Source organism: Rhizobium sp. WYCCWR 11152, from assembly GCF_013087615.1.
GTDB lineage: Bacteria > Pseudomonadota > Alphaproteobacteria > Rhizobiales > Rhizobiaceae > Rhizobium > Rhizobium indicum.
The window spans coordinates 55296-112966 of sequence record NZ_JABFCP010000020.1; the positions used below are offsets into that span (position 1 = coordinate 55296).

The 57671-nt window shown below is 61.1% G+C and carries 47 protein-coding genes, 1 pseudogene and 1 riboswitch (2 of these 49 cut by a window edge); of the genes and pseudogenes, 16 read left to right on the forward strand and 32 right to left on the reverse strand.

Annotated elements, in window-relative coordinates; genetic code table 11:
- The 6 genes from G9X67_RS27755 to hemA all read right to left on the reverse strand — a co-directional run.
- Positions 1 to 1177, reverse strand: partial view of a glycoside hydrolase family 127 protein gene (locus tag G9X67_RS27755; protein WP_171600157.1) — the 5' portion only. 746 nt of this gene lie to the left of the window's left edge; 1177 of the gene's 1923 nt are visible here — the first part of the coding sequence; it begins with the start codon at positions 1175 to 1177; its stop codon lies beyond the left edge, outside the window.
- Between the two features lie 19 nt (positions 1178 to 1196).
- Entirely contained in the window at positions 1197 to 2060 is an 864-nt protein-coding gene (locus G9X67_RS27760) for a carbohydrate ABC transporter permease (protein ID WP_072640387.1), read from the reverse strand.
- Positions 2057 to 2974 (reverse strand): sugar ABC transporter permease, encoded by a 918-nt coding sequence (locus G9X67_RS27765; RefSeq protein ID WP_129421912.1) that lies wholly within the window; start codon positions 2972 to 2974, stop codon positions 2057 to 2059. The genes G9X67_RS27760 and G9X67_RS27765 overlap by 4 nt, the downstream gene beginning before the upstream one ends.
- Positions 2975 to 3048: 74 nt before the next feature.
- The gene (locus tag G9X67_RS27770) at positions 3049 to 4287 is read right to left on the reverse strand and encodes a sugar ABC transporter substrate-binding protein (protein WP_138331731.1); all 1239 of its coding nucleotides are present in this window, start codon (positions 4285 to 4287) and stop codon (positions 3049 to 3051) included.
- A gap of 54 nt (positions 4288 to 4341) precedes the next feature.
- Entirely contained in the window at positions 4342 to 5319 is a 978-nt protein-coding gene (locus G9X67_RS27775; protein WP_138332022.1) for a LacI family DNA-binding transcriptional regulator, read from the reverse strand.
- A 360-nt stretch (positions 5320 to 5679) separates the two neighbouring features.
- A complete protein-coding gene (gene hemA, locus G9X67_RS27780; protein ID WP_138331732.1) occupies positions 5680 to 6894 on the reverse strand; it encodes a 5-aminolevulinate synthase in 1215 nt (404 codons plus the stop codon).
- Between the two features lie 325 nt (positions 6895 to 7219).
- Here hemA and G9X67_RS27785 point away from each other — a divergent pair, with 325 nt between their 5' ends.
- The 3 genes from G9X67_RS27785 (at position 7220) to G9X67_RS27795 (ending at position 16063) form a co-directional block, all read left to right on the forward strand.
- Complete coding sequence (locus G9X67_RS27785; RefSeq protein ID WP_012759223.1) at positions 7220 to 7477, forward strand: YMGG-like glycine zipper-containing protein; 258 nt, start codon at positions 7220 to 7222, stop codon at positions 7475 to 7477.
- Between the two features lie 167 nt (positions 7478 to 7644).
- On the forward strand, positions 7645 to 9573 hold the full coding sequence (locus G9X67_RS27790) for an autotransporter assembly complex family protein (protein ID WP_171600158.1): 1929 nt from the start codon (positions 7645 to 7647) through the stop codon (positions 9571 to 9573).
- Between the two features lie 67 nt (positions 9574 to 9640).
- On the forward strand, positions 9641 to 16063 hold the full coding sequence (locus G9X67_RS27795; RefSeq protein WP_138331733.1) for a translocation/assembly module TamB domain-containing protein: 6423 nt from the start codon (positions 9641 to 9643) through the stop codon (positions 16061 to 16063).
- A 60-nt stretch (positions 16064 to 16123) separates the two neighbouring features.
- Here the strand turns inward: G9X67_RS27795 and G9X67_RS27800 are convergent, their stop codons facing one another.
- Positions 16124 to 16561, reverse strand: coding sequence for an Lrp/AsnC family transcriptional regulator (locus G9X67_RS27800; protein ID WP_011653765.1), 438 nt, complete (start codon positions 16559 to 16561; stop codon positions 16124 to 16126).
- A 123-nt stretch (positions 16562 to 16684) separates the two neighbouring features.
- Between G9X67_RS27800 and rocF the strand changes: the two genes are divergently transcribed.
- The 4 genes from rocF (at position 16685) to G9X67_RS27820 (ending at position 21757) form a co-directional block, all read left to right on the forward strand.
- The gene (gene rocF, locus G9X67_RS27805; protein ID WP_138331734.1) at positions 16685 to 17620 is read left to right on the forward strand and encodes an arginase; all 936 of its coding nucleotides are present in this window, start codon (positions 16685 to 16687) and stop codon (positions 17618 to 17620) included.
- Positions 17621 to 17695: 75 nt separating this feature from the next.
- Positions 17696 to 18895, forward strand: a complete 1200-nt coding sequence (rocD, locus tag G9X67_RS27810) for an ornithine--oxo-acid transaminase (RefSeq protein ID WP_138331735.1) — start codon at positions 17696 to 17698, stop codon at positions 18893 to 18895.
- Positions 18896 to 19228: 333 nt separating this feature from the next.
- On the forward strand, positions 19229 to 19705 hold the full coding sequence (locus G9X67_RS27815; protein ID WP_003543427.1) for a chemotaxis protein CheW: 477 nt from the start codon (positions 19229 to 19231) through the stop codon (positions 19703 to 19705).
- A gap of 291 nt (positions 19706 to 19996) precedes the next feature.
- A complete protein-coding gene (locus G9X67_RS27820; protein ID WP_138331736.1) occupies positions 19997 to 21757 on the forward strand; it encodes a PAS domain-containing methyl-accepting chemotaxis protein in 1761 nt (586 codons plus the stop codon).
- Between the two features lie 91 nt (positions 21758 to 21848).
- Here G9X67_RS27820 and G9X67_RS27825 read toward each other — a convergent pair whose 3' ends face one another.
- The 10 genes from G9X67_RS27825 to soxR all read right to left on the reverse strand — a co-directional run bounded on the left by G9X67_RS27825 (position 21849) and on the right by soxR (position 32733).
- The gene (locus G9X67_RS27825) at positions 21849 to 23507 is read right to left on the reverse strand and encodes an OFA family MFS transporter (protein WP_171600159.1); all 1659 of its coding nucleotides are present in this window, start codon (positions 23505 to 23507) and stop codon (positions 21849 to 21851) included.
- A gap of 158 nt (positions 23508 to 23665) precedes the next feature.
- Positions 23666 to 23902 carry a formate dehydrogenase subunit delta gene (locus G9X67_RS27830; RefSeq protein ID WP_138331738.1) on the reverse strand — a complete coding sequence of 79 codons (237 nt, stop codon included), beginning with the start codon at positions 23900 to 23902 and terminating at the stop codon, positions 23666 to 23668.
- Entirely contained in the window at positions 23892 to 24716 is an 825-nt protein-coding gene (gene fdhD / locus G9X67_RS27835) for a formate dehydrogenase accessory sulfurtransferase FdhD (protein WP_138331739.1), read from the reverse strand. The genes G9X67_RS27830 and fdhD overlap by 11 nt, the downstream gene beginning before the upstream one ends.
- Positions 24717 to 24753: 37 nt before the next feature.
- The gene (fdhF, locus tag G9X67_RS27840; protein ID WP_138331740.1) at positions 24754 to 27633 is read right to left on the reverse strand and encodes a formate dehydrogenase subunit alpha; all 2880 of its coding nucleotides are present in this window, start codon (positions 27631 to 27633) and stop codon (positions 24754 to 24756) included.
- 57 nt (positions 27634 to 27690) lie between these two features.
- Positions 27691 to 29247, reverse strand: a complete 1557-nt coding sequence (locus tag G9X67_RS27845) for an NADH-quinone oxidoreductase subunit NuoF (RefSeq protein WP_138331741.1) — start codon at positions 29245 to 29247, stop codon at positions 27691 to 27693.
- A complete protein-coding gene (locus tag G9X67_RS27850; RefSeq protein WP_138389524.1) occupies positions 29244 to 29723 on the reverse strand; it encodes a formate dehydrogenase subunit gamma in 480 nt (159 codons plus the stop codon). Before G9X67_RS27850 ends, G9X67_RS27845 begins: the two co-directional genes overlap by 4 nt.
- A gap of 135 nt (positions 29724 to 29858) precedes the next feature.
- Positions 29859 to 30752 carry a LysR family transcriptional regulator gene (locus G9X67_RS27855; RefSeq protein WP_003543441.1) on the reverse strand — a complete coding sequence of 298 codons (894 nt, stop codon included), beginning with the start codon at positions 30750 to 30752 and terminating at the stop codon, positions 29859 to 29861.
- A gap of 184 nt (positions 30753 to 30936) precedes the next feature.
- Complete coding sequence (locus tag G9X67_RS27860) at positions 30937 to 31284, reverse strand: metalloregulator ArsR/SmtB family transcription factor (protein ID WP_138331743.1); 348 nt, start codon at positions 31282 to 31284, stop codon at positions 30937 to 30939.
- 102 nt (positions 31285 to 31386) lie between these two features.
- Positions 31387 to 32157 carry an SDR family oxidoreductase gene (locus tag G9X67_RS27865; RefSeq protein ID WP_138332024.1) on the reverse strand — a complete coding sequence of 257 codons (771 nt, stop codon included), beginning with the start codon at positions 32155 to 32157 and terminating at the stop codon, positions 31387 to 31389.
- Positions 32158 to 32268: 111 nt separating this feature from the next.
- Positions 32269 to 32733 (reverse strand): redox-sensitive transcriptional activator SoxR, encoded by a 465-nt coding sequence (gene soxR, locus G9X67_RS27870; protein ID WP_017962353.1) that lies wholly within the window; start codon positions 32731 to 32733, stop codon positions 32269 to 32271.
- A 109-nt stretch (positions 32734 to 32842) separates the two neighbouring features.
- Between soxR and G9X67_RS35450 the strand changes: the two are divergent.
- The 7 genes and pseudogenes from G9X67_RS35450 to G9X67_RS27900 form a co-directional block, all read left to right on the forward strand.
- A pseudogene (locus G9X67_RS35450) lies at positions 32843 to 32932 on the forward strand (FMN reductase); the annotation flags it as partial.
- Between the two features lie 244 nt (positions 32933 to 33176).
- Positions 33177 to 33290: riboswitch (TPP riboswitch) on the forward strand.
- Positions 33281 to 33913 carry a YkoF family thiamine/hydroxymethylpyrimidine-binding protein gene (locus tag G9X67_RS27875; protein WP_171600160.1) on the forward strand — a complete coding sequence of 211 codons (633 nt, stop codon included), beginning with the start codon at positions 33281 to 33283 and terminating at the stop codon, positions 33911 to 33913. Its footprint overlaps the riboswitch before it by 10 nt.
- A 90-nt stretch (positions 33914 to 34003) precedes the next feature.
- Positions 34004 to 34810 (forward strand): ABC transporter permease, encoded by an 807-nt coding sequence (locus tag G9X67_RS27880; protein WP_138331745.1) that lies wholly within the window; start codon positions 34004 to 34006, stop codon positions 34808 to 34810.
- The gene (locus G9X67_RS27885; protein WP_138331746.1) at positions 34807 to 35619 is read left to right on the forward strand and encodes an ABC transporter ATP-binding protein; all 813 of its coding nucleotides are present in this window, start codon (positions 34807 to 34809) and stop codon (positions 35617 to 35619) included. Before G9X67_RS27880 ends, G9X67_RS27885 begins: the two co-directional genes overlap by 4 nt.
- A 68-nt stretch (positions 35620 to 35687) precedes the next feature.
- A complete protein-coding gene (locus G9X67_RS27890) occupies positions 35688 to 36698 on the forward strand; it encodes an ABC transporter substrate-binding protein (protein ID WP_138331747.1) in 1011 nt (336 codons plus the stop codon).
- 182 nt (positions 36699 to 36880) lie between these two features.
- Complete coding sequence (locus tag G9X67_RS27895; protein WP_138331748.1) at positions 36881 to 38101, forward strand: acyltransferase; 1221 nt, start codon at positions 36881 to 36883, stop codon at positions 38099 to 38101.
- A gap of 167 nt (positions 38102 to 38268) precedes the next feature.
- The gene (locus G9X67_RS27900; RefSeq protein WP_138331749.1) at positions 38269 to 39006 is read left to right on the forward strand and encodes a sugar transferase; all 738 of its coding nucleotides are present in this window, start codon (positions 38269 to 38271) and stop codon (positions 39004 to 39006) included.
- A gap of 211 nt (positions 39007 to 39217) precedes the next feature.
- Here the strand turns inward: G9X67_RS27900 and G9X67_RS27905 are convergent, their stop codons facing one another.
- The 13 genes from G9X67_RS27905 to G9X67_RS27965 form a co-directional block, all read right to left on the reverse strand.
- Complete coding sequence (locus G9X67_RS27905; RefSeq protein ID WP_012759246.1) at positions 39218 to 39625, reverse strand: F0F1 ATP synthase subunit epsilon; 408 nt, start codon at positions 39623 to 39625, stop codon at positions 39218 to 39220.
- Positions 39625 to 39864 carry a hypothetical protein gene (locus G9X67_RS27910; RefSeq protein ID WP_003543462.1) on the reverse strand — a complete coding sequence of 80 codons (240 nt, stop codon included), beginning with the start codon at positions 39862 to 39864 and terminating at the stop codon, positions 39625 to 39627. Before G9X67_RS27910 ends, G9X67_RS27905 begins: the two co-directional genes overlap by 1 nt.
- Positions 39864 to 41300, reverse strand: a complete 1437-nt coding sequence (gene atpD / locus G9X67_RS27915) for a F0F1 ATP synthase subunit beta (RefSeq protein ID WP_017995355.1) — start codon at positions 41298 to 41300, stop codon at positions 39864 to 39866. Before atpD ends, G9X67_RS27910 begins: the two co-directional genes overlap by 1 nt.
- A 23-nt stretch (positions 41301 to 41323) precedes the next feature.
- A complete protein-coding gene (locus G9X67_RS27920) occupies positions 41324 to 42208 on the reverse strand; it encodes a F0F1 ATP synthase subunit gamma (protein WP_025396266.1) in 885 nt (294 codons plus the stop codon).
- Positions 42209 to 42236: 28 nt separating this feature from the next.
- On the reverse strand, positions 42237 to 43766 hold the full coding sequence (gene atpA / locus G9X67_RS27925) for a F0F1 ATP synthase subunit alpha (RefSeq protein WP_012759250.1): 1530 nt from the start codon (positions 43764 to 43766) through the stop codon (positions 42237 to 42239).
- A complete protein-coding gene (locus G9X67_RS27930; RefSeq protein ID WP_012759251.1) occupies positions 43766 to 44332 on the reverse strand; it encodes a F0F1 ATP synthase subunit delta in 567 nt (188 codons plus the stop codon). The genes atpA and G9X67_RS27930 overlap by 1 nt, the downstream gene beginning before the upstream one ends.
- Positions 44333 to 44587: 255 nt before the next feature.
- Positions 44588 to 44977 (reverse strand): DUF4345 domain-containing protein, encoded by a 390-nt coding sequence (locus G9X67_RS27935; RefSeq protein ID WP_138389520.1) that lies wholly within the window; start codon positions 44975 to 44977, stop codon positions 44588 to 44590.
- An 80-nt stretch (positions 44978 to 45057) separates the two neighbouring features.
- A complete protein-coding gene (locus tag G9X67_RS27940; protein ID WP_003543473.1) occupies positions 45058 to 47274 on the reverse strand; it encodes a primosomal protein N' in 2217 nt (738 codons plus the stop codon).
- Between the two features lie 106 nt (positions 47275 to 47380).
- Positions 47381 to 48268 carry an ABC transporter ATP-binding protein gene (locus G9X67_RS27945; RefSeq protein WP_171600161.1) on the reverse strand — a complete coding sequence of 296 codons (888 nt, stop codon included), beginning with the start codon at positions 48266 to 48268 and terminating at the stop codon, positions 47381 to 47383.
- Positions 48265 to 49299 carry an ABC transporter ATP-binding protein gene (locus G9X67_RS27950; protein WP_138389517.1) on the reverse strand — a complete coding sequence of 345 codons (1035 nt, stop codon included), beginning with the start codon at positions 49297 to 49299 and terminating at the stop codon, positions 48265 to 48267. Before G9X67_RS27950 ends, G9X67_RS27945 begins: the two co-directional genes overlap by 4 nt.
- A 4-nt stretch (positions 49300 to 49303) precedes the next feature.
- Positions 49304 to 50161, reverse strand: a complete 858-nt coding sequence (locus G9X67_RS27955) for an ABC transporter permease (protein ID WP_138389581.1) — start codon at positions 50159 to 50161, stop codon at positions 49304 to 49306.
- 6 nt (positions 50162 to 50167) lie between these two features.
- Positions 50168 to 51172: an ABC transporter permease gene (locus G9X67_RS27960; protein ID WP_003543481.1), complete on the reverse strand. Its 1005-nt coding sequence runs from the start codon at positions 51170 to 51172 to the stop codon at positions 50168 to 50170.
- A 67-nt stretch (positions 51173 to 51239) separates the two neighbouring features.
- Positions 51240 to 53141, reverse strand: a complete 1902-nt coding sequence (locus G9X67_RS27965) for an ABC transporter substrate-binding protein (protein WP_171600162.1) — start codon at positions 53139 to 53141, stop codon at positions 51240 to 51242.
- Positions 53142 to 53491: 350 nt separating this feature from the next.
- Between G9X67_RS27965 and G9X67_RS27970 the strand changes: the two genes are divergently transcribed.
- Complete coding sequence (locus G9X67_RS27970) at positions 53492 to 55120, forward strand: beta-xylosidase (protein WP_171600163.1); 1629 nt, start codon at positions 53492 to 53494, stop codon at positions 55118 to 55120.
- 55 nt (positions 55121 to 55175) lie between these two features.
- Here the strand turns inward: G9X67_RS27970 and G9X67_RS27975 are convergent, their stop codons facing one another.
- Complete coding sequence (locus G9X67_RS27975; RefSeq protein WP_171600164.1) at positions 55176 to 55847, reverse strand: GntR family transcriptional regulator; 672 nt, start codon at positions 55845 to 55847, stop codon at positions 55176 to 55178.
- A 131-nt stretch (positions 55848 to 55978) separates the two neighbouring features.
- Entirely contained in the window at positions 55979 to 57004 is a 1026-nt protein-coding gene (locus G9X67_RS27980; RefSeq protein ID WP_171600165.1) for a Gfo/Idh/MocA family oxidoreductase, read from the reverse strand.
- Between the two features lie 240 nt (positions 57005 to 57244).
- Here G9X67_RS27980 and G9X67_RS27985 point away from each other — a divergent pair, with 240 nt between their 5' ends.
- Positions 57245 to 57671, forward strand: the 5' portion of a protein-coding gene (locus tag G9X67_RS27985; RefSeq protein ID WP_171600166.1) for an IlvD/Edd family dehydratase. The gene runs 1286 nt beyond the window's last position; the window shows 427 of its 1713 coding nt (coding positions 1-427); its start codon is at positions 57245 to 57247; the stop codon falls past the right edge of the window.

Here is a 57671-nt window from a genome sequence, read left to right on the forward strand (position 1 = left end):
GGTGCTTGCCGGCACTTTCGAGCGGATTGTCGTAGAAGAATGTCTTGCCGTCGGTCGAAAGCCCCGGCAGCGCGCCGTTGTAAAGCGCCTGCTCCATAATATCGGCATAGCGCCGATCCGGACCGCGGCCGAGCATGCGGCTTGCCCAGAACACCAAGCCGACCGAGGCGCAGGTCTCCGCATAGGCGGTATCGTTCGGCAGATCGAAGTAATCGGTGAAGCCTTCGTTTGAGGCCGCCGGCCCGATGCCGCCGGTGATGTACATCTGCTTGGTGGTCAGATCGTCCCAGAGCGTTTCCAGCGCTGCCGTCAGGCTATCGTCCTTGTATTCGGTGGCGATGTCGGCCATGCCCGAATAGAGGTACATGGCGCGCACCGCGTGGCCGACCACCTTCGTCTGCTCGCGCACCGGCTGGTGTGCCTGGCCATATTCATAGGTCTTCTGATGGAAGTCGGCAGCGCTCCGGCCGTCGCGAGCGGCCTCGGCCGTGAAGAAGTGCGGCTCGGTGCCGCGTTCGTCGATGAAGTATTTCGAAAGCTCGAGATATTTCGTCTCGCCGGTCACGCGGGCAAGCTTGACCAGCGCGAGCTCGACTTCCTCATGGCCGCAATAGCCTGATATCTGGCCTTCGCCATGGCCGAAAATCTTGATCATGTAATCGGCATAGCGGCACATGATGTCGAGCAGCTTGCGTTTGCCGGTCGCCTGATAATAGGCGACGGCGGCTTCCATAAGATGGCCGGCGCAATAGAGCTCATGATGGTCGCGCAGATTGGTCCAGCGGCGGTTCGGCTCGACGCGCTGGAACCAGGCGTTCAGATAGCCGTCTTCGTCCTGCAGCTTCTCATACATGTCGATGATCTCATCGGCGCGGGCCTCGAGCTTCGGGTTCGGCCGGCGATAGAGCGAATAGGCGATCGTTTCGATCGACTTGCCGAGGTCGGAATCCCAGAACATCTGCGTCGTCCCGCCCCATGGCTGAATGGGAATGACCACCCCGGGGCTCGGTTGGTTGACGTCGATCGCCTTCAGCATGCCGGCCTCGACGCAGCGGTCGAGCAGGATCTCGGCCGTGGAATTGCAGACGGCATCCTGCCATTTTCCCCAGAAGCCGCCGAGCTCCACATCGGGAACGGCGACGGGACGAAACTGGCGGTCATTGGTTGATTTGGTCATGGGCTCTACCTTCTTGGGATCATTTCACGGCGCCGGCCATCAGCCCGCGCATGTAGTAGCGTTGCAGGAGCAGGAAGACGATCAGGCAAGGGATCGTCATGACGACGACACCGGCCTGCACCGCTCCCCAGTTGATGGCGCCGAGCCGCCCGGCGCGAACCGCCGTCATCAGCACCGGCAGGGTGTATTTCTCGTTGCTGGAGAGCAGCACGAGGGCGGCCAGAAACTCGTTCCAGGCATTGAGGAAGGCAAAGATCGCCACCGTCGCCACACCGGGAAGCACCAGCGGCAGAAGAACCCGGACCAAGAGCCTGAGGTCGCGCGCGCCGTCGATGCGCGCGGCCTCTTCGATCTCCTTCGGCACGGCGTCGAAGGCGTTGCGCATCATGAACACCGAAAAGGGCAGTTGAAGCGTCACATAGACGAGCGTCAGCCCAAGCAGCGAATTGTTGAGGCCGAGCTTTGCCAGGATGATGAAGAGCGGCGTCAGGATCGATTGGAACGGGATCATCAGCGTCGCGATGATCAGCACGAAAAGCGCATTCTTCATCGGGAATCGGTACCGCGAGAAGCCGTAGCCGGCGAGCAGGCTGACGGCGACGGTGAGCACCACCGTGGCGACCGAAACGAACAGCGAATTGATCATGTGCCGCCAGATGCCGGCGCCGAACGTGTCAAGCAGCGCGTAGGAATCGATGCTGACGCCTGAGGTCGGCCATGGCGGCAAGGGCGGCAGGCTGGCCTCCGTGCCATGCCGGAAGGACGACAACAGCGTGATCACGAAGGGGGCGAGAAAGAAGATCGAGATAGCGATGCCGGTCAGGTGATAGGCCGACTTCGTCCGGATGGCCTTGCGCGCGCGGCGCTCCCTTGAGGTGGTCATGGACGCTCCTCCCCGACGCGAAGCAGCCAGAGCTGCACGATGCTGATCGCCATTAGGATGGCGAGAAGCACGATCGACAGCGCTGCGCCATAACCAAGATTGAACGACACGAACGACTGATTGAAGATGTAGTAGACCACCGAGATCATCTTGTTCTGCGGTCCGCCTGACGTCATGATGTAGAACTGATCGAAAGCGAGGATCGAACCGGTGACGGAGACGATCAGCGCCAGTGCGATCGTCTTGCGCATCAGCGGCAGCGTCAGATGCCGGAAACGCTGCCAGCGGCCGGCGCCGTCGATGCGGGCAGCCTCCGTCAGCTCGGACGGAATGGCCTGAAGCCCGGTCAAAAGAATGATCATGGTGAAGCCGGCGATCTTCCAGACGACCATCACCACGATCGTCAGAAAGGCGGTGTCGAAGGTCGCAAGAAGATTGGGGCTCTTTTCGACGAGGCCGAGCGCCTTCAAGGCCGGGCCGATGAAGCCGCTATCGACATTGGCGAGCCAGACCCACAGCAGCGAGGCTGTCGCAAGACCGACCACGACGGGCAGGAAGATGATCGTCCGGTAGGCGCCGACGAACTGCCGTTCCTTCTCGACGAAGATTGCCAGCGGAAACGCGATCGCGAAGATCGCGATGGTGACGATCACGGTATAATAGGCCGTGAAATTCAGTGCCGTCATAAAACGGGTATCGTTGGCCATGCGGAAATAATTGTTGAAGCCGATCCAGCGGGACGCCCCCATCAGCGGCCAGTTGTGCAGGCTCATCCATCCGGTGAAGAGAACCGGCATGATAAAGAAGACGATGACCAGCGCCATGGCCGGTGCGATGTAGACGAGGCCGCGCCAGTTCGATCGGCGCCGTCGCCTGCGTCGAGGCAATAGAATCTCTGAACCGGAACCGGTCATCAAACGCTCCGCATCTGTCGAGTGGGATTGGCCGGGAAGCTGCCACCGCTCCCCGGCCGCGGCCGGGGGAGAGTTTACTGGCCGCTATCGATGATCGATTGCATTTCCGATTGCGCACTCGAAAACGCGCCGTCGACGTCTTCGCCGAAGATCGCGGCGTTGGTGAAGCTTGCCCATGGCCCGTTGGCGCTGTTGATCAGATCGTTGAACTGCAGCGTATAGGGGGTCTTGGCCACACCGATCGCCTTCAGGCCGACCTGCATGCGCGGATCGAGGCCCTCAAGCACCTTGTCGGCGATATCGCCGCGCGTCGGCAGGCTGCCATACTTCGCCATGATCTTCTGGCCGTCCATCGAATATACATATTCGATGAACTCCTTCACCGCGTCGATCTTCTTCGTGCCCTTGGTGATGACGAAGTTGTCGCCGCCGGCAAAGGACGAAGGCTTCCCGTCGACGCCAGGAATGAGCGTTACGCCGAAGTTGATATCGGGATGCTCGGTCACCAGCGTGCCGATGGCAAAGGCGCCAAGGCTCTGCTGGCCGATCTTGCCGTTGGTGAAGGTCAGGAAGTTGGCGCCGTTGTCGCTGGCGGCTCCTGCCGGCACGAGGTCCTTCTTGATCATGTTGCGGTAGATATCGACGGCCTTGCGCATCTGCGGCGTATCGAGCGTCGCCGTCTTGCTGTCGGCCGACAGGATATCGGCGCCCGCACCCCAGACCAACGGCGTGAAGGTGAAGATCATGCAGCCGCCGCAGCCGCCGCCGGAGAAATAGAAGCCGTAGGTATCGTCACCCAGCGCCCGGATCTTCTCGGCATTGGCGGTGATTTCGTCCCAATTCACAGGTGCCTTTTCCGGGTCGAGACCTGCCTTCTTGTAGAGATCCTTGTTCCAGGCAAAGACGGAGGTCTCGACCGAAAGCGGCAGGCCGTAAATCCGGTCCTGATAGGTGCCGAGGCGAACATGCGATGGCGAAAGCGAGTTGAAATAGGGCAGGGATTTTGCCCAGTCCGTCAGGTCTTCCAGCTGGCCGGCCGCAGCAAAGGCCGGATTATAGATCAGATCCATCGACAGGGCGTCCGGCGCCTGTCCGCCGGCGATCGCCGTCGCATATTTCTGCACGAGTTCGGAGAACGGCACCTCGGTCATCACGACCTTGTTCTCGTGACCGGAATTATAGGCTTCGACGACCTTCTTGAAGGCGTCGCCGATCCCCGTACGAACCCACATTTCGACATTCTCGGCAGCTGACGCGGCCGAAAACAGGCACAAGGTAGCGATGCTGGTCGCCGCCAATAGACGCTTGATCATGACACTCCTCCCGATATGGCGCATCTCCTCGCGCCTTTGCTCATTCTCTTGTTCTCATTCCTTCGGGGCTGTACCCCCGCATGACTGCCGGACGATCAGCCGGCACGGCAATTTCCTCACTCCCGGCTCGACAGGCCGTCCTTCCGCAAGCGCGAGCACCGTCAATCCGGCTTGCCGCCCGAGCTCCTTCAGTTCCATGTCCACCGTCGTCAGCGGCGGCCGCGTCTGGGCCGCGACAATCTCCCAATTGTCGAAGCCGATGACCGAGACGTCCTGCGGCACCTTGACGCCGCGCTCGCGCAACGCATCCACCGCGCCGCGGGCGATCTGGTCATTGCCGCAGAAGAGAGCATCCGGTTTTTCTCCCGACCTCTTCCAAAGCTGTTCGACCGCATCATGCCCCCAGCTTTCCGACCAGACGCCGTAGAGCACCGGCTCACGGTGACCTGCCACCTCGTGATAGGCGCCGGCACGTTCCCGCACTGAGAAGAAGTCCTCCGGCCCGGTGATGTGCGCAATCCGCCGCCGTCCGATCTTCACGAGCCATTCCACCGCCAGCCGCGCACCCTGTTCGTCGTCCGAACGGAAGGTGACACTGTTCTGCGTCCCCTCCGTGAATGCGTAGACGACAGGCACATGCAAATTCGAAAGATCGACAGGCAGGCGCCGATCCAGGCGTTTTCCCGTCGCAATGATGCCGTCGACCTGTTTGTCCAGCATCGCATCGACATGGATCTGGGCGAGCGCCGGATCGTCTTCGATGGCGCACAGGAAGACCGAAACGCCGTGATCGACGAGAGCATCCGAGATACCCGCCATGACAGGCAGCGTGAAACGGCCGTAAGTATCGTTCGTCAGCAGCCCGATGGTGAAGCTGCGCTTGCTGAGAAGACCTCTCGCCAGCGCATTCGGCCGGTATCCGATCTCGGCGGCGATCCGTTTCACCCGTTCGCGCGTTTCCGACCCCATCCGGCCGGTATCGTTGAGAGCTTTCGACGCCGTCGAGATGCTCACCGCGGCAGCCGCCGCCACCTCGTGGATGGTGATCCTGCCTCTTTTTCCTCCCGATATGTTCAGAACGTCCTCCTTCTGAAGTGATCTGAGAAAAGCTTTTACCAATCCTTATGTCAAGTGAGAAAAGGTTTTCTCACGCCACACCAAAGCTCGGATCGGCAACACAGTTGCGGCAAGAGGCAAGCACAGGGAAAGATCGATGCGCATCGGTCAGGCCGATTGCGATGTGTCATCGGTGTTAAGACCAAGCGCAGAGCGGACGATCTTGGACGGGCAAGGGAGGTTTGTTCCAGCGTCTTGCGGGAGCAAGACCGATCGCTGTCAGAGCCTCCGGTGGAGGCCCTGAATTACGGTTCGAACCGAGCGATCATCGAAAAATCAGGCGACGTGCCTTGCCAGTGCGCAGCGCGACCAGAGCGAATGCAGCGCCTCAACCAGATGGGCGATATCGGCGTCGGAATGCAGCGGCGTCGGCGTAATGCGCAGGCGCTCGGTCTTCTTCGGCACGGTCGGATAGTTGATCGGCTGGACGTAGACGCCGCAATTGTCGAGCAGCAGATCGGAGATCCACTTGCACTTGGCCGCATCGCCGACCAGCACCGGCACGATATGGCTCGGATTGGGCATATGCGGAATGCCGCGCTGGTCGAGCAGCGCTCTCAGCTTGCGGACACGATCTTGATGGCGGGCGCGCTCGAACTGGCTGACCTTCAGGTGCTGGATCGAGGCGACGGCGCCGGCGGCAAGTGCCGGCGGCAGCGCCGTGGTGAAGATGAAGCCGGAGGCAAACGAGCGAATGAAATCGCAAAGCGCCGTCGAAGCGGCGATATAGCCGCCCATCACCCCGAAAGCCTTGCCGAGCGTGCCCTCGATGACGGTCAACCGGTCCATCAGCCCCTCGCGTTCGGCAATGCCGCCGCCACGCGGGCCGTACATGCCGACGGCATGCACTTCGTCGAGATAGGTCATCGCGCCATATTTGTCGGCGAGATCGCAGATCTCCTTGATCGGGGCGATATCGCCATCCATCGAATAGACGCTCTCGAAGGCGATCAGCTTCGGCGCCCTCGGATCGGCGGCAGCGAGCTTGGCCTCGAGATCGGCCACGTCATTGTGCTTCCAGATCACCTTGTCGCACTTGGCGTGGCGAATACCCTCGATCATCGAGGCATGGTTCATCGCGTCGGAGAAGATTATGAGCCCGGGAATCTTCGCACCGAGCGTGCCGAGTGCCGCCCAGTTGGAAACATAGCCTGATGTGAAGATCAGGGCCGCTTCCTTGCCGTGCAGATCGGCAAGCTCACGTTCGAGCACGACGTGGTGATGGTTGGTGCCAGAGATATTCCGGGTGCCTCCCGCACCCGCGCCACAGTGGTCGATGGCGTTCTTCATCGCCTCGATCACCTTGGGATGCTGGCCCATGCCGAGATAGTCGTTGGAGCACCAGACGGTAACTTCTTTTGCGCCATCGGCCGTATGGCGCGTCGCGCGCGGAAAATTGCCGCGGTGACGTTCGAGATCGGCAAAAACGCGGTAACGGCCCTCGATGTGAAGCCCGTCCAGCTCGCTTTTAAAATACGCTTCGAAATCCATCATATGCTCCAGTATCACGCGACCGTTCTTGCTGACCGGACGTTCGCGCGTCAACCCTTGCCCTTTGCTTTAACATCAACTGCGGCAAAAGGCGCAGAGTTTTGAATGATTCCAGATAAAGAATATGCGAGCCGCGATCAACGAAATTGATGTGGCAAGCATAATGGAAATTCGCGAAACCGTGCAGCTGGCGACAACATCCTGTATCGAAAAAAATCAGGACAGCAGTGGACAACCCTTTCTTCCGACATAGTTTTCGGTCTAGCCTGACAAAAAATAAAAGGGACGGCCTTTGCCCGCTGGGCAACAACCTCGGAGAGAAAAGATGAAGAAAGTTGTCATACTCGCATTGATCGGCTTGTCGATCGCAAGCTGCACGCCGACGCAGCAAGGCGCCGGCATCGGCGCTGCATCAGGCGCCGTCATCGGCGGCGTAGTCACCGGCAACGTCCGTGGCGCGGCAGTCGGCGCCGCTATCGGCGGCGTGTCCGGCGCCCTCATCGGCAGCGTCGCCGAACAGCCCGGCCAGTGCTACTATCGCGACCGCTACGGCCGCCGCTATATCGATAGTTGCCCGCGCTGAGCGCACTGAAATCGGCAAATTCAAGAAATCCCGGACACAGGTCCGGGATTTTTTGTGCTAAATTAGCGCGTTGGCAATTTAAAATGGTACACCTCGCGCGATTTTGCCGCTAAGCTGTTCATGGCTGGGCAACGAAGCTTCAATGTAGACACAACCAAAAGCGGCGGATGCGGATCAGAGGGACAGGCCCGAAAACAGGTACTGCGTATCGGCGAACAGGCACCATGATGGTGGTCGCAGCGGCGGCTGCGTTCTCACCGGTGCTGATCGGCGACGCTTACGCCTTCAAGCTTTTCGGCATCACCATTTTCGGCAAAGAGGAAGACGAAGGCGAACAGGTGCCCGATCCGGTGCGCTACCAGGTCGACCTCAAAGCCGATACCGCCGATCCGGACCTGAAAGAAGCGCTGGAAAACAGTTCCCGTCTCGTCAGCGACCAGAAGCTGCCGGTTTCCGGCGATCTCGGCGTCGTCGTCAAGGCGCGCGACGACCGGGAGCGGCTGATCGCCACTCTGTATGAAAAGGCCCGTTATGGCGGCCTGGTGACGATCACCATCGACGGCAAGAATATCGACGACCTGCCGCCCAATCCGACATTCGACCGGTCCGGGCCGATCCCCGTCACCGTCGCCATTGCTCCCGGCCCCGTTTTCAAGGTCAGGGAGGTCCAGTTCGGCGGCGATGCCGCAAACCATAATCCCGCCGATTACGATCTCGCCCCGGGCGCGCAGGCCGGCTCGCTCGCGATCATCAGGGCCGGCGACAAGATCGTCGAACAATTGAAGAGCGAAGGCCGGCCCTTCGCCAAGTTGACCGAACGCAAGGTGGTCGCCGATCACAACAGCGATACCGTCGATATCGTCCTTGCTGCCGAGGGCGGCCCCATCGCTCCGATCGGCGATGTCGGCGTCACCGGCGAGAAGACCGTCAAGCCAGCTTTCATCCAGCGTTATTCCCGGCTGAACAAGGGCGAAGCCTATTCCCCGGAAACGTTGAAGAAAGCCGGCGAGCGGCTTCGCGCCCTCGGCGTCTTTTCGAGCGTCACCATTCACCAAGGAGATGCGCTGGCATCGGACGGCACCTTGCCGATGACGATCGAAGTTTCAGAGGGCAAGAGGCGCTACTTCGGCGTCGGCGCGCAATATTCCACCACCGACGGCTTCGGTGTTCAGGGCTATTGGGGCCACCGCAACCTTTTTGGCGAAGCCGAAACGCTGAGGATCGAGGGAGCGGTCTCGCGGCTTGGCGAAACGACCGATGTCGGCAGCCTCGACTATTCCGCCGGCATCCTGTTCACCAAGCCCGGCGCCTTCTTTCCCGCCGCCACGCTGAAGGCCGGCATCGTCGCCAAGACCGAAAATCCGGATGCCTATAACGCCACGCTCGTCACCGCCTCGCTCGGCCTTTCCTACGAACTGACCGACCAGGACACCGTCGCGGCGAGCGGCGAGGTCAGCTGGGAGCGCGACGACGACGCCTTCGGCACGAACGACTATCTGACCTTCACCTTGCCGATCCAATATGATCGCGACGCACGTGACGACAAATTCAACCCGACGGAGGGTTATCGCGCGACGCTCTCGGCTAAGCCCGGCTACGAGATCTTCAACGCCACGCCCTATGCGGCATTCGAGGGCTCGATCTCCGGCTACTTGCCGTTCGGACAGGAAGACGGCGTGGTGCTTGCCGGCAAGGTTGCCGCCGGCGTCCTGATCGGCGGCGACAGCATTGGGGACATTCCCGCCACGCAGCGCTTCTTTGCCGGCGGCGGCGGCTCCGTGCGCGGATACAGCTATCAGGAAATCTCGCCCTATAACGACGATGGCGATCCCACCGGCGGCCGTTCCTATGTGACCGGTTCGCTGGAGGCCCGCATCAAGATCACCGATACGATCGGCATCGTGCCTTTCATCGATGTCGGCACCGTATCGGACAGCACCTTTCCGGGTTTTTCCGATATTCGCGCCGGTGCCGGCGCCGGAATACGATATGCAACGCCTTTCGGCCCGCTGCGGCTTGATTTTGCCATGCCGCTGAACAAGTACGAAGATGGCACAGATTACGGAATCTACGCCGGCATCGGCCAATCTTTCTAGGATTGCCGATTCCGCTCGTGTTTTCCGATCTGTGGGCCGTCATGAAAACGGGGTAGTGTCCGCGCCGATGCAAACGCTGACAAAAATCGTCAACTGGGTCGTACGGCTCACCGGCTATGTCGTCGGCGCCACGTTGATTCTCGCGGTCGTAGCACTGGCGATCTTCGGCTTCACCAGTTTTGGTGCCCGCATCGTCACCGAAAAGATAGCCTCCACGCTGTCCAATCGCGACATGACGATCGAGGTTCGCGAACCGCAAGGCCTTTTGACCGGCGGGCTTCGCGCCGCCGAGATCTCCATCTCCGACACCAGGGGCGTCTTTGCGGAAATTCATGGCGTCGCGATCGACTGGAATCCGCTTGCGCTGCTGACCGGAACCTTCCATGCCAAACGCTTCGAGATCGAAGCGATCAACGTGCTGCGCAAGCCGGTACGCACCCTGCCCTCGCGGCCCCAAGCTGAAAATTCCGGCGGATTCAGCCTTCCGATCAAAGTCGATGTCGACCGCATCGCGCTGCCCGATATCAAACTTGCCGCACCCGTTGCCGGCCGCGCCTTTGCGCTGGCCGCCGAAGGCAGCCTTTCGGCGAACGGCGATGGCGGCGAGGCCGTCGTCAATGTCAGCCGTCACGCGGTTCCGGATGCGCGGCTTGCCGCCGACATCGCTTTTGCGCCAGCCGAAAACCGGCTGCGACTGAAGGCGCAGCTGTCCGAGCCGAAGGGCGGACTGCTGGCGGGCTTTCTCGGCCTGCCGGACAGCCCGGCCGTCAACATCGATCTCGATGGCCAGGGGCCGATATCCGATTGGAAAGGCAAATTGCAGGCTGCCCTAGACGGGCAGCAACGTGCCGCAATCGAAGCTCGGCACCAGATTACGGAAGACGGGCTGCACCACCTCGACCTCAAAGGCGGCGGTGACCTGAGCTCGCTGCTTCCATCGGCATTCCGGCCGCTTTTTGCCGGCCAGACCAATATCGATCTTGCCACCACCTTCGACAATCACGGCAAGATCGATATCCAGACCGGCAATATCGCCACCGGCAGCGTTGTGATCGCCGCCTCGGGCACCCTCGATCCTGCCGGCAACAACAGCCTGAACGCCAATCTGCTCGGCACGTCGGGGCCTGTCGATTTCCGCTGGCCGCTCGCCGAAGGCGAAGCCCGCTTCCTGATATCAGGCCTCAACCTGGCGCTAACAGGCGATGCGCAGACCGCCCGACTGAACGTCAGCGGCTCGCTCGACAGCGCAACCCTGCCGCAGGCCAATATCGGCAACATCAAGCTGACCGCAAAGAGCGACGCCTTCAATCTCGCCGCCCGTTCCGGCAGCGTCCAGCTGCGCCTCGTTGCCGGCGACGCGACCTTTGCCGAGCCGAACCTCAATCGCGCGGTCCAGGGCCCGATCACGATCGCCTCGCCCCTGCAGATCTCACCCTCCGGCATCGGCTTCAACGGCACTACCGTAGAAAGCGCCAATATCAACGGCAGCCTCAACGGCTCCTATCGGCTGACGGACCAAGCGCTGACCGGCAACCTCAAGCTCATGATCAACCCGGCAGCCCTGCCGGCTGCGGCAACAGGCAAGTTCGACGGGCCGATCTCGCTCGAGAGCCAGGTGGTCGGCACCATCCCGTCGAAATTCGCGCTGTCCAACCTCGTCCTGAAGTCCGGCACGCTCGAAGCCGCGGGCAACGTCGCGCTCGACGGCGGGATCTTGAACGCCGATCTCTCCGGCCGGTTGCCTGACATCGACAAGCTCATCCCCGGCGCCAGCGGCGGGGCGGGTTATGCGTTGAGAGTGGGAGGTGAGCTCCCGGCAATCTCCGTCACGGCCAATCTCAAGGCGCCCAGCCTTAAAATGGCCGACCGCGTGCTCGGCAACCTCAATATCGACCTGTCGGGTCTCGCCGATCCCAAGGCGCCGCAGGGCAAGATCGCCGCCACCGGCACAATCGATGGCCAACCGATCGGCATCAACGGCAACATCACCTCGCAGGACGGCAAGATAAGCATTCCGGCGCTGACCGCCGACATCGGCGGCAACCGGCTGACCGGCAATGTGGAATTCTCGTCTTCCCTTGAGCCGACAGGCGCGCTGACCTTCGATTTCCCCAATATCGGCCTGCTCGCCGCACTCGGCGGACAAAAGGCCGAAGGCGATCTCAAAGGGTCGCTCGGCGTCAGCAGCGATGGCGGCAGGATTGCGCTCAAGCTGCTTGCGACCGGCGGCTCCATCCGCCGTGATACGCTTGCGATCGTCAAGCCGGATATCGATGTCACGGTCAGCGATCTCAAAGTCCTTGCGGCTAACGGCACGGTCAAGGCCGAGGAGGTGAGTGCCGGAACGAACAGGCTCGCCGGCCTTTCGCTCGATTTTGCCAAGCAGCAAGATCATACCGATTTCGATCTCGATGCTGCCTATGACGGCAATCCCGTACTGGCCGCCGGTAATATCGAAGCGGCCGACGGCACGATGCACCTGAACCTCGATCGCTTCTCGGCAAGCCCCCGCAATATCCCGATCGAGCTTGCCGCACCGACGCAGGTCTCAATCGGCGGCGGTGCCGCCAGCCTGAACGGACTGATGCTGAAAACCGGCACCGGCTCGGTGACGGTCACCGGTTCCGCCGGCGAAACGCTGAAGATCGATGCAGACATCCGCGAGCTGCCGGCAGCGCTTGCCAACGGTTTCGTGCCGAATCTCTCAGCCGGCGGCACGATCTCCGGAACGATTGCCGTGACCGGAACGCCGGCAGCACCGGTCGCCGACTTCAAGCTCGACTGGAAGGATGCGACGACGGGCCAGACAAAGGGAGCCGGCCTGGCACCGCTCGGCATCACCGCCAGTGGCAAATTCGCTGATAACAAGCTCGATTTCGACACCACGGTCGGCAGCAATGACGGCCTCTCGCTGAAGGCCGCCGGCAATCTCGCGCTCGCCGACCCGAAGGCACCGGTACTTGATGTCAACGCCGATATCCTCAACTTGCCTGCCCGCATCGCCAACGGTTTCGTTCCCGATCTCGCCGCCGAAGGCACGATTACAGGAAAAGTGGCGGCCGCCGGCTCCCTCGCTGCACCCACCGCCAATTTCGATCTCGATTGGAAGAATGCCGCGACGAGCCAGACCAAACGCGCCGGCCTTGCGAATCTTGGCCTGAAGGCATCCGGAAAATTCACCGACAACAAGCTCGATTTCGATACAGTGATCGGCGGCGCCAACAGCCTCTCGCTGAAAGCAAACGGCAATGTCGCCATCACCGGCACGACGATCGGCAACGTCAAGGTCGACGCCGCGCTGGCAAATGTTCCCGCAAGCATCGCAAACAGCTTCGTCGCCGATCTCGCCGCCGAAGGGACGATCTCAGGAAGGGTAGCGGCCTCCGGCTCGCTCGCTGCTCCCACTGCCAATTTCGATCTGGATTGGAAAAACGCTGCGACGACCCAGACGAAACGCGCCGGCCTTGCGGATCTTGGCCTGAAGGCATCGGGAAAATTCGCAGACAATAAGCTCGATTTCGACACCGTGATCGGCGGCGCCAACGGCGTCTCGCTGAAGGCTAACGGCAATATCGCCGTCACCGGCACGACAGTCGGCAATGTCAAGGTCGACGCCGCGCTGGCAAATATCCCTGCAAATATCGCAAACAGCTTCGTTCCCGATCTCGCCGCCGAAGGCGCGATCTCAGGAACGGTCTCGGCCAGCGGCTCTCTTTCCGCTCCGGCCGCCAATTTCGATCTCAATTGGAAAGATGCTGCGACGAGCCACACGAAACGTGCCGGCCTTGCCGCGATCGGCGTGACCGCATCGGGAAAATTTGCCGACAACAAGCTTGATTTCAATGCGGCAGCGAGCGGCGACAAAGACCTCTCGCTGAAGGCCATTGGCAATGTCGCATTGGCCGGTACGGCGATCGACAGCATCAAGGTCGATGCCGAGATCGCCAAGCTTCCGGCCAGTCTCGCCAATGCCTTCGTTCCCGATCTGGCGGCCGGCGGCACGATATCAGGCACCCTGTCCGCCGCCGGCACACCCGCCGCACCGAAAGCCGACTTCAAGCTCGACTGGACGGATGCTGCGACCAGCCAGACCAGAAGCGCTCGCCTCTCTGGCCTCGCACTTGCCGCATCGGGACGCTTCGCCGACAACCGGCTCGATTTCGATGCCAATCTCGCCGGCAAGGACGGCCTCTCGCTGAAGGCCGCCGGCAACGTCGCGATTTCAGGCACGTCGGTCCGCGATCTTGACGTCAAGGCCGATCTCGCCAACCTTCCGGCAGGCCTCGCCAACGGCTTCGTCCCGGGTCTTGCCGCCGAAGGCACTGTCTCGGGAACGGCATCCGCTTCCGGCGCGCTTCCGAAGCCGGCGGTCGATTTCAAGCTCGACTGGAAGAACGCCGCGACCGCCCAGACCAAGAGCAGCGGCCTTTCGGGCCTGAGTGCTGCAGCCTCCGGCAAATTCGCCAACGACAGGGTCGATTTCGACGCCAATCTCGCCGGTAAGGACGGTGTGTTGGCCAAGGCGACGGGCGGCGTGACGATCGCGGGAACGGCCATCCGGGACCTTTCGATCAATGCCGATATTCCGGCGCTGCCGGCAAATATCGCAAATGCCTTCGTTCCCGGTCTCGGCGCCGAAGGCACGCTTTCGGCAAGTGCCGTCACGTCGGGAACGCCGGCAAATCCGATCGTCGATTTCAAGCTCGACTGGAAGGATGCCGCGACCAGCTACACCAAGGCTGCCGGCCTATCTCGCCTTGCGCTGGCGGCGACGGGAAAATACACCGGTGACAGGCTGGATTTCGATGCCGCCCTCAACGGCGACGGCGGCATCGCGCTGAAAGCTGCCGGCAATCTTGCCATCGCCGGCACGTCGATCCGGTCGCTCGATGTCACGGCGAATACTAACAATCTTCCGGCCGGCATTGCCAACGGCTTCGTTCCCGGCCTTGCAGCCGAGGGCGCGGTCTCTGCGACCGTAAAAGCCACCGGCGCGCTATCGGCGCCCTCCGTCGACTTCAAGGTCGACTGGAAGAACGCAGCGACGAGCCAGACAAAAGGTGCCGGCCTTTCGCCGTTCAGCATCGGCGCATCAGGCAAACTTGCCGGAAACAAGCTGACGGTCGATACCAGTCTTGCCGGTGACGCCGGCATGTCGCTGAAGGGCGGCGGCAGCGTCGTCATCACAGGCAATCGCGCTATGGACATGCGCTTCACAGGCAATCTTCCTTTCGCCGTGCTCGGCGCCCCGCTTGCGCAACAGGGCCTCGTCGCGGACGGCGTCGCCACCGTCAACCTGCAGATTGGCGGAACGGCCGCAGCACCCGTCATCAACGGCACTGTCTCGACCAATGGCGCAAAGCTCGTCGACGTTCGGCGCAATATGGCCGTCAACAATCTGACGGCGACCGTGACCTTCAATGGCAGCCAGGCCGTGATATCGCGCCTCACCGGCAACCTTGGCGGCGGCGGTACGATTTCGGCCAGCGGCACCATCGGCATCCAGCCGGCCGGAGGTTTTCCCGCTGACATTTCGATCAAGCTCGACAAGGCGGTCTATGTCGATGGAACCCTTGTCGTCTCGACAGTCAATGGCACGGTCGGCCTGCGCGGGCCGATCACCAATGCGACGCTAAGCGGCAAGCTTCGACTGGACAAGACCTCGATCACGGTCCCGGAAAAATTGCCCACCTCGCTGAGAGAAATCGACATTCGGCATAAGAATGCGCCGCGGGCTGTACTTGCGCAGTTGCGGGATGACGGCGAGCAGAAACCCGGAGAGAAATCCTCCGTGATCACGCTGGATCTCGAAATCGACGCGCCCTCGCATATCTTCGTGCGCGGCCGCGGCATCGATGCCGAGCTTGGCGGTCTGGTGACGATCCGCGGAACGGCGGCTGCACCCATCGTGACCGGCGGTTTCACCATGCGCCGCGGCCGCATGACCATTCTCAACCGCCGGCTGGATTTTTCCGACAAGAGCAGGATCACCTTCGCCGGCGACCTGACGCCGGCGCTCGATATGGAAGCGACCTCGGCCTCCGGCTCGACGACGCTGACGGTCGACGTCGCCGGCCTCGCCACCGACCCTGCGATCACCTTTTCCTCGTCCCCCGAGCTGCCGCAGGACGAAGTGCTGGCGCAGCTGATCTTCGGCCAGTCGATGTCGAAGCTCTCGCCGGTGCAGATCGCCCAGCTCGCCGACGCCGTCAGTCAGCTGGCCGGCAACCGCTCCACCTCGCTTTTCGAAGGCCTGCGCAACCAGCTCGGCGTCGACGATTTCGACGTCAGCACCGATTCCAAGGGCCAGACGAGCGTCAGCGTCGGCCGCTATCTCAACGACCGCACCTATTTCGAGTTGCAGCAGGGCGGTTCGGCTGGCGCCAAGGCGGTGATCAACCTCGATGTCGGCCGCGGCGTCAAGCTGCGCGGGGGGGCCGGTGGCAACGGTGAGGGCGAAGCCGGGATTGTCTACGAACGGGAATATTGATGCCTCTCGCAAGAAGCTGTGCAGCCGTTTGAGGACAGCATGCACGAGCTTTAAGCCGGCTTAGAAACCGGTTTTGCTGGTCTTCAGAAGGATGTTGGTCTCGGTCGAATTGATGCCGTTGATTAGCCGGATGCGGCGCAGCGTCTCGTCGAAGGCGGCAAGGTCGCGATCCTCGAGTTCGGCGACGAAATCCCATTTGCCGTTGGTGCTGTGAAGCGCGCGCACCTGCGGCAGGCCCCTTAACTGATCGGCCACCCTGTCGGCGAGCTTGCCGAGCACCTCGATCATGACGATGGCGCGCACGCCGGCGGAGCGCGTCTCATGGCCGGTGCGGATGGTGAAGCCGACGATGGTGCCGCTGGCCACCAGCCGGTCGATACGGGTGGCAACCGTTGCCCGCGATGCGCCGGTCATCGCCGCAAGCGAGGAGACGGAAATCCGGGCGTTATGGCGAAGTGCACTCAGAAGTTCGGTGTCGAGATCATCCACGCTGATCACTTTGTCAAAATGGGTTTATCAATCTGCGCAATCATAGTCCATTTCTGACACTTTTCCATCTTTTTGCCGCCAGCCCTTTGTCCCACTATCGGCCGAAACAGGCCTCAACACGGAGCCCTCCACATGAATGCGCAATCGCGATCTGTCACCCTCATCGGCGCGCCGCTGGAAGAAGGCTCCGGCCGCAGAGGGGCTGCCATGGGCCCCGCGGCCCTGCGCATAGCCGGCGTCGACCAGACGCTGATCGAGCTTGGCCATGACGTCGCCGATATCGGCGATCTCAGGATCGTGCCGGCGATGGATCTGCCGAACCATCCAAAAGCCCACAATCTGAGGATCGTCGGCGCCTTCACGCGCGCCCTCGAAAGCAGCGTCCACGACGTGGCCGCCTCCGGCCGTTTCCCGCTGATTCTTGGCGGCGACCACAGCCTTTCCATGGGCAGCGTCTCCGGAATGGCCCGCTATGCCGCCAGCAAAGGCCGCCCGCTCTTCGTGCTCTGGCTCGATGCCCATGCCGATTTCAATTCTCCGGCGACGTCGCCCTCCGGCAATATTCATGGCATGCCGGTCGCCTTCTTCTGCGGCGAGGCGGAGTTCGCCGAGATCCTGCCGAACGACCGTCCGTTCGTCGATCCGAAGAATGTCTTCCAGGTCGGCATCCGTTCGGTCGATGCGCGCGAGCGCGAGGAAATCCACGAACACGGCGTCAATGTCTTCGACATGCGCGCGATCGACGAGCAGGGCATCGGCGCCATCATGCGTGAGATCCTCGATGTCGTCACCAAGGCGAACGGCCTGCTGCATGTCAGCCTCGACCTCGATTTCCTCGATCCCGAGATTGCCCCCGGCGTCGGCACGACGGTGCCTGGCGGCGCGACTTTTCGCGAGGCGCATCTGGTCATGGAAATGCTTTCGGACAGCGGCCTCGTCTCGTCGCTCGATCTCGTCGAGCTCAATCCGTTTCTCGACGATCGCGGCAAGAGCGCCCGCATCCTGGTCGAGCTGACGGCAAGCCTCTTCGGCCGCCGTATCTTCGATCGTCCGACACGCGCTGCATAAGAGCATGTCGAGCAAAAGTGTGCAGCGGTTTTGCGATAACGACATGCGTGAAATAAGATTAGAGGGAGTACGACCATGAACACTTCGGAAAAACTGATCGCCACGGAACAACGGCTCGGCGCCCATAACTACAAGCCGCTCGACGTGGTGCTGACGCGTGGCGAAGGTGTTTATGTCTGGGATACCGACGGCAACCGTTATCTCGATTGTCTCTCGGCCTATTCCGCCGTCAACCAGGGCCACTGCCATCCGAAAATCCTCGCCGCCATGGTCGAACAGGCAGGCAGGCTGACGCTCACCTCCCGCGCCTTCCGCAATGATCAGCTCGCCTATCTCTACGAAGAGCTCGCGGCTCTCACCGGCTCGCATAAGATCCTGCCGATGAATTCCGGCGCCGAAGCGGTGGAGACCGCCATCAAGGCGGTGCGCAAATGGGGTTACGAGGTCAAGGGCGTGTCGGAGGGCAAGGCGGAAATCATCGTCTGCGCCGATAATTTCCACGGCCGCACGCTGAGCATCATCAGTTTCTCCACAGATCCCGATGCCCGCAGCGGTTTCGGCCCCTACACGTCAGGTTTCCGCATCATTCCCTTCGGCGATGCCGAGGCTTTCGCCGCCGCAATCAACAGCAATACCGTGGCCGCCCTGATCGAACCGATCCAGGGGGAAGCCGGCGTCATCATCCCGCCGTCGGGCTATTTCACCCGCATCCGCGAGCTTTGCACGGCAAACAACGTCACCCTCATCCTCGACGAGATCCAGACCGGCCTCGGCCGTACCGGCAAGCTGCTGGCCGAGGAGCACGAAGGCATCGAGGCCGACGTGACGCTGATCGGCAAGGCGCTGTCCGGCGGCTTCTATCCGGTGTCGGCCGTGCTTTCGAATTCCGAAGTTCTGGGCGTGCTGAAGCCCGGCCAGCACGGTTCGACCTTCGGCGGCAATCCGCTCGCCTGCGCAGTGGCGCGCGCAGCACTCAAGGTGTTGGCGGAAGAGGGCATGATCGAGAACGCCGCTGTTATGGGCGACTACTTCCTCGAAGGCCTGAGATCGATCCGCTCGAACATCGTCAGGGACGTACGCGGCCGCGGCCTGATGATGGCCATCGAGCTGGAACCCGAAGCCGGCGGCGCCCGGCAATATTGCCATGCGCTGAAGGAGCGCGGCCTTCTCGCCAAGGACACCCACGACCACACGATTCGCCTCGCTCCGCCACTGGTCATATCAAGGGAGCAGGTCGATTGGGCGGTCTCGCATATCGAAAAGACGATAAGCTGAGTAAATCGGCGAAATTCTTCTTCAGAATCCCGACTGCAGCGCCGCGCGTCTTTTAGACGCGCAAAGGACGCTGTAGCACTTTGAATTGCTGCAAAAATATCGGCTGGAGGAGATCGGCAGCAAAACTGCCTCCCCTTCATCCGAGCTTAAAAACCTTCTCAATCTCGTCTTTCAATTTAGATTTGGGCAACACTCTTTCGCTAAAGTCATCGATAACCGTAACGATGCTTCGCCGAGCGCAAAGCCATCGCGTGGTATGAAGGCAAAGCTTGTCCGCGCCAATGGTGGCGCATCCGCTTCTGCCCTGGCTTACGATAGTTGGGAAGAATTCTAATGGCCACGATCAATTCGACTAACTTCAGCGGCGATACGCTCGAAATTATTGCCTTCCGCCTGCATGATCAGGAATTCTGCGTCAAGACCACGACCATCCGCGAAATCCGCGGCTGGGCGCCGTCGACGCCGATCCCGCATGCACCGGCCGATGTCATCGGTGTCATGAACCTGCGCGGCTCGGTGATCCCAATCATCGATCTTGCTTTCAAGCTCGGCATGAAGAGCACGGTCGCCAATGAGCGCAGCGCCATCGTCGTCGCCGAAGTTCACAGCATGGTCATCGGCATGCTGGTCGACCGCGTCTCGGACATTCTCACCATCTCGTCCAGCCAGGTCCAGCCGGTGCCCGAGGTAACCGCCTCCTTCGACCGGGCCTATTGCGAAGGCATCATCGCCTCGGAGAATGGCATGATCTGCTTCCTGAACCTCGCCAAGATGTTCAAGGAAAACGAGACGGATGAACTGGCCGCCTGATCTTTGAAAAACCACTAATTTATTGAAAAACCGCCCTCTCAGGCGGTTTTTTATTGCGCCAGACACCCGGCTAAGCTGCGACTTTCATCCTGACATCATAAAATTAGCAACAGCTTTTATACGCAATATTAACCATGCCCCGTCAGCATGATTGTGAAGCGTTCGGATGACACGTTTGCGGCACATTGGGATTGCGAACCGGTCAACGGTTCGTCCCGGGACCGGCACTCCTCGTCGACCTTTGCGTCTACCAGCCTAAGCAGCAAAGCTGCGCATCTCAAAGGGACAGGAATGTTTGGTCTAAGCTCCGATACGAAATACATTCTTGATGCCATCTCCAAATCGCAGGCGATCATAGAATTCGATCTCAAAGGAAATATCCTCAAGGCGAACGAAAATTTCTGCAACGCGCTTGGATACAGCTTGAGCGAGATCGTTGGTAAGCATCACGGCATGTTCTGCGAGCGGGCTTATACGGCAACCGCGGAGTATCGCGAATTCTGGGCGCGGCTCGGGCGCGGCGAATATGACGCCGGCGCCTACAAACGCTTTGCCAAGGGCAATCGGGAAATATGGATCCAGGCGTCCTACAATCCGGTTTTCAAAGGGGGCAAACCATACAAGGTCGTGAAATTCGCGGCCGACATCACCGCAACGAAAAAGAAGGCGGTGGAGGATTCCGGCAAGCTGGAGGCGATCTCGCGCTCGCAGGCGGTGATCGAATTTACCCCGGTGGGTGAAATCCTGACCGCCAACGAGAATTTCTGCAATGCCATGGGGTATTCGCTCGCCGAGATCACCGGCAAGCACCACAGCATGTTCTGCGATCGTGCCTATACGGATACGGCCGACTACACCAACTTCTGGAAGCGGTTGGCGCACGGCGAGTTCATCGCCAACGAATTTGTCAGGTTCGGCAAGGGTGGCCGGCAAATCTGGATACAGGCGGCCTACAACCCGATCCTCGATGCCGACGGCAAAGTCTACAAGATCGTGAAGTTCGCGACCGACGTTACCCAGCGCATGAGCGCCATTTCCCTTCTCGGCACAGCGCTGCGCAATCTCTCCGAAGGCGACCTGACAAGAACGGTGGACACGCCTTTCGTTCCATCGATGGAGCAGCTGCGGCACGATTTCAACACCGCTGTCAAAGGCCTATCCGAGACCATCAAGACGATCGGTGAGAATGCCGGTGCGATCGCCGCAGGGTCGAGCGAGATCGGCGCAGCGGCCGACTCCTTCTCCAAGCGAACGGAACAGCAAGCAGCATCGATCGAAGAGACGGCCGCCGCGTTGGAGGAGATCACCACGACCGTCAACGATTCCAGCCGTAGCGCCGACGAGGCGGGTCGCCTCGTCGCCATCACCAAACAGGGCGCCGAACATTCCGGCGTCGTGGTCCGCAATGCCGTCGCCGCCATGGGTCAGATCGAACAGTCCTCCCGCGAGATCACCAACATCATCGGCGTCATCGACGACATCGCCTTCCAGACGAACTTGCTTGCGCTGAATGCCGGCGTCGAGGCGGCCCGCGCCGGTGAAGCCGGCAAGGGCTTTGCGGTCGTGGCTCAGGAAGTGCGGGAGCTCGCCCAGCGCTCCGCCAAAGCTGCCAAGGAGATCAAGGCACTGATCAACACGTCGGGCGAGCATGTCAAGAACGGCGTCGGCCTCGTCGGCGAGACCGGCAAGGCGCTCGAGGCGATCGTCGCACAGGTCGGCGATATCAACGGCAATGTCGTCGCCATCGTCGAAGCCTCCAGGGAACAGGCAACCGGCCTCAAGGAAATCAACCAGGCGGTCAATACGCTGGATCAGGCAACCCAGCAAAATGCCGCGATGGTCGAAGAAAGTACCGCCGCCAGCCACAGCCTTGCGAGAGAAGCCGAAACGCTGCGTGTCCTGCTGGCGAGGTTCCGCCTACCGGGTCAAACGCAGTCCATCGGCGGAGCTGGGCCAAGACAGGCGGGCTCACCGGCGCTGCACCTCGTTTCACGTGTCGCAAAGGCGCATAGTGCAGGCGCAGCGACCGCCCAGAGCTGGGAAGAGTTCTGAACCATACCGGTGCAGGCGGCACTTTGATCAGATGCGCTGTATACGAAGATAAAGCGCGCCGCATGAAACCCATGCGACGCGCTTTGATGGCTTAGCCGAACAGCGCGAAGGTTGCCCTCAGCGTTACCCAGACACCCCACAGCAGCGGAATGCCGACGACGGCCCAGGCAAGCATCGCCTTGGCGTCCAGCCCGCCAGTGCCGATGCCGAAGGAACCCGTCGGGCCGGCATTGACCGCCGCCGACTTCGCCTGCAGCGCAGCAACCTCGTCATCGGACATGAACCACTTGTCCGAAAGAGGCCTGATCAGCGCATTGGCGATCAGCCCGACCGCCAGCATGCCGGCGAGGATATACATGGTGCCGGTATAGAGGGTTGGCCCGGGTGCAACGCCGGCGGCAATCTGCGCTTCGCGGATATAGTTGACGACGACGGGCCCGACGATGCCGGCCGTTGCCCAGGCCGTCAGCAGCCGGCCGTGGATGGCGCCGACGAACTGCGTGCCGAAAATATCGGCAAGATAGGCCGGGATCGTCGCGAAGCCGCCGCCGTACATCGACAGGATGATGCCGAAGGAGAGAACGAACAGCGCCTTGTTGCCCATGCCTGCGAAAGTGGGCGCCAGCGCATAGAGCACGATGCCGAGGACGAAGAAGCAATAATAGGTATTCTTGCGGCCGATCTTGTCGGACAGCGACGCCCAGAAGAATCGTCCGCCGATGTTGAAGAGCGACAGCAAACCGGCGAAACCGGCGGCGATCGTGGCGATCGATGCCTTCTGCCCGGCGTCGAGCTGGGCGAAGCCGACATCCGGCAGGCCGATCAGCGAACCGGCGAAGATTTCCTGCAGCATTGGCGAGGCCATGCCGATAACGCCGATACCGGCCGAAACGTTGAGGCAAAGCACCGCCCAGATCAGCCAGAACTGTTTTGTCCTGTGGGCATCGCGCAGGTGCACATGTTTGGTGGTGATCATCGTGCTCTTGGCTGCAGGCGGCGTCCAACCCTCGGGACGCCAGCCGGCCGGCGGAATGCGATAGCCGAAGGCGCCGCCCATCATGAAGACGAAATAGATCACCGCCATGACGATGAAGGTCTGCCAGACGCCGACCGAACTGTCGGTCTTGAAAGTATTCATCAGCAGGTTGGCCAATGGGGCGCCGATCATCGCACCGCCGCCGAAGCCCATGATCGCCATACCGGTCGCCATGCCGCGCCGGTCGGGAAACCATTTGATCAGCGTCGAGACCGGCGAGATGTAGCCGAGACCGAGACCGATGCCGCCGATGACGCCGGCACCCAACCACATCAGCCAGAGCTGATGGGTGATGACGCCGATCGCGGCAAGAATGATGCCGCCGCACCAGCAGCAGGCGGAAACGACGCCCGCCTTGCGCGGACCGGTGCGCTCGAGCCAGCCGCCCCAGATGGCGGCGGACGAACCAAGCAGAACGAAGAACAGCGTATAGATCCAGCCGAGGTCGGCAACGCGCCAGTCGCAGGTCGTGGTGAACAGCGCCGAGGCAAGTGTCAGATCGGGGCAGGCCGTCGAGGCCGTGATCCCGAGCGACTTGGAAAGCGGCAGCCAGAACACGCTGAAACCATAGGCCATGCCGATGCAGAGATGGATGGCGAGCGCAGCCGGCGGCACCAGCCACCGATTGAACCCGGGCCTTGCGACGATCCTTTCCCGATCGAGCAGGCCTAGGCCCGCCAACGCCCCGTCTGTACGTGTTTCCGCTGCAGTCATGAAAACTCCTCCTTGATTCAAATCTGGTTTGATTTCAGCCTTTACTGTCCACCGGCACATGCGCAGGCAGGTTGCTCCTGCCTCCCTTCCGCACGGACCGATCCTGGATTTTGGAATTAAAGCATTGAAATAAATACCTAAAGCGCGAGGAATGCGCTTTAGTGTGTTACCGGCTCCGGCTTTCTAATCAGAGGAATGGCCTGAAGCACGAGCGCGTCCAGGCCATTCTCCTCATTCTCCAGAATTTCGAACAATTGCCGCCGCATGCGCGGGTCCCAGAATTTGTTGATATGGGTGGCGACCCCCTGCGCTGCCTCGCTTTCCGGCTGGCTCTTGAAGAAGGTGGCGATCTGGTTTGCCATATAAACGAGCTTGGTCTTGGTATCATGCGACATCGGCAATGCTTCCGGGCGAGATGCGGTGCGGGTGGGTGAAAATCTCGAAATCCTCGCCGCGCACCAGCGCGACGAGCGTCATGCCGGCTTCTTCGGCCGTGCGGATGGCGAGAGCCGTCGGCGCCGATATGGCGATGAGCACCGGGCTGCCGAGGATCGCCGCTTTCTGCACCATCTCGACGGAGAGCCGGCTGGTGACGACGACGGCGCCATCCCCGCCTCTTTCACTGGCGCGGATGACGGCGCCGCAGAGCTTGTCCAGCGCATTGTGCCGGCCGACATCTTCGCGCACGGCAATCAGCCCCCTGTCGGGAAGATAGAACCCGGCGCCATGCACCGCCCGCGTCTCACGATGCAGCGGCTGCGCCTCGTTCAGAAGCGAAACGGCGCGGACGATATCCGCATGCGACAGCGCCAACGGCGATGTCGAAACGTCAGGCACCGGCCGTACCGCCTGTTCGATCGTTTCGATGCCGCAGAGCCCGCAGCCGACCGGTCCCGCCATGCTACGGCGTCGTGCCCGCAGCCGATCGGCGACGTCGTCGACCAGGCTCACCTGCACATCGATCCCCTGCTCGCCCTCGACGACCTCGATGCCTGATATCTCCGCCGGCCCGGTGATGATCCCTTCGGTCAGGCTGAATCCGATCGCAAAATCCTCGAGATCATCAGGCGTTGCCATCATCACCGCATGCGAACTGCCGCCATAGGAAAAAGCGATCGGCACCTCTTCCGGCACGATGCGCGAACCGGTCTGGAGGACGCCGTTGCGGCGGGCGGTTTCGGGAGCACGGGCGGTGACGGTGAATGTCATGATACGCGTTCCTGCCTACAGAGCCGCCCCCGCATCGTCACTCCGCCGCCTCGAGCTTGCCGGCGATGCGGCGCGACTGCCGCGCCTGCTCGTCATATTCGAGCTGCCATTCGCTCGGCCCGTTAGAGGGCGAGACCTGCACCGCCGTTACTTTGTATTCCGGGCAGTTGGTCGCCCAGTCGGAGAAATCGGTGGTGATGACGTTCGCCTGCGTCGTTGGATGATGGAAGGTCGTATAGACGACACCCGGCGCGACGCGATCGGTGATCAGCGCCCTGAGCGTCGTGTCGCCGGAGCGGCTGCCGAGCTTCACCCAGTCGCCGTCGCGAACGCCGCGCTGCTCGGCATCGTGTGGATGGATTTCCAGCCGGTCTTCGGCATGCCAGACGACATTCTCGGTCCGCCGCGTTTGCGCTCCGACATTGTACTGGCTGAGGATGCGGCCGGTTGTCAGCAGCAGCGGGAAGCGCGGACCGGTACGCTCGTCGGTCGCCACATATTCGGTGCGGATGAACTTGCCCTTGCCGCGCACGAAGCCGTTGACATGCATGATCGGCGAGCCGAGCGGGTTCTTCTCGTTGCAGGGCCACTGCACCGAGCCCATTTTATCGAGATAGTCGTAGGAGACCATCGCGAAGCTCGGCGTCGTCGCGGCGATCTCGTCCATGATCTCCGACGGATGGGTGTAATTCCAGTCGAGCGCCATCGCCTGGGCAAGCTTCTGCGTCACTTCCCAGTCGCCATAGCCGTTGCGCGGCGACATCACCTTGCGCACGCGATTGATGCGTCGTTCGGCATTGGTGAAGGTGCCGTCCTTCTCGAGGAAGGTCGAGCCCGGCAGGAAGACATGGGCGTAGTTGGCGGTCTCGTTGAGGAACAGATCCTGCACGACGACGCATTCCATCGCCGCAAGCCCGGCCGCGACATGTTTGGTATCGGGATCGGACTGGAGGATGTCTTCGCCCTGGATGTAGATGCCTTTGAAGGAGCCGTCGACTGCTGCATCCAGCATGTTCGGAATACGCAGGCCCGGCTCGTTGTTGAGCTTCACGCCCCAGAGCTTTTCGAAGATATCGCGCGTCGCATCGTCGGAAATGTGCCGGTAGCCCGGCAGTTCGTGCGGGAACGAGCCCATGTCGCAGGAGCCCTGCACATTGTTCTGGCCGCGCAGCGGGTTCACGCCGACGCCGGGACGGCCGATATTGCCGGTCGCCATCGCCAGGTTGGCGATGGCGATGACCGTGGTCGAGCCCTGGCTGTGTTCGGTGACGCCGAGCCCATAGTAGATCGCGCCATTGCCGCCCTTGGCATAGAGCCGTGCCGCACCGCGCAGATCCGCCGCCGGCACGCCGGTGAAGATCTCGGTCTCTTCGGGACTGTGCTGCGGTTCGGCGACGAAGGCGGCCCAATCCTCGAACTCCGACCAGTCGCAGCGCTCGCGGATGAACGCCTCGTCAAAGAGGCCTTCGGTGACGATCACATGCGCCAGCGCCGTCATGACCGCGACATTGGTGCCGGGCTTCAGCGGCAGGTGATAGGAGGCCTCGATATGCGGCGAGCGGACGATATCGGTGCGGCGCGGGTCGATGACGATGAGCTTGGCGCCCTGGCGCAGCCGCTTCTTCAGCCGCGAGCCGAACACCGGATGTCCGTCGGTCGGATTGGCGCCGATGACGATGACGACGTCGGAATGCTCGACGCTGTCGAAATCCTGCGTGCCCGCCGACGTGCCGAAGGTCTGGCCGAGGCCGTAACCGGTCGGTGAATGGCAGACGCGGGCGCAGGTATCGACATTGTTGTTGCCGAAACCGGCGCGGATCAGCTTCTGCACCAGATACGTTTCCTCATTGGTGCAGCGCGACGAGGTGATGCCGCCAATCGCCTCGCGGCCATATTGATACTGGATGCGGCGGAACTCCAGCGCCACATGCGCGAAGGCTTCATCCCAGCTCACTTCCCGCCAGGGATCGCTGACCTTTTCGCGGATCATCGGATTGAGGATGCGGTCCTTATGGGTGGAATAGCCATAGGCGAAGCGGCCCTTGACGCAGGAATGGCCGCGATTGGCCTGACCGTCCTTCCACGGCACCATGCGCACCAGTTCCTCGCCGCGCATTTCCGCCTTGAAAGAACAGCCGACGCCGCAATAGGCGCAGGTCGTCACGGCCGAATGCTCCGGTTGGCCGATCTGGATCACCGACTTCTCCGTCAACGTCGCCGTCGGGCAGGCCTGGACGCAGGCGCCGCAGGAGACGCATTCGGAATCGATGAAATGCTCATGCATGCCGGGCGAAACGCGCGAGCCAAAACCGCGCCCCTCGATCGTCAGCGCGAAGGTTCCCTGTACTTCCTCGCAGGCGCGCACGCAGCGCGAACAGACGATGCACTTGGAAGGATCATAGGTGAAATAGGGATTGGACTCGTCCTTCGGCATCCATTTCAGATTGATGTCGCCATTGCTGCGCGCCTTGACGTGATTGTCGCCCTCATAGCCGTAGCGCACAGCGCGCAGGCCGACGGCGCCTGCCATGTCCTGCAATTCGCAATCGCCGTTGGCTGCGCAAGTGAGACAGTCGAGCGGATGGTCGGAAATATAGAGTTCCATCACGCCGCGGCGGATATCCTTCAATCGCCCCGTCTGCGTGTGCACCACCATGTTTGCCGCCACCGGCGTCGTGCAGGAGGAGGGCGTGCCGTTGCGGCCCTCGATCTCGACGAGGCAGAGCCGGCAGGAGCCGAAAGCATCGACCATATCGGTGGCACAGAGCTTCGGCACCTTGATGCCAGCCTCCATTGAGGCGCGCATGATCGAGGTGCCCTCCGGCACGCTGATCTGCTGTCCGTCGATGGTAAGCGTCACCATGGCCTCGGATTTGGAAGCCGGGGTGCCGTAGTCGATTTCATGGATGAGAGACATGATGGGTCTCCTTGCTTGAGATGGTGAGGTCAGCGCAGGCGTTCCATGAAAAACGCGTCATTCCGCCGCCTCCACCAGAGGTGCCGGCGAAAAATCCTCGGGGAAATGCGTCATGGCGCTCATCACAGGATAGGGCGTGAACCCACCCAGCGCACAGAGCGAGCCAAACTTCATCGTGTTGCAGAGATCGGCAAGCAGCACCCGGTTCTTTTCCGGCTCGATGCCGCGAGCGATCTTGTCGGCCGTCTCCACGCCGCGCGTCGAGCCGATGCGGCAGGGCGTGCACTTTCCGCAGCTTTCGACGGCGCAGAATTCCATGGCGAAACGCGCCTGCTTCAGCATATCGGCCGTGTCGTCGAAGACGACGATGCCGGCATGGCCGATCAGCCCGTCCTTGGCGGCGAAGGATTCGTAATCGAACGGCGTGTCGAACAGCGCCCGGGGGAAATAAGCGCCGAGCGGTCCACCGACCTGCACGGCCTTGACCGGCCGTCCCGTCGCCGTCCCCCCACCGATCCTGTCGACGATATCTCCGAGCGAAAGACCGAAGGCCGTCTCAAAGAGGCCGCCATATCTGACATTGCCGGCAATCTGCAGCGGGATGGTGCCGCGTGAGCGGCCCATGCCGAAATCGCGGTAGAAGGCCGCGCCCTTTTCCATGATGACGGGCACCGAAGCCAGCGAGATCACATTGTTGATGACGGTCGGACAGTTAAACAGCCCCTTATGCGCCGGCAGCGGCGGCTTGGCACGCACGATACCGCGCTTGCCCTCGAGACTGTTGAGCAGCGCCGTCTCCTCGCCGCAGACATAGGCGCCGGCGCCGGTGCGCACCTCGATTTCGAAGGCGCGGCCGGAGCCGAGCACCGATGGTCCGAGAATGCCGGCCTGGCGTGCGATGCCGACAGCCTCGGTCATGACAGCGATCGCATGCGGATATTCCGAACGCGTATAAATGAAGCCCTTGGTCGCCCCGGTCGCGAGCCCTGATATCGCCATGCCCTCGATCAGCACGAAGGGATCGCCCTCCATGATCATCCGGTCGGCAAAGGTGCCGCTGTCGCCCTCATCGGCATTGCAGACGATATATTTGCGTTCGCCGGCGGCATCGAGAACGGTCTTCCACTTGATGCCGGTGGGAAAGCCGGCGCCGCCGCGACCGCGCAAGCCGGAATCGGTGATTTCCTTGACGATATCGACTGGTGTCATCGAGATGGCGCGGCGAAGGCCGGCAAGACCGCCATGCGCCTCGTAATCGCCAAGCGAAAGCGGATCGGTGACGCCACAGCGGGCGAAGGTCAGGCGGGTCTGTTCCTTGAGGAACGGGAGGTCTTCAACCTCCCCGAGACAGAGCCGATGCTCGCCTCCATCAATCATCCCGGCATCGAACAGATCAGGCACATCCTTCGCCTTCACCGACCCGTAGCCGATGCGCTTGCCGGCAACCTCGACCTCCACCAGCGGCTCCAGCCAGAACATTCCGCGCGAGCCGTTGCGCACGATCTCGGCATCGAAGCCGCGGGCGGCGATCTCCTGGGCAATCGCCTTTGCCACCTTTTCGGCCCCGAGCGCCAGCGCTGCGGCATCGCGCGGAACATATATCCTGACCGTCATCGGCGTGCCTCCGCGACGAGTTCCGCCGCCGTCTGATCGTCGACCCGGCCATAGACCTCGCCGTCGAGCATAACTGCCGGCGCGCAGGCGCAGAGCCCGAGACAGTAGACCGGCTCCAGCGTCACGCCGCCATCGAGCGTCGTTTGATGAAAATCGATGCCGAGCAGCGCCTTGACACGTTCGGCCAGCGCATCGCCGCCCATCGACTGACAAGCCTCGGCGCGACAGAGCTTCAGCACATGCCGGCCGGCGGGATGGTCGCGATAATCGTGATAGAAGGTCACCACGCCATGCACCTCGGCGCGCGAGAGGTTCAATTCCTCCGCGATAACGGGCATGGCTTCCTGCGGCACATAGCCGAATTCCTGCTGAACCTCGTGCAGAATGGGAAGCAACGGCCCTTCGAGAAAGCGAAGATCGGCGACGATGGCTCGGGTGCGTGCTGCAATATCGCCTTCGGCGATATGAATGGTCATAAGGCAGCCCTCCCAGCGGCTTGCTCGTTGCGAAATAGCGGGCCTCCCCCGGCCGAGTGCTATTCCGTCACCACCATCTCAGGGAAGCAGCCGGCGATCAATAAAGCTATCTCGTTGCTTGATAGGTTTTCTCTATCAAAGTTCTTCATCTTGCACGAGCACTCTCGCTTCATGCAGCAAGGCCGAGACAAGCGGCGTGAAGGGCTCGCGATAAGGCGCAACAAGGCCGACCAGATGATGCGCCTCCGGCTCGACGATCGGGATCATGCGGATTTCCACTGGAAATCCGAAGGATTTGGCGACGTTGCGCGGCATGATGCTCGCCCAGCGTCCAGTCCTGACATGCGAGAACAACACAATCATCGAGTTCGATTCGAGCGTCGGATGCGCGGTGGCGCCTGCTTCCGTCAAGTGGCGGTTGATGATCCGGCGGTTCTGCATGTCGGCAGTCAATAGACAAAGCCGAAGGTCGCCGATCTCCCGCCAGGTCACGTTGTCGCGATCAGATAGCGGGCTGCCGGCAGCCGTGATCAGATTATAGCGCTCGGCATAAAGGGGAACGGTCGTGACGCGGCCGAGCGGTTCGTTTTCGAGATAGGTGATGCCGGCATCGATTTCGAGGTTTTCGAGCATGCTCAGCACCTGCAGCGAATTCCGCGAGACGATCGAGAAGGTCACGCCGGGATGGCGCTCCTGAAAAGGCGTGGTGATGCGCGACAGCATCGCGAGCGCGGTCGGAATGGCGGCGAGGCGGATGTGGCCGGAAAGACCGCGGCGCGCGGCGCGCATCTCCTCGCGCATGGTGCGGGCATCGCCGACGATGCGCCGGGCCCATTCGAGCACGCGCTGCCCCTCCGGCGTCAGCCCCTGGAACCGCGAACCGCGCTGCACCAGCATGACGCCGAGCTGATCCTCGAGCTGCCGGATGGCGGCCGAAAGCGTCGGCTGCGAGATCCCGCACTCCTCCGCGGCGCGGCCAAAATGCTTTTCATTGGCAAGGGCGATGAAGAATTCCAGCTTGTCGATCATCCGGTCTCCCGATCCGGCGTGACATCATCCGGGTCAGTTCATCTTTGACGCAGCAGCCGTGCTCCGCAAGGGCGATCTCTAGATCAGGATGATTTTAGGCCCGATCGGCCTAAAATCTGAATCCTGATCTAAATCAAAGAAATAGAGCATGATGTCGTCCGAAAACCGCACACACTTTTCGGCATCATGCTCTAACTGTTTCTGCAGCCGGGAAAAGATCGAACAGCGATTCGAGGAAGGCAAGCACGCTGACATTGCCGATGCTGTAATAGACCAGCCTGCCCTGGCGGCGCGTATGGACCAGGCCTTCGAGCCTTAACCGCGCCAGCTGCTGCGAAACCATTGCCTGTTGGATGCCGAGGATATTTTCGATTTCACCCACCGTGCGTTCCTCGTTCGCCAATATGCAGAGGATCAGAAGTCGGGTCGGGTGCGCTAGCGCTTTCAGCAGATCGCTCGCTTCATGGGCTTTTCCAGCGAGTTTGTGCAATTCCTGGCCGGACATCCCCGGCTCGGGTTTGGGCAACGGCATCGGGTATCTCGGAAGGGAGGCAATGAGTAGATCAGCACAATAGCATATTCGCACAAGCGAATTGGTCAAAAGTGATGAAATGTCAAAAAAAGTCCAAACAAATCAGCAGATAAGCTGACCTCCATTGATCTCGATCACCTGTCCGGTGATGTAGCCCGAGAGCGAGGGAGCCGCCAGGAACAGATAGGCGGGAGCACAATCCTCCGCCGTGCCGAGCCGCTGCAGGGGGATGGATTTTCTCGTCTGCTCCAGCTTTTCGCGCGAGGAATAGCGCTCATGGAAATCCGTCTCGATCGTTCCCGGCGATACGCAATTGACGCGGATGCCGTCCGGTGCAAGCTCGCGGGCAAGCGCCTTGGAATAGGTCGCAACGAAGGCTTTCGAGGCCGAATAGATCGAGGAACCGGGGCTGCCGCCGGTCAACGCCGAAATCGAAACTGTGTTGACGATGGCAGCACCACTAGCCGCCTTCAATGCCGGCAGCAGCGCCCGCGTCAGCGCCACCACCGATGTCTGGTTAAGACGCACGACCGCCTCATATTCTGCATCGGTGAGCGTGGCGGCGGGAAAACGGCCAAGCATGGTGCCGGCATTGTTGACCAGCACATCGACCTTATCGAAGAAGGCGAGAGTATCCTCGGCAAATTGCGCTGCCCCACCGACTGCAGAGAAATCGGCATTAAGCAGCAGCGCCCGTCTTTCGGATTCAGCCGTCAGCAGGAAATCCGGCAGGTCGCGTCCCGGCTTGCGCCCGGTATGGACGATCACCTTCGCGCCGCAGTCCAGGAACTGCCGGGCCACTTCAAGGCCGATGCCGCGGCCGGCGCCGGTCACCACGACATTGCGATTTTCGAACAGTCTGGGATGGAACACGAAGCCGTCCTCCTCGCGGACAGTGCCGCCGGTTGTGTCATTCGCCATTAACATATGAGCGCGCTGACTGAAAGAAAGGCGCGTATCGATCTTTCCCGGTGAAAACAGGGGTTAGTTTTCGGTCTCCAGAAGCCGCGCGCCCGGCCCTTCCTTGCCGAGCCGGTCGCAGGGGTTGCGCAACGGACAGCTTTCGATCGACAGGCAGCCGCAGCCGATGCAGCCGGTCAGCCGGTCGCGCAGCAGGCTAAGCCGCCTGATTCGCGCGTCGAGATCATCCTTCCACAGCGCCGACAGCGTCTGCCAGTCGGCGACGGTCGGCGTGCGTCCTTGCGGCAAGGACTCGAACGCCGCCTGGATTTCCGAAAGCGGAATGCCGACACGCTGCGCCACCTTGATGATCCCGAGCCGGCGAAGCACATCGCGCCCATAGCGCCGCTGATTGCCGCGGGAGCGGATGCTCGAGATCAGCCCCTTGGTCTCGTAAAAATGCAGCGCCGAGACGGCCAGGCCGCTGCGCTCCGCCACTTCGCCAACCGTCAGGAGCTTGCCGAGCGGCGCTGCCGGAATTGTATCCATCACCTCTTGACCTCAAGAATAGTTGAGGTTTTATAACCCTTGCTCCCGCAATCGTAAAGTTCAATCGCAACAAGGAGCGACGCATGCAAACACCAGATGATGGCGAGGGCTGGAATGGTGGACACGGGCGCTTGTTACCGCCCGCAGCAATCGTCCCTATGCCGACATAGAGCGCCGCGCGTCTTTTCAGACGCGCTAAAGACGCTCTATCACTTTGAATCTACGCATAATCCTTTCCGAAAACCGATTCCGATTTTCGGGGTTATGCGCTAGCCGCCTGAGGCAGGAAGCTCCGGTTCCGTTCCCGGCAGGTACGGAACCATTGGGAACACCGGGACAGGACCTCCGTCCGGGTGTTTCCCGTCACATCAGGCTCATTCCGACCGCACGGACGGGTTCGCAATTTTGCGGTTGCGGGGAGAAACCCCCGGTGATAGTTTCCGCGCAAATAACAGGGGAGCTCCGTATTGCCGGGGCTGAGATGTGAGGCGCAAGCCTCTGGACCCTTCAAAGCTGATCTGGGTAATGCCAGCGGAGCGAGGTTCAGATGTTCTCAGGCGCACAAGTGTCACTCTATCCGATGTCCGACAATTTCGTCGGCATCATTCTCGATGCCGTCAAGGCGCTAGATCCCTATCGCGACCGGCTGCGCATCGAGACCGATGACATCTCCACACTGCTGGTCGGCCCGCCTGACATTCTCTTCGCCGCCATGCACGATCTTTTCATCGCCGCCGCAAAGACCGGCGAGCGTTGCGTGCTGTCCGCTGCCGTTTCACGCGGCTGCCCCGGCGAACCCGACGACGCCATCTGCGGCATCAACCCCTCCCTCGGCCAGGCGGAGCCGCTTGCCGAGCGTATAACAGCCGCACTTGCCGCCATTGAAACCACTGCCGAGACCGGACAGCCGACCGCCGCGCAATTCTCGCTCTACGTCATGGGCACCGGTACCCATATGGACGAGATCTACGGCTGCATCGACTTCCTGAAGCGCTCCGGCACCTTCGACCGTGCCAAGAATTTCTGCACCAGGCTCTCTGGCGATGCCGGCGCGGTCTTCGCCACCATTCGTGAGGCCTTCTTTCGCTTCGGCGAACCCGAAGGGCATGTGACCCTCGACATCACGGTGTCGGCCAATACAGCGCCGCGCGTCTTTTCAGACGCGCAAAGGACGCTGTAACACTTTAAATTGCTGCATAATTTTATCCTTAAATCGATTCCGATTTAAGGAATTATGCAGTGCCCGACGAAAGCTTGAAATCGAACGCTGATGACACCGTCAAAACCATCGGATTCGCGCCTTGCCGCGCTCCGCTCCGCTCTCTACCGGGGCATACCCGCCTTGCTCGCCGGCTGCGCCTTCTTGGCGGCATGGGAACTCTATGTCGATCTATCCGGCATCAAACCGTCCATCCTGCCGGCGCCTTCGCGCATCGTCATCCAGGGCTGGCTGAACCGCGAGTCACTGATATCAAACACCTGGCCGACGCTCGGCGCGACACTCGGTGGTTTCGCCCTGTCGCTTGCCTTCGCCTTCGCCGCCTCGATCCTCATGGATTTCGTGCCTTTCATGCGCCGGGCATTGCTGCCGATCTTCATCGCCAGCCAGACCCTGCCGCTGGTGGCGATCGCCCCCCTCGTCGTCCTCTGGTTCGGCTTCGGCCTGTTGCCGAAGATCCTGCTGGTGGCGCTCGTCACCTTCTTCCCGCTGCTCGTCGCCTTGCTGCAGGGCTATGAATCGACCGATCGCGACATCGCCGAATTGCTGAATTCGATGAAGGCGAGCCGCTGGCGTATTTTCCGCCTGGCACGGCTTCCCTCCTCGCTGCCCTATTTCTTCGCCGGCCTGCGGATCTCGATCACCTATGCCGTCGTCGGCGCGATCTTTGCCGAATATGCCGGTGCCGCCCGCGGCCTCGGGATCTATATCCTCAACGCCAAGAACAACTTCCGCCCCGATCTCGTGCTCGCCGCCGTCGTCGTCAGCGCCGTGCTGACACTCTGCCTCTTCGGAGCGACGCTATTGATCCAGCGCCTCGTCATGCCCTGGCAACAATCCGGGGAGCTGCGCCGATGAGCGATGCAATGGTTGAACTGCACAACATCTCGAAGTCATTCGACGGCATGAAGGTGCTGGGCGATATTTCACTCGCTGTCGAAAGCGGCGAGTTCGTTTCGATCGTCGGCCCATCCGGCTCCGGAAAATCGACGGTACTGAGATTGCTGACACAGGCGCTTCGGCCCGATTCCGGCACCATGCTTTTCAAGGGCGCGCCGCTGGAACAGGCGCCGCATTCCTTCGCCTTCATGCCGCAGCGCGATGCGCTGATGCCCTGGCGCCGGATCATCGACAATGCCGCACTCGGTCTCGAGGTGCGCGGCATGAGCCGCCGCGCGGCCCGCGCCGCCGTCGCGCCTCTGTTCGAGCGCTTCGGCCTCGCAGGCTTCGAGCATCACTATCCCTCCGAACTGTCAGGCGGCATGCGCCAGCGCGCCGCGCTGCTGCGCACCGTCGTCCAGACCCAGGACATGTTGCTGCTCGACGAGCCTTTCGGCGCCCTCGACGCGCTGACGCGCACGCAGATCCAGGAATGGCTGCAGGGCATGTGGACCGAACACCGTTGGACGGCACTGCTGATCACCCATGATGTTCGCGAGGCCGTGTTCCTTTCCGACCGGATCTACGTGCTCTCGGCCCGTCCGGCGCGTATTATCCGCGAATTCCGCGTTCCCCTGCCCCGTCCGAGAAGCATTGCCGATCTCGGCTCGCCGGCGGCCCAGGCGATCGAAACCGAAATCCTGCAAACCCTGCTTCATCCGCTAGAACAGGATGATTTTAGACCGGTCGGCCTAAAATCTGAATCCTGTTCTAAGTTAAAGAGTTAGAGCATGATGTCGTCCGAAAACCGCTCACACTTTTCGGCATCATGCTCTAGAGACCTGAGGAGGTCACCATGCTGCTTCTCACCCGTCGCCAGACGATCTTCGCCGCCATCGCGGCAAGCCTCGCCGGCCACCCCGCCTTCGCCCAATCGGCGCCCGCAAAGGTTCGCATCGCGCTCGACTGGACGCCCAACACCAACCATATCGGCATCTATGTCGCCAAGGCGAAGGGCTTCTATGCCGATGCCGGGCTCGATGTCGAGATTCTTCCCTTCACCGATACCAGCGCCGGAACGCTGGTGTCGAACGGCGTTGCCGATTTCGGCATCAGCAGCGAGATCGAGACCCTGACGCAGCGCGCTGGCGGCGGTGACGTGAAGATGGTCTACGGCGTCGTCCAGACGGAAACCGCACGCCTGATCTTCAAGGGCGGACGCGACGACATCAAGAGCCCGAAAGACCTCGACGGCAAGACCTATGGCGGCTTTGGCGGCACCTGGGAGAGCGCGCTGATCTCCGCGATGATCCGCAATGACGGCGGCAAAGGCGACGTCAAGACCGTCACCCTCGGCACCTCCGCTTACGAGGCGCTGGACAATGGCTCGATCGATTTCACGCTGGAGATCTACACCTGGGAAGGCATCGCTGCCGAACTGGAAAACCGGAAGATCGGCCGCTTCCACTATTCCGATTATGGCATTCCCGATGAGCAGACGACGGTCATCGTCTCCAGCGACGCCTATCTCTCCGCAAGCCGGGAACACGCCCGCGCCTTCATCCAGGCGACACGAAAGGGTTATACCTACTCCGTCGACCATCCCGACGAAGCCTGCGACCTGCTGATCTCTGGAAGCAACGGCGCACTGATGAATACGGAACTGGTAAAGGCTTCTCAGAAGGCATTGATCGAGGGGCACTTCCTGAAATCCGAAGCCGGTGTGATCGGTAAGCTCGACCCGGCAAAAGCCGAGGCCCTCGGCAGCTTCCTGATGGAGAACGGTATTCTGGTCGATGCGAATGGCGCCGCACTCAAGGAGAAGCCGGACTTTTCCACCTATTATACCAACGAACTTCTCGACTGAGCCCAACGCCTGCCTTGCCCGTCGCGGCTTTCCGCTGCAAAATCCTAGATACGGATTCAGATCTTAGGCCGGATCGGCTTAAGGTCCGAATCCGTATCTAAATCAAAGAAGTAGAGCATGATGTCGTCCGGAAACCACTCACACTTTTCGGCATCATGCTCTGGGCAAGGTGGGGAGGCAGGATGCGACTACAAGAGAGACTGGCCGGAGCGGACTTTCTGCGCGCGACGGCCTGTCTGCTGGTGCTCGCCCACCACTTCGCGCTGCGGCTGGATATGCGCAGAATCCCTGATGAACTCGGACCGACCGCAAACATCCTCCGCTTCGGCAATTTCGGCGTCGCCATCTTCTTCGTCCTCAGCGGCTTCCTTCTTGCCCATCCCTTCTGGCGCGCGCTCGACGCGGGCAGCGACATGCCGAGCCTGCGGCATTATACGATCCGCAGGATGGCGCGCATCGCTCCGGGCTTCTGGTTCGCCGCCACCACCGGCTTCGCCCTCAGCCTGACGCTGCTTGCCCTGCCGCTGACGCCTGAGCTTGTGCTCCGCTACGTCTCCGGGCTGCTGTTCATGAGCCAGTGGCATTGGCGCACCTTGTTTCCTGTCGAAGCCGACGGGCCGCTCTGGTCCATTCCCTTCGAGGTCACCAGCTATGTGCTCCTGCCGGTCTGCTTTCTCCTGCTGTTTCGTTTGCCATTCCTCAGGCAGCGCCCATTGCTTACCCGCTTCGCTTGGCTTTGCGTCATCACGGGCGTACTCCTCGCCCATGTGCTGATCCTGACCCTCTTTCCGCTCGACGACATCGAACGCGGCTGGCAGTACGGCCTGCAGGGCGGGGCGAAGGAATGGATGCCGAGATATAACCCGATCGGCTTCTTCGCCGTCTTCGCGCTCGGCGCGCTTGCCGCCGGCGTCGAGGTCATGCTGCCAAGAAGGCGCTCCTCCTGGTTCGATGCCGCAGCGCTCCTCGGCCTCGCCATTGCCGCCTACCGCCTCGTCATATCGCCCGGCGGCTCTGCCGAAGCTTACGGCTGGCTCGAAATCCCCTACGGTTTTCCGGTCTTTCCGCTGGCGGTCGCAACGGCGCTCGTTTCGCTCAGCCATTCGCAACACCTGGGCAGGCTGCTCGACAACGCTCCTGTCCGCTATATCGCAAAGATCTCCTTCGGCATCTATATTTGGCAGGAGATCATTCTGATATTGATCCAGAGGCTCGACCCGGGTTCGTTCGGCGTTTCCTCGGAAAATGTCGTTACCGGCTGGCTGCAGTCTTGCGGATTGGCGGCAGCGCTCATCCTTCTGGTCGCAACCCTCAGCTACTTCCTGCTGGAAAAACCGGCGATCGATTTCGGCAACCGGCTGACATCTCGTCAACCCAATCGGGCTACTCCTTTCAAAGTATAAATTTCCCGTAAGCGCAACTACAGGCGTTAAGGTTAACGCGGAATACTCCCATTTTTGGCATCTTTAGGGTTATCAAATTCTTATTTATACCGATGACAAACGATACGTGACCATGTATTTGTCTCCATGTTGTTCAGTATCGCATCTAAACTTGTGGACCTTGCGTAATGAATGCTTTTACTTCGAAGACGAATCCACGCTTCGATCCGTCTCAGCGTCAGGACAAAACCAAGACCCTGGTTATAGCGAACTCCAACGTTCGCCAGCCGGATAGCTTTTCCCTTATCGAAAGAAAGATGGCTGTGCGGCTCAGCGTGAAGCGGTTGATCGACATCGTCGCCTCACTCAGCGCCCTCATCGTGCTGGCGCCGCTTTTTCTGGCAATCGCTCTTTTCATCAAACTCGACGATGGCGGTCCGGTGTTTTTCCGGCAGATCCGCTGGGGGCTGAACGGCCGGAAGATCACGGTCTTCAAGTTCCGGTCGATGCGCGCGGAAGCTTGCGATCCCAGCGGCATTCAACAGACCGTCAAGGGCGACAGCCGGGTGACAGGCGTCGGCGCGCTGCTGCGCAAGACCAATATCGACGAGCTGCCGCAGCTTTTCAACGTTCTCAGGGGTGAGATGTCGTTGGTCGGCCCGCGCTGCCACGCCATCAATATGCGGGCAGCCGGCCGGCTCTACGAGGAATTGGTGCCGGACTACCACCACCGCCACATCATGCGCCCCGGCATCACCGGCCTTGCGCAGACGCGCGGCTGGCGCGGCCCGACGGCGCGGCCGCTGGCAGCCCGCGCTCGCATCGCCTGCGATATCTATTATGTCAGGAATTTCAGCCTGCTGCTCGACGTGAAGATCCTGTTCAAGACGGTCGTCATCGAGCTGCGCGGCGGCACCGGTTTCTGAGACGATCCGGCATCACTGCCAGAGGTAGGCGACCCCTGCAGCGTCACGCGTCTTTTCAGACGCGCAAAGGTCGCATTAGCCCTTTGAATTGCTGCGGCCGCGTCTTAATTTCAACTCGGCCGATAGCGCTGTTTTCCGTACATCGACAGATAAAGGCAGAAACAAAAAAGCGGCCATCGCGGCCGCTTTTCATGGATCTTACCGATTGTAATCAATCCTGTTGAACGACGCCGCGCAGGTGCGTCAGTTCCATGATGAAGTGTTCGAGCTTCGACTTGTGCTCGTGCAGCTCGGCATGTTCGAGTTCCTTACGGGCGGCCTCGATGCGGCGCGTCAGTTCGTCCTTGTGGAGTTCCTCGACCGGAACTGCGGATTCGGCGAGCAATGTGCAGCCGGTCGGCAGGATATCGGCAAAACCGCCGAACACGACGTAGTCCTGCTTCTTGCCGGAGGCAGAACGCACGCTCACGACACCCGGCTTGATCGTCGTCATCGTCGGCGCATGGTTTGCCATGACCGTCATCTCGCCTTCTGTCGCGGGGATGACGACCTCGGTCACCATCTCCGACAGCAGCAGACGCTCCGGCGAAACGAGCTCAAAGTTGAAATTGTCAGCCATCAGTGACTTACCTTCTCGGCTATGGCTTTCGCATCTTGCAATTTAGTCCCGCAGAACGGGCAGTGCATTATCGCTTGGTCGAGATAACCGAGACCTTCCTCGCTCTGGACCAGCCCCACCACCATCATCAGCACGCCATTATCGGCGCGATAGACGGTCGGCGCTGCCGGTTCCGGAAGATCCGCCACGACCCCTTTCAGGGAGTCGCAGCAGAATATCTCGTCTAGCGCATCGCTCATTAAGCAGCTGCGAGCTTCTTGGCCTTTTCGACCGCTTCTTCCATCGAGCCGACCATGTAGAAGGCAGCTTCCGGCAGGTGATCGTATTCGCCGTTGACGAGGCCCTTGAAGCCCTTGATCGTGTCTTCGAGAGCAACCAGCTTGCCCGGCGAGCCGGTGAAGACTTCGGCGACGAAGAACGGCTGCGACAGGAAGCGCTCGATCTTGCGGGCGCGGGCGACAGCAATCTTGTCCTCTTCGGACAGTTCGTCCATGCCAAGGATCGCGATGATGTCCTGCAGGGCCTTGTAGCGCTGCAGCGTCGACTGGACCTTACGGGCGACGTCGTAATGTTCTTCACCGACGACCAGCGGATCGAGCATGCGCGACGTGGAGTCGAGCGGATCGACCGCCGGGTAGATGCCCTTTTCAGCGATCGAGCGCGACAGAACCGTCGTTGCGTCAAGGTGAGCGAACGAGGTTGCCGGCGCCGGGTCGGTCAAGTCGTCGGCCGGAACGTAGATGGCCTGAACCGAGGTGATCGAGCCGGTCGTCGTCGTGGTGATGCGCTCCTGCATCTGGCCCATGTCGGTTGCGAGCGTCGGTTGATAGCCGACGGCCGACGGGATGCGGCCGAGCAGAGCCGACACTTCGGAACCTGCCTGCGTGAAGCGGAAGATGTTGTCGACGAAGAACAGAACGTCCTGGCCCTGGTCGCGGAAGTGTTCGGCGACCGTCAGGCCGGTCAGAGCAACGCGGGCGCGGGCGCCCGGCGGTTCGTTCATCTGACCGTAAACCAGCGCCGCCTTCGAGCCCTCGCCGCCGCCATGCTTGTTGACGTTCGATTCGATCATTTCATGGTAGAGGTCGTTGCCTTCGCGGGTGCGTTCACCGACGCCTGCGAAAACCGAATAACCACCATGCGCCTTGGCGACGTTGTTGATCAATTCCATGATCAGAACGGTCTTGCCGACGCCGGCGCCGCCGAAGAGGCCGATCTTGCCGCCGCGTGCATAGGGAGCCAGAAGATCGACGACCTTGATGCCGGTCACGAGGATCTGCGATTCCGTCGACTGCTCGACATAGGACGGCGCCTCTTGGTGGATGGAGCGCTTGTGAGCGGTGACCAGCGGACCGGCTTCGTCGACCGGCTCACCGATGACGTTCATGATGCGGCCGAGCGTCTCGTTGCCGACCGGAACCATGATCGGAGCGCCGGTATCGGCGACTTCCTGGCCGCGAACGAGACCTTCGCTCGAGTCCATCGCGATGGTACGGACGACGTTTTCGCCAAGGTGCTGCGCAACTTCGAGAACCAGGCGGTTGCCGTTGTTGCTGGTTTCCAGCGCGTTCAGGATCTTCGGCAGTTCGCCTTCGAATGCAACGTCGACGACGGCGCCGATAACCTGGGTGACTCTGCCGACAGAGCCGATCTTGGGGGTAGCTGCCTCAGCCATTTTCTGACCCTCTTTTCCTAGCCTCAGAGCGCTTCCGCGCCCGAAATGATTTCAATGAGTTCCTTGGTGATCTGCGCCTGACGCTGGCGGTTGTAGCTCAGCGTCAGCTTGTTGATCATCTCACCGGCATTACGCGTCGCATTGTCCATAGCGCTCATCTTGGCGCCCATCTCGCCTGCGACGTTCTCAAGGAGCGCGCGGAAGATCTGGACGGAGATGTTGCGCGGGATCAGATCTTCGAGGATCGATGCCGGATCCGGCTCGTATTCGTAGACGGCGCCTGCATGTGCGGCATCTTCGGTCTGCACAGCTCCCGTTGAAGCCGGGATGAGCTGCTGCGCCGTCGGAATCTGGCTGATCACCGACTTGAACTCGGAATAGAACAGCGTGCAGACGTCGAACTCGCCGGCAGCATACATCTCGATGATGCGCTTGCCGATCTGGTCCGCATTCTCGAAGCCGACGCGCTTGACGTCGCGCAATTCCTTGCGCTCGATGATGAGCGAGGCGAATTCGCGGCGAAGGATGTCGTGACCCTTCTTGCCGACGGTGAAGATCTTCACCGTCTTGCCTTCGGCAAGCAGCTTGCGGACATGTTCGCGTGCAAAGCGTGCGATCTGCGAGTTGAAGCCGCCGCAAAGACCACGTTCGGCCGTGCAGACCACCAGCAGATGGACCTTGTCCTGGCCGGTGCCGGTCATCAGCGTCGGTGCGCCGTCGGCATCGGTGACGGCCTTGGCGATGTTCGCCAGAACCGCACCCATGCGCTGCGAATAAGGCCGGGCGGCCTCGGCCGCCTCCTGCGCACGCCGAAGCTTCGCCGCGGCGACCATTTTCATCGCCTTGGTGATCTTCTGCGTCGCCTTGACGGAGGCGATCCGGTTTTTCAGATCCTTAAGTGAAGGCATCCGTGATCCGTCCTAACTTAGGGCCTGATTACGAGAAAGACTTTGCGAAGCTATCGAGAGCAGCGTTGAGCTTGCCCTTGGTATCGTCGCTGATTGCCTTTTCCGTGCGGATCGCGTCGAGGATGGCGGAGCCTTCCGAACGCAGATATGAGAGGAAGCCCTGCTCGAACTTGCCAACCGAAGCGACCGGCAGCTTGTCGAGATAGCCGTTGACGCCTGCAAAGATCACGGCGACCTGCTCTTCCGTCTTCAGCGGCGAGAACTGCGGCTGCTTCAGGAGTTCGGTCAGGCGTGCACCGCGGTTCAGCAGGCGCTGCGTCGCAGCGTCGAGGTCCGAACCGAACTGAGCGAAGGCGGCCATTTCGCGATACTGGGCAAGCTCGCCCTTGATCGAGCCGGCAACCTGCTTCATCGCCTTGATCTGTGCCGACGAACCGACGCGGGAAACCGACAGACCGACGTTCACGGCCGGGCGGATACCCTGGTAGAACAGGTCGGTTTCAAGGAAGATCTGGCCGTCGGTGATCGAGATCACGTTGGTCGGAATGAAGGCCGACACGTCGTTGCCCTGCGTTTCGATGACCGGCAGAGCGGTCAGCGAACCGGCGCCCTTGTCGTCGTTCATCTTCGCAGCACGCTCGAGCAAGCGCGAGTGCAAGTAGAAAACGTCGCCCGGATAGGCCTCGCGGCCCGGCGGGCGGCGCAACAGCAGCGACATCTGGCGATAGGACACGGCCTGCTTGGACAGGTCGTCGTAACCGATCAGCGCATGCATGCCGTTGTCACGGAAATATTCGCCCATGGCGCAGCCGGCAAACGGAGCCAGGAACTGCATCGGCGCCGGATCGGAAGCGGTGGCGGCAACGATGATCGAATACTTCAGCGCGCCGCGCTCTTCGAGCACCTTGACGAACTGGGCGACGGTCGAACGCTTCTGGCCGACGGCGACGTAGACGCAGTAAAGCTTTTCGCCTTCCGGACCGTTGTCGTGAATGGCCTTCTGGTTGAGGAAGGCATCGAGAAGGATCGCGGTCTTGCCGGTCTGGCGGTCGCCGATGACCAACTCGCGCTGGCCGCGGCCGACCGGGATCAGCGCGTCGATGGCCTTGAGGCCGGTCGACATCGGCTCATGGACCGACTTGCGCGGAATGATGCCGGGAGCCTTGACGTCGACGCGCGAACGGCGCGTCGCGTTGATCGGGCCCTTGCCGTCGATCGGATTGCCGAGCGCGTCGACGACGCGGCCAAGCAGTTCCGGACCAACCGGAACGTCAACGATGGCGCCGGTCCGCTTGACGGTGTCGCCTTCCTTGATGTCGCGGTCGGAGCCGAAGATGACGACGCCGACATTGTCGGATTCGAGGTTCAGAGCCATGCCGCGGATGCCGCCCGGGAACTCGACCATTTCACCGGCCTGGACATTGTCCAGACCGTAGACACGAGCGATACCGTCACCGACGGAGAGAACCTGGCCGACTTCCGAGACTTCTGCCTCTTTGCCGAAATTTTTAATCTGGTCTTTGAGAATTGCGGAAATTTCCGCGGCGCGGATATCCATCAGCCAACCTCTTTCAATGCGAGCTTAAGGGTAGAGAGTTTGGTACGAAGAGACGTATCAATCTGACGGGACCCGACCTTCACGATCAGACCACCAAGAATTGACGGATCAACCGTGACGGCAATCGTCACGTCTTTGCCGGTAACGCTCTTGAGTGCCACCTTCAATTCGGTTTCCTGCGCTTGCGAAAGCGCATGCGCCGAGGTGACCTCGGCGGAGATTTCACCGCGATGGTTCGCGGCGATGATGCGGAAGGCCTTGATCATGCCCGGCAGGGCGAACAGGCGGCGGTTGCGCGCCACGACCTTCAGGAAATTGGCGAAGAAACCGCTGATACCGGCCTTCTCGCTAATGGCGACGATCGCCTTCAGCTGGTCTTCAGCGGAAAAAACCGGGCTTGCGACAAAGCGCTTCAGATCGGCGCTCTCATCCAGCATCGCCTGGAAATGATCAAGATCGGCGGTGACGCTGTCGACGGCGCCCTGCTCGAGCGCCAGTTCGAAAAGCGACGAGGCATAGCGTTCGGCAACACCAGAAGTAAGCTGGGACGTGTCTGCCACTGGCACAAATTTCCCTGATTTCAACCCAAAATCCGGCTCTCGGCGGGCGCCGAACCTATGATCTTGAATTCGTTTTGATTTCCCCCAGAAATCACAAGAGAAGCCTCTTGCTTCTTCCGAAATTCGGGGTCCGTCTAACATAGGATGTTCGGACTCGCAACACGCGTAATGCCCGAATACGCCTTTCGCATGAATTTCTGTCTGCAAAATCGCGCAATGGCCTGAAAGCAGGCCGAACAAGCCGTCTGCGGGCAGCGAGAGTCACGTCTGGATGAAGCCGAAAACGTAGAGCAGCGGTAGCGCGGCCAAAGCGATCTGCACAACCAGGAGTAAATAGTTGACGAGATTACTCCCCTTATCGGACAGGATCGAGACGATCCGGGCAAAGGCCGCCATCGCGAAGGAGGCGCCGAGCGCCATATAGATCGTGGTCTGGGCGAGCATGATCGCCGACAGGCCGAAGCCGAGATAGAAACCACCCATCGAGCGTCCCTCTCCATATCCTTCCGGCCGCCCCTCCTGCGCCTGCAAACCGAGAAGACGGAAAGTATGGCCCGGCGCGAACATCATGATGAAGCCGGCAAGCGCCGTGAAAGCCGCGGAGCAAAAGGCAAGCTGCTCGCCAAGCTCGGTCGGAAAGTAAAACTCCATGCATCAGCCCCAAATCACCTGGATGAATCAGTGTTTTATGGCATGGGCCGAAAAAGGAGGAAATGGCGACTTCACTTGATTTAGAGAAAACTCTGCGGATCGATATCCAGTTGCACCTGCACCGATCCGCGCTCCTTGGGCGATTGCGACAGCATCGCCCGCAGGAACCCCTGCATGTCCGAGTTCCGCCGCCCATGCACCAAAAGACGGAAGCGATGGCGGCCGCGCACCAGCGCAAGCGGCGCTTCGGCCGGACCGAGCACCGAGATGCCTGACACCTGCGGTGCGGCGTTGCGCATGCCGCGCGCATGGTTTTCGGCGTCGTGGCGGGTTTCGGCAGAAACGATGATCGACGCCAGCCTGCCGAAGGGCGGCAATAGGGCGCGTTCGCGTTCGGTGATCTCGCGCTCGTAGAAGGCGTCGGAATCGCCGGAGACAATTGCCTGCATGACAGGATGCTGCGGCTGGTAGGTCTGCAGCAGCCCATGGCTCTTGAGGCCGGTGCGCCCGGCCCGGCCGGTCACCTGCGACAAAAGCTGGAAGGTGCGCTCGGCCGCGCGCGGGTCGCCATTGGCAAGGCCGAGATCGGCATCGACGATGCCGACCAGCGTCATCAGCGGAAAATTGTGGCCCTTTGCCACAAGCTGGGTGCCGATAACGATATCGGCCTCGCCCTTGGCGATCGCTTCCAGCTCCAGCCGCAGCCGCTTCACCCCGCCCATGATATCGGAAGAGAGAACGATCGTTCGCGCCTCCGGGAAATGCCGTTCCACCTCCTCGGCGATGCGCTCGACGCCTGGCCCGCAGGCGACGAGATGGTCGAGCGTGCCGCATTCCGGGCATGCCTCCGGCGTGCGCTCGGCATGGCCGCATTGATGGCATTGCAGCTGCTTGCGGAAACGATGCTCCACCAGCCAGCTCGAACATTGCGGGCATTGGAACCGGTGGCCGCAGACCCGGCAGAGCGTCAGCGGCGCATAACCGCGCCGGTTGAGAAACAGCAGCGCCTGTTCGCGCTTCTCCACCGTCTTGCCGATCGCCCGGATCAGCACAGGCGACAGGAAGCCGCCCCGCTCCGGCGCATGCCTGCGCATATCGACCAGATGCAGGTCCGGCATCGCCGCATCGCCGAAACGCGTCGGCAGGTGGACGGTGCTGTAGCGTCCGCTCTGGCCGTTGACCTGGCTTTCGACCGACGGCGTCGCCGACACCAGAATAACGGGAAAATCACCGATGCGGCCGCGCACGACGGCCATGTCGCGAGCATTGTAGAACACGCGATCCTCCTGCTTGTAGGCGGGATCGTGTTCCTCGTCGACGATGATCAGGCCGAGATCCTCGAAGGGCAGGAAGAGCGCCGAGCGAGCGCCGGCCACCACCCGCACTTCGCCGGTCACCGCCTGGCGCCAGACCTTTTCGCGCATGCGCGGCGCAAGATCGGAATGCCATTCGGCCGGCTTTGCCCCGAAGCGGTCCTGGAAACGCTCCATGAAACTGGCCGTCAGCGCGATCTCCGGCAGCAGGATCAGCACCTGCTTGCCGCGTTTCAGCGTCTCGGCAATCGCCTCGAAATAGACCTCCGTCTTGCCGGAGCCGGTTACCCCGTCGATCAGCGACACCGAAAATTCGCCCTTGCGGACATCGGAAACGATCTCTTCGGCCGCCTGCTTCTGCGGCCCTTCGAGACGTGCTGCGGCAAAATCCGGATCCGGCATCGCGACAACCGGCGGCGGCGGCAGGAATACAGTCTCGAAGATACCGAGCGTGATCAGCCCGTCTACGACACTCGTCGAGACACCCGCCGCATGCGCAAGGCCGCTGCGTGTCCAGGAAAAGCCGTCGGAGGCCGTATCGAGCACCCGGGCGCGCGCCGGCGTCATCCGCTCCGGTTCGCCGCCGACGAGCTTCAGCCCCTCCACCATCGGTTCCGGCTCGAAGGCGTTCGGCGCCCGGAGCGCCATGCGCGCGACGAGGCCGGGCGGCGAGAGCGTATAGGTCGCCACCCAATCGATGAAGTCCCGCATCTCCCTGGAAAGCGGCGGGCAGTCGAAGACATGGCTGATCGGCCGAAGCTTCTTCGGATCGACGCCGTCTTCGCCGCCGTCCCAGACGACGCCGATCACCTGCCGCGGGCCAAGCGGCACCTGCACGACCGAACCGGGCTCGACCGCCATGCCATCCGGCACCGAATAGGAATAGGGTTTCGGCGCCGGCATCGGCACCAGCACGGGAACCGTTCGGTTCGCGGGCGGTGCCTCGAAAAGCGCGCCAAAGAGATCGGACGAATCTGTGCTCATCGCGCGAGACCATGCCCGCAAATCGATGGAATTGGAACCGCAAAGACGGAGCGACGCGTTCCGGGTCGTCGCGACGATTTAAACCGTGAAGCTCAGAAACTGCGCTTCACCTGGCAAGGCGGTCGCCACTGCCGGAAGTGGCTTCATTTGTCTCGGCAGCGCGCTGCCGCAGGCGCAGGATCGCCGATGCCTCACGCGGATTGGGCGGCAGGACCGCGTTCTTCAAGGCGATCGAATAGGCGTGTTTCGGATTTTCCAGCACGTCCCTGGCATCGCCGCTTTCCACCACCACGCCCTTGCGCATGATCACCACACGGTCGGAAATGTAATAGGCCGTCGCAAGGTCATGGGTGATGTAGACGATCGAGACGTTGAGAGCATCACGCAGATCGCGGAAGAGATTGACGATCGACATGCGAAGCGATGCGTCGACCATCGAGACCGGCTCGTCCGCCACGATCAGCTTCGGCTCGGGTATCAGCGCACGGGCGACCGCGATGCGCTGCAATTGGCCGCCTGAAAGCTCGTGCGAGAAGCGGCCCTTTATCTCCGCCATCGACAGGCCGACGCGTTGGAGGGCAACGTCGGCAAGCGCCTCTTTCTCGGCGCGGCTATTTGCTCCCTTGAAGCGATGGGCGGTGGCCAGCAGATACTCGTCGATCCGGGTCAGCGGATTGAAGGCCTCGAACGGATTTTGGAAGACCGGCTGGACCTTGGCCATGAAAGCCTCGCGATCCCTGCGGGACCGGACCGCCTTCACATCCGTGCCGTCGAAATGAATACTGCCCCGATCGGCCTTTTCGCTGCCGAGGATCATCTTCGCCAGCGTCGATTTTCCGGAGCCGGATTCGCCGACGATCGTGAATATCTCGGGCTTGTCGGCGCTGAGCGCGAAGCTGACATCGTCGACCGCCTTCATCTTTTCGCGCGAGAAGAAACCGCCGATCGGAAAGAGCTTGGTCACATGGTCGAGTTCGAGGAGATTGCTGCTCATTGGATCTGGTACTCCCCGGCACGGAAGCATGCGACCCGCCCTCCCGTCGCGCTCGGCAGCATGGCCGGCACTTCACGTGCGCATTTGTCGATCGCGATCGGACAGCGCGGATGGAAACGGCATCCCGAAGGCGGATCCGAAAGTGCCGGCGGCTTGCCCTTAAGGCTCTTTCGCGTCGAGACATCACCGATGCGTGGCAGGCTGCCGATCAGGTGAACGGTATAGGGATGCTGGGGATTGTCGAAGATCGCCTGCGTCGGCCCCTCCTCCGCCAGCCGTCCCGCATACATGATGGCCAACCGGTCGGTGATGGCGGCATGCACGGACATGTCGTGGGTCACGAAGATGACCGAGGACTGCAAGCGGGCCTGCACTTCCTTGATCAGCGCCAACACGTCCTGCTGCACGAGCACGTCGAGCGCCGTCGTCGGCTCGTCGGCGATGATGAATTCCGGCTCGCAGACAGTGGCGAGAGCAATGGTCAGGCGCTGGCGCATGCCGCCTGAAAGCTGATGCGGAAAGGCCTCGAGCACATGAGGATCGAGATGCAGCCTGGCAAGATGCGCCTCGACGCGCGCGCGGAAGGCGGCGGGATCGAGGTTCATATGGCGGGAGGCGAAATCGGTGAAGGCGTGTTTGACCCTTCTGACCGGGTTCAGCACGTTCATCGAGCCCTGCATAATGTAGGAAAGGTGACGCCAGCGTGCCGCCTTCATCTTCGCCGGTTCGCCATAGACATCGATCGGCCCGTCGGCAAAATTGAATTTCACCGTCCCGCCGACGACGCGCATCGGCGGGCGGATGGCGCCGGCCAGCGTCTTGATCAACGATGTCTTGCCGCTCGAGGATTCGCCGGCAATGCCGTAGATCTCGTTCTTGCGGATGGTCAGGCTGATATCGTCGACTGCGCGGATTTCCCGCCGCACACCGAAATAGTCGTTGACGTAATAGCATTTCAGCCCGTCGATCGTCAGTGCGTCCATGGCGTTTTCAGCAAGGGTCAAAGGCTGCGTCCTCATCAGGTTCTGCATCTCCTCAAGCTCCCATGCGGGCGAGCCGCGAACGCGGGTCGATATATTCGTTGACCGACATGGCCAGCATGAACAGGCCGAGGAACAGGATGACGACGAAGAGCATCGGAAAGGCGACCCACCACCATATGCCCGATACCATCGCGGAATGCGCATTGGCCCAGTAGATCATGCCGCCGATCGTCGGCCGGTTGATGTCGGAAAATCCGAGCACCGAGAGCGTCACCTCGAGACCGATCGCCCAGATCATGTTGTTCATCGTCGTGAAGAAGACGATCGGCATGACATAGGGCAGGTGTTCGCGGATGAGGATCTGCGGTGTGCGCATGCCCGAGAAGACCGCGTGCCGGGTGAATTCCCGCTGACGCAGAGACAGGGCGACGGAACGGATCAGGCGGCTGTCGTGCGTCCATCCGAGCAATGCTGCGGTGATCGCCAGCATGAACCACGTCATCTGGTCGCGGAGCACGAAGACCAGAAGCAGCAGGATCGGAATGTTCGGCAGTGCGCCGAGCGTATCGTTGACCGCCATGATGATCTGGTCGGTTCGCCCACCGATATAGCCGGAGATCAGCCCGACGGCGATGGCGATGATGCGGCTGACGAAGGCGACGATGATGCCGAAGAACAGCGTGTTGCGCATCGAGGCGGCGATCTGCCAGAAAACCTCCTGGCCGCGCGAGGTGGTGCCGAGCCAGAATTCGGCCGAAGGCGGCATGTCGGGCGCGACGACATAGATGGCATTCTCGTCATAGGGCGAGAAGAACGACGCCACGATCAGCGCCAGGATGATAGAGATCAGGACGGTTCCGAGCAGGAACTCCTTGTTGTAGCGCAGCAGGTCTCTGAGGACTTTGAACATCACGGATTACCCCAGTTTCACGCGCGGATCGATCAGCGGATAGATGATGTCGATCACGAAGACCGCGGCGGCAACCGCGATGATGGCGATGGTGGTGACACCGAGCACGAGGCTGTAGTCGCCGGAATAGATGCCGGAGATCAGAAGCTTGCCGATCCCCGGATAATTGAAGACGAATTCGACGATGACGGCGCCGCCGAAGACGTTTCCGAGACTGAGTGCCAGGCCGGTGACTTGCGGCAGCATGGCGTTGCGCGCCACATATTGCGAAAAGATGCTGCGCGAGCGCACGCCGCCAAGTTCGGCATAGACGACGTGGTCGTCGGTGACGATGTTGGAAACCAGCGAGCGCATCGAGATGAACCAGCCGCCGATGCCGACGAGCACGAGGGTCAGGGCCGGCAGGATGCCGTGTTCGATCACCGAGCTGATGAAGGCCCAGTTGAAGGCCGGCGCGAGATTGACCTGGGCGCCGTCGCTGATTGGCAGGATCGGCCAGATGAAACCGAAGAGGATCACCAGGCTGAGACCGATGATGTAGGTCGGGATCGGCTGCAGCGCCATGATGACGATGCCGGCAACCTTCAGCAGCTTGCTGCTGCGGAAATAGCCGGCAAGCGCGCCGAGAAAATTCCCGATGATCCAGGAAATGATCGTTGCAAGCGTCAGAAGCCCGACGGTCCAGGGCAGTGCACGGCCGATAACGGTCATCACGGGGGTCGGGAAAGAGGAAAGCGACGGGCCGAAATCGCCGGTCAGGACGCGGCCCCAGAAGGTGAAATACTGCTCCAGCAGCGGGCCGCCGGTGCCGTAGAGCTCGCGCAGCGATTCGCGGAGGATTTCGACGGCCTGCGGATCGGTGGAGCCGAAGCTCGTCAACAGCGACACGGTCTGCTCGATCGGATCGACCGGCGAAAAATGTGCGATCAGGAAGGCCAGCGTGATGCCGGTGAAGACCACGAAGAGAAATTGCAGAAAGCGTTTTGCCGCATAGATCAGAAAGCCGTTCATGACATCGACCCTTCAATAGCAGAACGGAAACAGCCGGCGGCCGGCTGTTTCCTTTGTTGTGCCTCGATCAAGGCTTCGGCGCATCCGGATTGGCCTTCAGCCCGACCACCATGTAGCGAATGTTCGACCAGTTCGGACCCGAGGCCGAATAGGGATTGTCGGCGCTCGGATAGTTGGTCCAGTAGGTCGTATCGAGCGGTGCGAACTTGTTGTAGGCCATCAGCGGGATCATCGGCATTTCCTCGACGGCAAGCTTCAGGAAGTCCTGGCCGAGCTTGGCGACATCCGGCGAATCGAAGGCGATCGATCGGTTCTTCTCGATGATCTGGTCGAGACGCGGATCCTGCCAGCGCTGCAGATTGCGCGGCGGCTGGATCTGCCCGACCGGCTTGATGAACTCCGAATGATAGCTGTCGAGGAAGAAGGAGAGGTCGGGATGACCGCCCCAGGTCTCGATGCTCCAGTAGATCGCCGTCTCGAAATCGCCGGTGCCGAGGCGTTGGCCATTGGTCGGGCCGGCGACATCGACCTTGGTGGCGATGCCGGCTTGCGTCCATTGCTGGGCGATCACCGTGCCGGCGCGGGCAAGCGTCGGGATGGCATCGCCTTCCACCTGCAGCCGGATCGTAAAGGGCGTGCCGTCAGGCTTCACCCACTGGCGGCCGCTTTTCTTGAAGCCTGCCTTCTGCAGCAGCTCGGTTGCAGCCTGAACGTCCTTCTTCCACCAGCCGAAGCCGAATGTGCGCTGCAGCTTGGCCGGATCGGTCGGGATCTGATCGGCCCATTGACTACGCACCATATTGGCGATCTGCGCCGAGATGTTCGGATCGTAGGGCTTGATCTTGCGAGACCCGGTGTCGAGCTCGAAATTCGTCAGCCAGTCCTGCATCGGTGCGTAATAATCGTCGGGGGCAGAACCCGTCGGCGGCGTGGCAAGGGCGGCGATATTGGCCGCGCCTCGGTAGGAACCGAGCGCCACTTCGCGGATATCGATCAGCAACGCGAGAGCCCAGCGCACGTCCTTGTTGTCGAAGGGCGCCTTCTTCGTATTGAAGAGAACGGAAGGCAGCGTCGGGTCCGGATGCGCGAAAGGAAAGCCCTTTAGCCAGGAGGCCGTGCTCTTGCTGTCGCGCATGATCGAGAACATGCCCTCGGGCGCCATGTCGTTGATGACGTCGAGATTGTGGTTGCGCTGTTCGATGACGCGCGCTTCCGGATTGCCGGCGGCCCGATAGACGACGTATTTGACCTCGGGCGGTTGTGCCGCAGCCAGGCCGATCGACGTGCGCTGCCAGTCGTCACGCAGCTTCCAGATCGTCCAGTTGCCGCCCTTGTCATAGCTCTGCAGCTGGTAGGGCCCGAGCGAAACCGGCGGATTATTATTGAACGACAGCGGATCTGCGGCCTTCTCGAAGACGTGCTTCGGCATGATCCAGGCGGCATTCCAGCGCACCGTGAAAAGCGTGTGGAAGCGCGAGTTCGGCTTTTTCAGATGAAAGACGACGGTCTGCGGATCCGGATTTTCCATGCTCGCGACATTGACGGTGAAGGGCGCGCTCCAGGCCATGCCGGGATGGTCGATCTGCGTCTGCACGGTATAGACCACGTCGTCGCTGGTGAATTCGACGCCGTCGCTCCAGAAGATGCCCTTGCGCAATTTCACCGTCATCTCGGTGAAATCGGCATTGTAGCTCGGCGGTTCGCTGGCCAGCGCATTCTGCCAGGCATCCTTGCCGCCCTCGGGATTGATGAACCACAGCGTATCGGTGGTCAGCTGCTGCAGGCCGTTGAGGTTTGCCGCCGCCCCGCCGCCCGGAGCCCAGACGTTGAACCAGTCGGCATTCTGCTGCGGCGTGCCCTGAATGATCAGCGTTTCGTTGCGCGGTATGCCGGCAATGAAATCCTGCGCAGATGCCGGAAGGGCCATGAGAGACAATAAGGCAATGGCTGCATATTTACGGAACTTCATCGGATGTTCCTCCTCCTCAACTCGCCACGGCGAGCGCTTCCCGTAATCAATTGACGATAGCGTCCAGCGAACCCCACCTGCACGTGTCCGGAGACACATGCACTCCTCGGCGGCGGGCGAACTCACGCCACAGTTATCGACAATTTTTTGAGAAACGGCAACTGATAATTTTGCCGGTCATAAAAAATAGCGCATTTTCAGGTGTTTTTGCCGCGTGGCGACGATCTGCTTTTTTATATTATTGACAAAGTGAGCATTTCGCTTAGCTTTTGCGGCGAGCGCGGCGCCCCTCCCAAGAGGCCGCACTTCATCACCAGACAGGTCGCCTGCTTTCGGGAGGAGGCTTTGGCATGACCGTTCAAGAGGACACCAGGATGAGCAGCCCCTATGACGTGACAATCTCCGTTCACGCCAACCGGCCGACCGGCAAATACGAACCCTTGTGGAACTGGTTCGGATACGACGAGCCGAACTACACTTACTCCCCGCACGGCAGGAAGCTGCTCAAGGAACTGACAGAGCTCAGCCCCGAGCCCCCCCGCATCCGCGCGCACAATCTTCTGACCAGCGGCGATGGCCTGCCTGCCCTCAAATGGGGTTCGACCAATGCCTATACCGAGGATGCGAACGGCAATCCGGTCTATGATTGGACGGTCATCGACAAGATCTTCGACACCTATGTCGAAGCCGGCAACATTCCGCTCATCCAGATCGGCTTCACGCCCGAAGCGCTCTCCGATTTCGACGGTCCCTATCGCCACCAATGGGAGCCGGCCGACAAATACGCAACGATCACCACCGGCTGGACGGCCCCGCCAAACGACCTGAAGAAATGGGGCGACCTGATCGAAGCATGGGCGCGCCATCTGGCCGAAAGATATGGCGAGGACGTCGTTTCAAGTTGGCCGTGGGAAGTGTGGAACGAGCCGGACGGTCACTATTGGACCGGCACCATCCCGCAATTCTGCGAAATGTATGACGTCAGCGCCAAGGCATTGAAGCGCGCGCTTCCGAAGGCCCGCGTCGGCGGGCCGCACACCTGCGGCGCCTTTGCCAATGAAAAGGCCCAGACCTTTCTGCGTGCCTTCCTCAAGCATGTCGTCGACAACAAGTCGCCGATCGATTTCCTCGCCTTCCACGCCAAGGGCAATCCGGTGATCTACGAGGGTCACGTGCGGATGGGCCTGCACAAGCAGCTCCGCGACATCGAGACGAACCTTGCCATCATCAATGAGTTTCCGGAACTCCGCCACCTGCCCGTGGTGATCGGCGAATCCGACCCGGAAGGCTGTGCGGCCTGCTCCGCACGCGTTCATCCCCAGAACGGCTATCGCAACGGCCCGCTCTACGGCGTCTATGTCGTCGAGAGCATGATCCGCACCTATGAGCTTGCAAGACGCGCCAACATCCACATCGAAGGCGCGGTCACCTGGGCCTTTCTCTTCGACGACCAGCCCTATTTCGACGGCTTCCGCGATCTTGCGACCAACGGCGTCGACAAGGCTGTTCTCAACGGCTTCCGCATGCTTGGCAAACTCGGCGGCGAATGGCTGGAATCGGAAAGCGATTATCGCCGCGACATCGAAGATATCATGAGCCATGGCGTTCGCGGCAAGCCCGATGTCAATGTCGTGGCGACCCGCGACGACAAGGGCGTTTCCATTCTCGTCTGGCACTACCACGACGATGATGAAGCCGGCCCGTCCGCCAATATCACGGTCAATCTCGACGGCTGGGGCGACAAGTCCGCCTCGCTCAAGCATTTCAGGATGGACGAGGAGCATTCCAACGCCTTCGGCGTCTGGAAGGCGATGGGCAAGCCGCAGGAGCCGGCCGGCGAAGACTATGCCAGACTGGAAGCCTCGGGAAAGCTCGCCGAGATCGACGGTGAAGCGTCGGTCAAGGTCGATGACGGCAGGATCGCCCTCAAGGTCTCCCTACCGCGTCAAGGCGTGTCTCTCCTGCGCCTCGATTGGTGAGCCGGTAGGCGAAGGGAGCGCAATCGAATGATTGCGCTCCCTTCAAACGAGCCGGTCAATTGTCGCTGACATAGGCAAGATAACGTTTCTTGCTCGGCTGCAAATGGTCGACGCAGAGCTGGGCGAGAACCCAGTTATCCCCACCGCGCAACATCTCGATCATCAGCCGGTGGTGCTCATGCGAGATGCGCAGCGACTCCTTGCTCGACATTGAATTGGCGCGCACCGGCAGGCTGAGCCGCATATAGAGCTCGATCGATTGCACCAGATGGGCATTGCCGCAGGCGCCAAAGAGCGTCAGGTGAAATTTGTCGTTGGCCTCGTGCACACCCCTGAGATAGCCGGATTCGACGTGCCGGCCATGCTCCTCGTGCATCGCCAGCAGTTCCTCGATCAATGCCTCGGGTGCCGGCAGCTTTATCCACAGAGCCGCCTGCCGTTGCAGCAACTCACGCACATCGTAGATTTCCTGAACCTGGCGAGCAGTCAGCGAGCGGACGGTCGCTCCTTTGTTCCGCTCCCGAACCACGATGCCCATCGTCTCGAGCTGCACGATCGCCTGCCGGGCAAAATGACGCGTGACATGAAAGCGGGCAAGGAGCGTGTCTTCGGTCAGGCGGGTTCCGGGCGCAAGCCGCCCGAAAATGATGTCTTCCTCCAGCGCGCGGGCAATACTTAGATCATCATGCTCGATGCCGTCTTCGCGGCTTTCGTTGAGCGTCTGCAATGTCATCTCCTCTGAAGCATAACCCCGAAAATCGAAGTCGATTTTCGGAAAGGGATTATGCGCCAATTTAATGTGATAGAGCGTCCTTAGCGCGTCCTGTCGGACGCGCGGCGCTCTAACGGCGGGCCATGTTACAGTGGATTGCGTTCCGGGTCGAACCGGCTCAGGCGATAGATATCCTCGACAAGCGCAAGCGTTTTGATGTTATCGCCCGGCGATGTCTCCATCGCGACCTTTCCATCGAGGCTGTCGAGAAAATGCGCAATGGTCGCGTCATAGGCGCCCTGGTAGGTCTCGTCAGGATCGAAGCTTTCCCGGCGCTGCTGCGCACCCTCGGCCGAGAGCAGATTGCCGTTAAGTTCGAGCGTGCCGCGCGCCCCGAAGATGCGCAGGTGATCGCGCGGCGCCGGTGGCGCGCCATGCACGGCGAGATTGGCATTGATGGTGACAAGAATGCCGTCGCTAAGCCGGCGCAGGACGACGCTTGCGACATCCTCTGCGACGATATCGCGATTGCTCCTCTCAAGCCGCGCACTCACCACCTCCATCTCGCCCAGAAGATATCTCAGCGTATCGAGATGATGGATCATGACTTCCATGACCAGCAGCCGCTTTTGTGTCCGGAAGAACGGCTGGCGTATCAGCGCCGGCCTTCTTCCCTCGGCATCCGCGATCATGCCGCTGGACAGGAATTCGAACTGCACCTGGCGGATCTCGCCGGCAAGCCCCTCGTCGAGCCACGCCTTCAGCCGCCGATAATAAGCGCGGAACCGCCAGTTCTCGTGGATCATCAGCCTGCCCCTGCCGGAAAGGCTTGCCACCAGGTCGACCGCCTCGTCGTAGGAGGGTGCGAGCGGCTTCTGGCAGATGATGTCGAGGTCCTTTGCTGCCGCCAGCCGGACCAGTTCGACATGGAATTCCCGCGGCGCGCAGATATCAACGGCATCGAGCTGCTCAGCATCCAGCATCGCCTGCACGCTCGTATAGTTGCGAGCGATATCGAAGGCGGCAAGCCGGGCCTCGATGGCGCTCGGCGACGGGTCGGCAATCGCCACGACCTCGGCTCTTTCCGATTGCCGCATCCATGCAGGCAGATGATAGGCGCTGACCCAGCCGGCACCGATAATGCCGATACGCCGTCGTTCCGTTCCCATCATCGCGCTTCCTCTGTATTCAATTCCATTTTATCAATAATCTACCCTGCTTCTTCGCAAAAGCCAACCGGTTGATTGTCGAACGAAAGCACCAATTTCCGAGATTACCCTTGTATTTTATGGTAATCGCCGAAGAAATCCAAAAATACGATACAGTGGCGCCATCTTATTTATTGACAATCATCCGTATCCCTCTACCCTGACAACACGGCCATGGATCAATTTGGCGAGGGAGGAACAGGTTTGTCGAACGGTCTTCGCCGCAAGCTGACGAGTTATGGCGATCAGGGATTCTCCCTTTTCCTGCGCAAAGCATTCATCAAGGCCATGGGTTATTCGGACGATGCGCTCGACCGCCCGATCGTCGGCATCGCCAATACCTACAGTGATTTCAATCCCTGTCACGGCAATGTGCCGCAACTCATCGAGGCAACCAAGCGCGGCGTGATGCTGGCCGGTGCGATGCCCATGGTGTTTCCGACGATCTCGATCCACGAGAGCTTTGCCTCGCCGACCTCGATGTATCTGCGCAACTTGATGGCGATGGAAACGGAAGAGATGATCCGCGCCCAGCCGATGGATGCCGTCGTTCTGATCGGCGGCTGCGACAAGACCCTGCCGGCCCAGATCATGGCGGCCGCCAGCAGCGAGATACCGGCGATCTTCCTGC

Excerpts from the sequence above, each read along its gene's own strand:
- G9X67_RS27760 (WP_072640387.1), bottom strand. The coding sequence starts at position 2,060 with ATGACCACCTCAAGGGAGCGCCGCGCGCGCAAGGCCATCCGGACGAAG.
- G9X67_RS27765 (WP_129421912.1), bottom strand. The coding sequence starts at position 2,974 with ATGACCGGTTCCGGTTCAGAGATTCTATTGCCTCGACGCAGGCGACGG.
- G9X67_RS27770 (WP_138331731.1), bottom strand. The coding sequence starts at position 4,287 with ATGATCAAGCGTCTATTGGCGGCGACCAGCATCGCTACCTTGTGCCTG.
- hemA (WP_138331732.1), bottom strand. The coding sequence starts at position 6,894 with ATGGATTTCGAAGCGTATTTTAAAAGCGAGCTGGACGGGCTTCACATC.
- G9X67_RS27785 (WP_012759223.1), top strand. The coding sequence starts at position 7,220 with ATGAAGAAAGTTGTCATACTCGCATTGATCGGCTTGTCGATCGCAAGC.
- G9X67_RS27790 (WP_171600158.1), top strand. The coding sequence starts at position 7,645 with ATGCGGATCAGAGGGACAGGCCCGAAAACAGGTACTGCGTATCGGCGA.
- G9X67_RS27795 (WP_138331733.1), top strand. The coding sequence starts at position 9,641 with ATGCAAACGCTGACAAAAATCGTCAACTGGGTCGTACGGCTCACCGGC.
- rocF (WP_138331734.1), top strand. The coding sequence starts at position 16,685 with ATGAATGCGCAATCGCGATCTGTCACCCTCATCGGCGCGCCGCTGGAA.
- rocD (WP_138331735.1), top strand. The coding sequence starts at position 17,696 with ATGAACACTTCGGAAAAACTGATCGCCACGGAACAACGGCTCGGCGCC.
- G9X67_RS27815 (WP_003543427.1), top strand. The coding sequence starts at position 19,229 with ATGGCCACGATCAATTCGACTAACTTCAGCGGCGATACGCTCGAAATT.
- G9X67_RS27820 (WP_138331736.1), top strand. The coding sequence starts at position 19,997 with ATGTTTGGTCTAAGCTCCGATACGAAATACATTCTTGATGCCATCTCC.
- G9X67_RS27825 (WP_171600159.1), bottom strand. The coding sequence starts at position 23,507 with ATGACTGCAGCGGAAACACGTACAGACGGGGCGTTGGCGGGCCTAGGC.
- G9X67_RS27830 (WP_138331738.1), bottom strand. The coding sequence starts at position 23,902 with ATGTCGCATGATACCAAGACCAAGCTCGTTTATATGGCAAACCAGATC.
- fdhD (WP_138331739.1), bottom strand. The coding sequence starts at position 24,716 with ATGACATTCACCGTCACCGCCCGTGCTCCCGAAACCGCCCGCCGCAAC.
- fdhF (WP_138331740.1), bottom strand. The coding sequence starts at position 27,633 with ATGTCTCTCATCCATGAAATCGACTACGGCACCCCGGCTTCCAAATCC.
- G9X67_RS27845 (WP_138331741.1), bottom strand. The coding sequence starts at position 29,247 with ATGACGGTCAGGATATATGTTCCGCGCGATGCCGCAGCGCTGGCGCTC.
- G9X67_RS27850 (WP_138389524.1), bottom strand. The coding sequence starts at position 29,723 with ATGACCATTCATATCGCCGAAGGCGATATTGCAGCACGCACCCGAGCC.
- G9X67_RS27855 (WP_003543441.1), bottom strand. The coding sequence starts at position 30,752 with ATGATCGACAAGCTGGAATTCTTCATCGCCCTTGCCAATGAAAAGCAT.
- G9X67_RS27860 (WP_138331743.1), bottom strand. The coding sequence starts at position 31,284 with ATGCCGTTGCCCAAACCCGAGCCGGGGATGTCCGGCCAGGAATTGCAC.
- soxR (WP_017962353.1), bottom strand. The coding sequence starts at position 32,733 with ATGGATACAATTCCGGCAGCGCCGCTCGGCAAGCTCCTGACGGTTGGC.
- G9X67_RS27875 (WP_171600160.1), top strand. The coding sequence starts at position 33,281 with ATGTTCTCAGGCGCACAAGTGTCACTCTATCCGATGTCCGACAATTTC.
- G9X67_RS27880 (WP_138331745.1), top strand. The coding sequence starts at position 34,004 with ATGACACCGTCAAAACCATCGGATTCGCGCCTTGCCGCGCTCCGCTCC.
- G9X67_RS27885 (WP_138331746.1), top strand. The coding sequence starts at position 34,807 with ATGAGCGATGCAATGGTTGAACTGCACAACATCTCGAAGTCATTCGAC.
- G9X67_RS27890 (WP_138331747.1), top strand. The coding sequence starts at position 35,688 with ATGCTGCTTCTCACCCGTCGCCAGACGATCTTCGCCGCCATCGCGGCA.
- G9X67_RS27895 (WP_138331748.1), top strand. The coding sequence starts at position 36,881 with ATGCGACTACAAGAGAGACTGGCCGGAGCGGACTTTCTGCGCGCGACG.
- G9X67_RS27900 (WP_138331749.1), top strand. The coding sequence starts at position 38,269 with ATGAATGCTTTTACTTCGAAGACGAATCCACGCTTCGATCCGTCTCAG.
- G9X67_RS27905 (WP_012759246.1), bottom strand. The coding sequence starts at position 39,625 with ATGGCTGACAATTTCAACTTTGAGCTCGTTTCGCCGGAGCGTCTGCTG.
- G9X67_RS27910 (WP_003543462.1), bottom strand. The coding sequence starts at position 39,864 with ATGAGCGATGCGCTAGACGAGATATTCTGCTGCGACTCCCTGAAAGGG.
- atpD (WP_017995355.1), bottom strand. The coding sequence starts at position 41,300 with ATGGCTGAGGCAGCTACCCCCAAGATCGGCTCTGTCGGCAGAGTCACC.
- G9X67_RS27920 (WP_025396266.1), bottom strand. The coding sequence starts at position 42,208 with ATGCCTTCACTTAAGGATCTGAAAAACCGGATCGCCTCCGTCAAGGCG.
- atpA (WP_012759250.1), bottom strand. The coding sequence starts at position 43,766 with ATGGATATCCGCGCCGCGGAAATTTCCGCAATTCTCAAAGACCAGATT.
- G9X67_RS27935 (WP_138389520.1), bottom strand. The coding sequence starts at position 44,977 with ATGGAGTTTTACTTTCCGACCGAGCTTGGCGAGCAGCTTGCCTTTTGC.
- G9X67_RS27940 (WP_003543473.1), bottom strand. The coding sequence starts at position 47,274 with ATGAGCACAGATTCGTCCGATCTCTTTGGCGCGCTTTTCGAGGCACCG.
- G9X67_RS27945 (WP_171600161.1), bottom strand. The coding sequence starts at position 48,268 with ATGAGCAGCAATCTCCTCGAACTCGACCATGTGACCAAGCTCTTTCCG.
- G9X67_RS27950 (WP_138389517.1), bottom strand. The coding sequence starts at position 49,299 with ATGCAGAACCTGATGAGGACGCAGCCTTTGACCCTTGCTGAAAACGCC.
- G9X67_RS27955 (WP_138389581.1), bottom strand. The coding sequence starts at position 50,161 with ATGTTCAAAGTCCTCAGAGACCTGCTGCGCTACAACAAGGAGTTCCTG.
- G9X67_RS27960 (WP_003543481.1), bottom strand. The coding sequence starts at position 51,172 with ATGAACGGCTTTCTGATCTATGCGGCAAAACGCTTTCTGCAATTTCTC.
- G9X67_RS27965 (WP_171600162.1), bottom strand. The coding sequence starts at position 53,141 with ATGAAGTTCCGTAAATATGCAGCCATTGCCTTATTGTCTCTCATGGCC.
- G9X67_RS27970 (WP_171600163.1), top strand. The coding sequence starts at position 53,492 with ATGACCGTTCAAGAGGACACCAGGATGAGCAGCCCCTATGACGTGACA.
- G9X67_RS27980 (WP_171600165.1), bottom strand. The coding sequence starts at position 57,004 with ATGATGGGAACGGAACGACGGCGTATCGGCATTATCGGTGCCGGCTGG.